This is a genomic window from Pseudomonas sp. FG6 (assembly GCF_057809015.1).
The window spans coordinates 57,011-114,104 of sequence record NZ_JBMDJD010000005.1; the positions used below are offsets into that span (position 1 = coordinate 57,011).

The 57,094-nt window shown below is 60.1% G+C and carries 51 protein-coding genes and 2 pseudogenes (2 of these 53 cut by a window edge); 31 read left to right on the forward strand and 22 right to left on the reverse strand.

What is annotated here, in order from left to right; all coding sequences use genetic code 11:
• The 6 genes in view from arnE to arnB are tightly spaced (each overlapping or abutting the next) and all read right to left on the reverse strand, a layout consistent with a single transcriptional unit that may run on beyond the window.
• Positions 1–7, reverse strand: the beginning of a protein-coding gene (gene arnE, locus ACODSJ_RS04850; protein WP_489100645.1) for a 4-amino-4-deoxy-L-arabinose-phosphoundecaprenol flippase subunit ArnE. It extends 338 nt beyond the left edge of the window; the window shows 7 of its 345 coding nt (coding positions 1–7); it begins with the start codon at positions 5–7; its stop codon lies off the left edge, out of view.
• Positions 4–1,653, reverse strand: coding sequence for a lipid IV(A) 4-amino-4-deoxy-L-arabinosyltransferase (gene arnT, locus ACODSJ_RS04855; RefSeq protein WP_489100646.1), 1,650 nt, complete (start codon positions 1,651–1,653; stop codon positions 4–6). The genes arnE and arnT overlap by 4 nt, the downstream gene beginning before the upstream one ends.
• Complete coding sequence (arnD, locus tag ACODSJ_RS04860) at positions 1,650–2,534, reverse strand: 4-deoxy-4-formamido-L-arabinose-phosphoundecaprenol deformylase (RefSeq protein WP_489100647.1); 885 nt, start codon at positions 2,532–2,534, stop codon at positions 1,650–1,652. The genes arnT and arnD overlap by 4 nt, the downstream gene beginning before the upstream one ends.
• On the reverse strand, positions 2,534–4,540 hold the full coding sequence (arnA, locus tag ACODSJ_RS04865; RefSeq protein WP_489100648.1) for a bifunctional UDP-4-amino-4-deoxy-L-arabinose formyltransferase/UDP-glucuronic acid oxidase ArnA: 2,007 nt from the start codon (positions 4,538–4,540) through the stop codon (positions 2,534–2,536). The genes arnD and arnA overlap by 1 nt, the downstream gene beginning before the upstream one ends.
• On the reverse strand, positions 4,537–5,556 hold the full coding sequence (arnC, locus tag ACODSJ_RS04870) for an undecaprenyl-phosphate 4-deoxy-4-formamido-L-arabinose transferase (RefSeq protein ID WP_489100649.1): 1,020 nt from the start codon (positions 5,554–5,556) through the stop codon (positions 4,537–4,539). Before arnC ends, arnA begins: the two co-directional genes overlap by 4 nt.
• The gene (arnB, locus tag ACODSJ_RS04875) at positions 5,553–6,701 is read right to left on the reverse strand and encodes a UDP-4-amino-4-deoxy-L-arabinose aminotransferase (protein ID WP_489100650.1); all 1,149 of its coding nucleotides are present in this window, start codon (positions 6,699–6,701) and stop codon (positions 5,553–5,555) included. Before arnB ends, arnC begins: the two co-directional genes overlap by 4 nt.
• Before the next feature lie 649 nt (positions 6,702–7,350).
• On the opposite strand from arnB, the gene ACODSJ_RS04880 reads away from it, so the two are divergent.
• The 9 genes from ACODSJ_RS04880 (at position 7,351) to ACODSJ_RS04920 (ending at position 16,740) form a co-directional block, all read left to right on the forward strand.
• Positions 7,351–8,322, forward strand: a complete 972-nt coding sequence (locus ACODSJ_RS04880; RefSeq protein ID WP_489100651.1) for an NAD-dependent epimerase — start codon at positions 7,351–7,353, stop codon at positions 8,320–8,322.
• A 29-nt stretch (positions 8,323–8,351) separates the two neighbouring features.
• Positions 8,352–9,095 carry a glycosyltransferase family 2 protein gene (locus tag ACODSJ_RS04885; RefSeq protein ID WP_489100652.1) on the forward strand — a complete coding sequence of 248 codons (744 nt, stop codon included), beginning with the start codon at positions 8,352–8,354 and terminating at the stop codon, positions 9,093–9,095.
• 1 nt (position 9,096) lies between these two features.
• Positions 9,097–9,390 (forward strand): lipid-A-disaccharide synthase N-terminal domain-containing protein, encoded by a 294-nt coding sequence (locus ACODSJ_RS04890; RefSeq protein WP_260958551.1) that lies wholly within the window; start codon positions 9,097–9,099, stop codon positions 9,388–9,390.
• Positions 9,391–9,457: 67 nt separating this feature from the next.
• Positions 9,458–10,915 (forward strand): ArnT family glycosyltransferase, encoded by a 1,458-nt coding sequence (locus ACODSJ_RS04895; RefSeq protein WP_489100748.1) that lies wholly within the window; start codon positions 9,458–9,460, stop codon positions 10,913–10,915.
• Between the two features lie 255 nt (positions 10,916–11,170).
• Positions 11,171–12,835, forward strand: a complete 1,665-nt coding sequence (locus ACODSJ_RS04900) for an AMP-binding protein (RefSeq protein WP_489100653.1) — start codon at positions 11,171–11,173, stop codon at positions 12,833–12,835.
• A gap of 16 nt (positions 12,836–12,851) precedes the next feature.
• Positions 12,852–13,613: an SDR family NAD(P)-dependent oxidoreductase gene (locus ACODSJ_RS04905; RefSeq protein ID WP_489100654.1), complete on the forward strand. Its 762-nt coding sequence runs from the start codon at positions 12,852–12,854 to the stop codon at positions 13,611–13,613.
• Positions 13,614–13,628: 15 nt separating this feature from the next.
• On the forward strand, positions 13,629–14,816 hold the full coding sequence (locus ACODSJ_RS04910; RefSeq protein ID WP_489100655.1) for an acetyl-CoA C-acyltransferase: 1,188 nt from the start codon (positions 13,629–13,631) through the stop codon (positions 14,814–14,816).
• Positions 14,817–14,825: 9 nt separating this feature from the next.
• A complete protein-coding gene (locus ACODSJ_RS04915) occupies positions 14,826–15,953 on the forward strand; it encodes an acyl-CoA dehydrogenase (RefSeq protein WP_489100656.1) in 1,128 nt (375 codons plus the stop codon).
• 13 nt (positions 15,954–15,966) lie between these two features.
• Positions 15,967–16,740, forward strand: a complete 774-nt coding sequence (locus ACODSJ_RS04920; RefSeq protein ID WP_489100657.1) for an enoyl-CoA hydratase — start codon at positions 15,967–15,969, stop codon at positions 16,738–16,740.
• A gap of 172 nt (positions 16,741–16,912) precedes the next feature.
• Here ACODSJ_RS04920 and ACODSJ_RS04925 read toward each other — a convergent pair whose 3' ends face one another.
• The 7 genes from ACODSJ_RS04925 to ACODSJ_RS04955 all read right to left on the reverse strand — a co-directional run bounded on the left by ACODSJ_RS04925 (position 16,913) and on the right by ACODSJ_RS04955 (position 24,483).
• Positions 16,913–18,064, reverse strand: a complete 1,152-nt coding sequence (locus tag ACODSJ_RS04925) for an acyl-CoA dehydrogenase family protein (protein ID WP_489100658.1) — start codon at positions 18,062–18,064, stop codon at positions 16,913–16,915.
• A gap of 3 nt (positions 18,065–18,067) precedes the next feature.
• On the reverse strand, positions 18,068–19,174 hold the full coding sequence (locus tag ACODSJ_RS04930) for an enoyl-CoA hydratase/isomerase family protein (RefSeq protein ID WP_489100659.1): 1,107 nt from the start codon (positions 19,172–19,174) through the stop codon (positions 18,068–18,070).
• 134 nt (positions 19,175–19,308) lie between these two features.
• Positions 19,309–20,016: an HPP family protein gene (locus ACODSJ_RS04935; protein WP_489100660.1), complete on the reverse strand. Its 708-nt coding sequence runs from the start codon at positions 20,014–20,016 to the stop codon at positions 19,309–19,311.
• Positions 20,017–20,186: 170 nt separating this feature from the next.
• On the reverse strand, positions 20,187–21,566 hold the full coding sequence (locus tag ACODSJ_RS04940) for a UDP-glucose dehydrogenase family protein (protein WP_489100661.1): 1,380 nt from the start codon (positions 21,564–21,566) through the stop codon (positions 20,187–20,189).
• 420 nt (positions 21,567–21,986) lie between these two features.
• Positions 21,987–22,907, reverse strand: coding sequence for a LysR family transcriptional regulator (locus tag ACODSJ_RS04945; protein ID WP_489100662.1), 921 nt, complete (start codon positions 22,905–22,907; stop codon positions 21,987–21,989).
• Positions 22,908–23,079: 172 nt separating this feature from the next.
• The gene (locus ACODSJ_RS04950) at positions 23,080–23,637 is read right to left on the reverse strand and encodes a hypothetical protein (protein WP_489100663.1); all 558 of its coding nucleotides are present in this window, start codon (positions 23,635–23,637) and stop codon (positions 23,080–23,082) included.
• Between the two features lie 42 nt (positions 23,638–23,679).
• The gene (locus ACODSJ_RS04955; protein ID WP_489100664.1) at positions 23,680–24,483 is read right to left on the reverse strand and encodes a putative hydro-lyase; all 804 of its coding nucleotides are present in this window, start codon (positions 24,481–24,483) and stop codon (positions 23,680–23,682) included.
• Positions 24,484–24,746: 263 nt separating this feature from the next.
• Between ACODSJ_RS04955 and ACODSJ_RS04960 the strand changes: the two genes are divergently transcribed.
• Positions 24,747–25,988, forward strand: a complete 1,242-nt coding sequence (locus ACODSJ_RS04960) for an OprD family porin (RefSeq protein ID WP_489100665.1) — start codon at positions 24,747–24,749, stop codon at positions 25,986–25,988.
• 72 nt (positions 25,989–26,060) lie between these two features.
• Here ACODSJ_RS04960 and ACODSJ_RS04965 read toward each other — a convergent pair whose 3' ends face one another.
• Entirely contained in the window at positions 26,061–26,774 is a 714-nt protein-coding gene (locus ACODSJ_RS04965) for an autoinducer binding domain-containing protein (protein ID WP_489100666.1), read from the reverse strand.
• A gap of 375 nt (positions 26,775–27,149) precedes the next feature.
• On the opposite strand from ACODSJ_RS04965, the gene ACODSJ_RS04970 reads away from it, so the two are divergent.
• The 11 genes from ACODSJ_RS04970 to ACODSJ_RS05020 all read left to right on the forward strand — a co-directional run bounded on the left by ACODSJ_RS04970 (position 27,150) and on the right by ACODSJ_RS05020 (position 36,086).
• Positions 27,150–27,734, forward strand: a complete 585-nt coding sequence (locus ACODSJ_RS04970) for an acyl-homoserine-lactone synthase (RefSeq protein WP_489100667.1) — start codon at positions 27,150–27,152, stop codon at positions 27,732–27,734.
• 48 nt (positions 27,735–27,782) lie between these two features.
• Positions 27,783–28,811 (forward strand): GNAT family N-acetyltransferase, encoded by a 1,029-nt coding sequence (locus tag ACODSJ_RS04975; protein WP_489100668.1) that lies wholly within the window; start codon positions 27,783–27,785, stop codon positions 28,809–28,811.
• Between the two features lie 7 nt (positions 28,812–28,818).
• The gene (locus tag ACODSJ_RS04980) at positions 28,819–29,973 is read left to right on the forward strand and encodes an aminotransferase class I/II-fold pyridoxal phosphate-dependent enzyme (RefSeq protein ID WP_489100669.1); all 1,155 of its coding nucleotides are present in this window, start codon (positions 28,819–28,821) and stop codon (positions 29,971–29,973) included.
• A gap of 85 nt (positions 29,974–30,058) precedes the next feature.
• On the forward strand, positions 30,059–30,787 hold the full coding sequence (locus tag ACODSJ_RS04985) for a hypothetical protein (RefSeq protein WP_489100670.1): 729 nt from the start codon (positions 30,059–30,061) through the stop codon (positions 30,785–30,787).
• Positions 30,784–31,365 carry a histidine phosphatase family protein gene (locus ACODSJ_RS04990; RefSeq protein ID WP_489100671.1) on the forward strand — a complete coding sequence of 194 codons (582 nt, stop codon included), beginning with the start codon at positions 30,784–30,786 and terminating at the stop codon, positions 31,363–31,365. Before ACODSJ_RS04985 ends, ACODSJ_RS04990 begins: the two co-directional genes overlap by 4 nt.
• A gap of 8 nt (positions 31,366–31,373) precedes the next feature.
• Positions 31,374–32,279 carry an NAD-dependent epimerase/dehydratase family protein gene (locus ACODSJ_RS04995; RefSeq protein WP_489100672.1) on the forward strand — a complete coding sequence of 302 codons (906 nt, stop codon included), beginning with the start codon at positions 31,374–31,376 and terminating at the stop codon, positions 32,277–32,279.
• Positions 32,260–32,874: a methyltransferase family protein gene (locus ACODSJ_RS05000; protein ID WP_489100673.1), complete on the forward strand. Its 615-nt coding sequence runs from the start codon at positions 32,260–32,262 to the stop codon at positions 32,872–32,874. The genes ACODSJ_RS04995 and ACODSJ_RS05000 overlap by 20 nt, the downstream gene beginning before the upstream one ends.
• A 22-nt stretch (positions 32,875–32,896) precedes the next feature.
• Entirely contained in the window at positions 32,897–33,148 is a 252-nt protein-coding gene (locus ACODSJ_RS05005; RefSeq protein ID WP_489100674.1) for an acyl carrier protein, read from the forward strand.
• Entirely contained in the window at positions 33,145–34,356 is a 1,212-nt protein-coding gene (locus tag ACODSJ_RS05010) for a beta-ketoacyl-[acyl-carrier-protein] synthase family protein (protein ID WP_489100675.1), read from the forward strand. The genes ACODSJ_RS05005 and ACODSJ_RS05010 overlap by 4 nt, the downstream gene beginning before the upstream one ends.
• Positions 34,353–35,384 (forward strand): beta-ketoacyl synthase N-terminal-like domain-containing protein, encoded by a 1,032-nt coding sequence (locus ACODSJ_RS05015; RefSeq protein ID WP_489100676.1) that lies wholly within the window; start codon positions 34,353–34,355, stop codon positions 35,382–35,384. Before ACODSJ_RS05010 ends, ACODSJ_RS05015 begins: the two co-directional genes overlap by 4 nt.
• A gap of 3 nt (positions 35,385–35,387) precedes the next feature.
• On the forward strand, positions 35,388–36,086 hold the full coding sequence (locus tag ACODSJ_RS05020) for a lysophospholipid acyltransferase family protein (RefSeq protein WP_489100677.1): 699 nt from the start codon (positions 35,388–35,390) through the stop codon (positions 36,084–36,086).
• 9 nt (positions 36,087–36,095) lie between these two features.
• Here the strand turns inward: ACODSJ_RS05020 and ACODSJ_RS05025 are convergent, their stop codons facing one another.
• Entirely contained in the window at positions 36,096–36,800 is a 705-nt protein-coding gene (locus ACODSJ_RS05025) for a class I SAM-dependent methyltransferase (protein ID WP_489100678.1), read from the reverse strand.
• A 60-nt stretch (positions 36,801–36,860) separates the two neighbouring features.
• Positions 36,861–37,490 carry a LysE family translocator gene (locus ACODSJ_RS05030; protein ID WP_489100679.1) on the reverse strand — a complete coding sequence of 210 codons (630 nt, stop codon included), beginning with the start codon at positions 37,488–37,490 and terminating at the stop codon, positions 36,861–36,863.
• A gap of 210 nt (positions 37,491–37,700) precedes the next feature.
• Here ACODSJ_RS05030 and ACODSJ_RS05035 point away from each other — a divergent pair, with 210 nt between their 5' ends.
• A complete protein-coding gene (locus ACODSJ_RS05035; protein ID WP_489100680.1) occupies positions 37,701–39,092 on the forward strand; it encodes an XAC2610-related protein in 1,392 nt (463 codons plus the stop codon).
• Between the two features lie 185 nt (positions 39,093–39,277).
• Positions 39,278–41,401 carry a TonB-dependent receptor gene (locus ACODSJ_RS05040; protein WP_489100681.1) on the forward strand — a complete coding sequence of 708 codons (2,124 nt, stop codon included), beginning with the start codon at positions 39,278–39,280 and terminating at the stop codon, positions 41,399–41,401.
• 38 nt (positions 41,402–41,439) lie between these two features.
• Here the strand turns inward: ACODSJ_RS05040 and ACODSJ_RS05045 are convergent.
• Positions 41,440–41,619: pseudogene (locus ACODSJ_RS05045) on the reverse strand (LysR family transcriptional regulator); the annotation flags it as partial.
• A gap of 365 nt (positions 41,620–41,984) precedes the next feature.
• Here ACODSJ_RS05045 and ACODSJ_RS05050 point away from each other — a divergent pair.
• Genes ACODSJ_RS05050 through ACODSJ_RS05060 form a run of 3 tightly spaced genes read left to right on the forward strand, consistent with a single transcriptional unit; the run spans position 41,985 to position 48,556 of the window.
• Complete coding sequence (locus tag ACODSJ_RS05050; protein WP_489100682.1) at positions 41,985–42,887, forward strand: substrate-binding periplasmic protein; 903 nt, start codon at positions 41,985–41,987, stop codon at positions 42,885–42,887.
• Positions 42,888–42,917: 30 nt separating this feature from the next.
• Complete coding sequence (locus ACODSJ_RS05055) at positions 42,918–45,968, forward strand: response regulator (RefSeq protein WP_489100683.1); 3,051 nt, start codon at positions 42,918–42,920, stop codon at positions 45,966–45,968.
• Positions 45,965–48,556 (forward strand): EAL domain-containing protein, encoded by a 2,592-nt coding sequence (locus ACODSJ_RS05060; protein ID WP_489100684.1) that lies wholly within the window; start codon positions 45,965–45,967, stop codon positions 48,554–48,556. Before ACODSJ_RS05055 ends, ACODSJ_RS05060 begins: the two co-directional genes overlap by 4 nt.
• A 61-nt stretch (positions 48,557–48,617) precedes the next feature.
• Here ACODSJ_RS05060 and ACODSJ_RS05065 read toward each other — a convergent pair whose 3' ends face one another.
• From ACODSJ_RS05065 to ACODSJ_RS05075, 3 genes and pseudogenes are all read right to left on the reverse strand, one after another.
• The gene (locus ACODSJ_RS05065; RefSeq protein ID WP_489100685.1) at positions 48,618–50,366 is read right to left on the reverse strand and encodes a caspase family protein; all 1,749 of its coding nucleotides are present in this window, start codon (positions 50,364–50,366) and stop codon (positions 48,618–48,620) included.
• A gap of 336 nt (positions 50,367–50,702) precedes the next feature.
• The gene (locus tag ACODSJ_RS05070) at positions 50,703–51,146 is read right to left on the reverse strand and encodes a hypothetical protein (RefSeq protein WP_489100686.1); all 444 of its coding nucleotides are present in this window, start codon (positions 51,144–51,146) and stop codon (positions 50,703–50,705) included.
• A 107-nt stretch (positions 51,147–51,253) separates the two neighbouring features.
• Positions 51,254–51,463 (reverse strand): annotated as a pseudogene (locus tag ACODSJ_RS05075) (GNAT family N-acetyltransferase); the annotation flags it as partial.
• 279 nt (positions 51,464–51,742) lie between these two features.
• Here ACODSJ_RS05075 and ACODSJ_RS05080 point away from each other — a divergent pair.
• The 3 genes from ACODSJ_RS05080 (at position 51,743) to ACODSJ_RS05090 (ending at position 53,518) form a co-directional block, all read left to right on the forward strand.
• Positions 51,743–52,390 carry a hypothetical protein gene (locus ACODSJ_RS05080; RefSeq protein ID WP_489100687.1) on the forward strand — a complete coding sequence of 216 codons (648 nt, stop codon included), beginning with the start codon at positions 51,743–51,745 and terminating at the stop codon, positions 52,388–52,390.
• Positions 52,387–52,860, forward strand: a complete 474-nt coding sequence (locus ACODSJ_RS05085; protein ID WP_489100688.1) for a surface-adhesin E family protein — start codon at positions 52,387–52,389, stop codon at positions 52,858–52,860. The genes ACODSJ_RS05080 and ACODSJ_RS05085 overlap by 4 nt, the downstream gene beginning before the upstream one ends.
• A gap of 109 nt (positions 52,861–52,969) precedes the next feature.
• A complete protein-coding gene (locus ACODSJ_RS05090; RefSeq protein WP_489100689.1) occupies positions 52,970–53,518 on the forward strand; it encodes a hypothetical protein in 549 nt (182 codons plus the stop codon).
• 152 nt (positions 53,519–53,670) lie between these two features.
• Here ACODSJ_RS05090 and ACODSJ_RS05095 read toward each other — a convergent pair whose 3' ends face one another.
• Positions 53,671–54,444, reverse strand: a complete 774-nt coding sequence (locus ACODSJ_RS05095; protein ID WP_489100690.1) for an AraC family transcriptional regulator — start codon at positions 54,442–54,444, stop codon at positions 53,671–53,673.
• A gap of 151 nt (positions 54,445–54,595) precedes the next feature.
• Here ACODSJ_RS05095 and ACODSJ_RS05100 point away from each other — a divergent pair, with 151 nt between their 5' ends.
• Positions 54,596–55,810 (forward strand): MFS transporter, encoded by a 1,215-nt coding sequence (locus ACODSJ_RS05100; RefSeq protein ID WP_489100691.1) that lies wholly within the window; start codon positions 54,596–54,598, stop codon positions 55,808–55,810.
• Positions 55,811–55,871: 61 nt separating this feature from the next.
• On the opposite strand, the gene ACODSJ_RS05105 is transcribed toward ACODSJ_RS05100, so the two are convergent.
• On the reverse strand, positions 55,872–56,642 hold the full coding sequence (locus ACODSJ_RS05105; protein WP_489100692.1) for a DeoR/GlpR family DNA-binding transcription regulator: 771 nt from the start codon (positions 56,640–56,642) through the stop codon (positions 55,872–55,874).
• Positions 56,643–56,905: 263 nt separating this feature from the next.
• Here ACODSJ_RS05105 and ACODSJ_RS05110 point away from each other — a divergent pair, with 263 nt between their 5' ends.
• Positions 56,906–57,094, forward strand: the beginning of a protein-coding gene (locus ACODSJ_RS05110) for a haloacid dehalogenase-like hydrolase (RefSeq protein WP_489100693.1). Its footprint extends 1,092 nt past the window's final position; the window shows 189 of its 1,281 coding nt (coding positions 1–189); it begins with the start codon at positions 56,906–56,908; the stop codon falls past the right edge of the window.

Consider the following 57,094-nt stretch of genomic DNA (forward strand, 5'->3'; position numbering starts at 1 on the left):
GGCTCATGCCGGCTCCCGGGGGAATATCAGAATGACCAGGTTGCCGCTTTCGTAACGCACACCGTCCTGGGGCAGCCGTTCGATTTCCTGCAGTTCTTCGTCACCTTTGACGCGCATGAGCACGCCGACCGAGCCGTTGCGACGCGCCTCCTGCATCCACGCTTGCACCTGCGGTGTGTCGACCCGCTGCTGGATCCCGTCGGGGTAGGCGAGGCCGTACTTGAGTTCGCCAATGGTGTTGTACAACGCCACTTGGGGACGCTTGAGGCGCCAGGCCAAGGCCGACGCAGCCCCCAGGTCATTGCTCAACAGGCTGTTGACCTGGCCGAGTTCGTCCAGGTGAGCGGCGATGAACTGGTCGGGCATCTTGTTGGCAACCACCGAGCGCGGCAGTCCGGCCGGCAGCAATGCGATCAGCAGCAGGCTGCCGAACGCCGGTGCCGCCCAGCATCGCAATGGGCTGAGGGCCTGCAGCAGGTTCGCCACGACCCAGCCGATCAAGGCCATGAACACCAGGAGCAGCGTGTAGGGCTCATGGACGTACAGCGGTTTTTTCAGTTGCAGATAGGCCAGTGCCAGCAAGGCGACCAGGCCCAGGACCAGGTTCAGCAGTCCGTTGAGTCCCAGGGTTCGCCGCTGGTCGCGCTTGAGCCGTTCCACCAGCGTATGCCCCAGCAGCAAGGACAAGGGCAGCAGGCAAGGCAGGATGTAGCTGGGCAATTTGCCCTTGCTGAGGCTGAAGAACAGCAGAGGCATCAACAGCCACAACGACAGGAACGCGATGTTCGCCTCGCGCCGTGTCTGCCAGGCCTGGCGCAACGCCGCTGGCAACAGCGCCATCCAGGGCAGGCTGAACGCCACCAGCAACGGCAGGTAGTACCACCACGGCGCGTCATGCTGGGCGTCGTCCCCGGCGAAGCGGCGGATGTGTTCGTGCCAGAAGAAGAACCGCCAGTAGTCCGGTTCTTGCGCGTGGATCGCCAGGGCCCAAGGCAGACTGACGGCAATGGCCACGACAATGGCCCATGGACCGTAGGCCAGCAGCTCGCGCCAGCGCTTTTGCCAGACCATCCACGGCAGGGCGATGAGTACCGGCAGCAACCAGGCGAGAAAGCCCTTGGTCAGAAACCCCATGCCACAGGCCAGCCCCAATACCGTCCAGCCGATCAGCCGTTGCGTGCGGGCGACACTGTCCAGTGCGAACCACAGCGCCACCAGGCTCAGGTTGACCCAGAGGGTGAATTGCGGATCGAGGTTGGCGTAGCCTGCCGCACCGGCAATCACCGTGAGACTCATGTACAGCAAGGCGCAGGCAAAGCTCTTGCGCGAGTCGTTCCAGAGCCGGCGGGCGAGCAGGTAGCACAGCAGCACGCTGAGCCCGATGCTAAGGGCCGAGGCGATGCGCACACCAAACAGGTTGTTGCCGAACACGGCCTGGCCGAGGGCGATCATCCAGTAACCGGCTATGGGTTTTTCGAAGTAGCGCAGGCTCATGAAATGCGGCGAGATCCAATTGCCGCTCAGCAGCATGTCCTGGCTGATCTGCGCGTAGCGTGTTTCATCGGGAATCCACAACCCATGGCTGCCCAATGGCAGCAGGTAGGCCAGCAGGAACAGCCCGAGCAGCAGCGGTAAACCCCAGCGTTTGCTCATGCCCCTTGCACTCCCAGCCAGCCTTCACGTCCTTCGAGAGTGCCACGCACCACCTGGCCAGTGGGCAAGGTGGTGGGGGATTCAGGCAGCAGTGCGCCCAGGGGTTCAAACACAATGTCTTGCCGGCGCGCTTCGGCCAGCAGACGACGGAAATCGTTCGCCATCAAAATTCCTTCTACTTCGGCGTGGATCGTGTAGACGTTGAGTTTTTGGGGGGAGAAGCGCTGCAAGATGAAGGCGTTGTAGTCGTTGGCAGCAAGTTCTGGCCCAACCACCTCATCGAACGTCGGCAGGTCCACCGGTATCTGTGGTGCGCCCACGCTGCCCCCGGCCAGTACTGGCTGGAACAGGCTGTGGCCGCGGCAGTCGCTGTTGTAGCGAAAGCCGAACGCTTGCTTGGCCTCGATCACGCGCTCATCCGCCCGCCAACCGGCGGCTGCGGAGCACTCGATTTTTTCCCCGAGGATGTCGCTGAGGCTGTCCACGCCCTGGCGAAGCTGTTCGATCAATTGCCCCTGGCTCCAGCGCCCGGCATTGGCCTGCCAGGCGTGGTGATCCCAGGCGTGCAGGCCCACTTCATGACCGGCGGCCCGGGCCTGGCGCATCAGGTGCCCCAGGTCGCGGCCGATGGGCTTGCCCGGCCAGGCGGTGCCGGCCAGCAGGATGTCCCAGCCGTACAGCCCGGCGGCGTTGGAGCGCAACATCTTCCACAGGAACTGCGGCCGGATCAGGCGCCACAGATGGCGCCCCATGTTGTCCGGCCCGACACTGAAAAAGAACGTGGCCTTGACCTGTGCTTCCTCAAGCATGTCCAGCAACCGTGGTACGCCGTCACGCGTGCCACGGTAGGTGTCGACATCGATTCGAAGGCCTGCCCGCATCAGCAGGCTTCTTCTGCAGCGTGCTCCGCGATTTCGCGCATGGCCTCGCGCAAGAAGAAGTCCAGCGTGTTACCGATGGTTTCCTGCATTTGCACGGTGGGGGTCCAGCCCAACAGGCGGCGGGCATTGTCGATGCTCGGCTTGCGGTGCGACACATCCTGGTAACCGTTGCCATAGAACGCCTTGCTTTCGACCTCGCGAAAGCCCGCGAACGGTGGAAAATTGCGGCGCAGGGGGTGCATTTCGAACTGCCGCAGCAGCTCTTCGCCCAGTTGGCGGATGCTGGCTTCGTTGTCCGGGTTGCCGATGTTGATGATCTGCCCGTTGCAGGCATCGTTCTCGTTGTCGATGATCCGCGCCAGGGCCTCGACGCCGTCGGCGATGTCCGTGAAGCAACGTTTCTGCCCACCACCGTCGAACAGGCGAATCGGCGTGCCTTCCACCAGGTTGAGGATCAACTGGGTGATGGCTCGGGAACTGCCGATCCGCGCCGAGTCCAGGCGGTCCAGGCGCGGGCCCATCCAGTTGAAGGGGCGGAACAGCGTGAAGTTCAGGCCTTTCTGGCCGTAGGCCCAGATCACACGATCGAGCAGCTGCTTGGAAACCGAATAGATCCAGCGCTGCTTGTTGATCGGGCCGACCACCAGGTTGGAGGTGTCTTCGTTGAAGTTGCTGTCCTGGCACATGCCATAGACTTCCGAGGTCGACGGAAAGATCACGCGCTTGTTGTATTTGACGCAGTAGCGAACCAGCTTCAGGTTTTCCTCGAAGTCCAGTTCGAAGACCCGCAACGGGTTGCGGGTGTACTCGATCGGCGTGGCGATGGCCACCAGCGGCAGGATCACGTCGCACTTCTTGATGTGGTACTCGATCCATTCGGAGTGGATGCTGATATCGCCTTCGACGAAGTGAAAACGCGGATGGCTGCGCAGGCGGTCGATGGCGTCGGAGCCGATGTCGAGGCCGTAGACCTCGTACTTGTCATCGCGCAGCAGGCGTTCGGACAGGTGATTGCCAATGAACCCGTTGACGCCCAGGATCAGTACGCGAGTACGCCGCGACGTTCGCCGGGAGTCGGTGCCGTGAAGCAGGGAACCGTCCACCAGGCCCAATTCATCGGCCAATTGCGGGCCGCTGAGGTACAAGCCGTTGTCATTGCGCTGACCGGCCGTGATCACCAGCGAGTCTTCGCCGCAGGCAATGCGCAACGGATCGACGCTGATCACCCGGCCAGGCGCCTGGCCTTCGTTGCCGGGCACGACTTGCGCGCTCCAGACGATCAACTTGTGCTCGCCCACGGCGCAGAAAGCGCCCGGATACGGCTGGGTCACGGCACGCACGAGGTTGAACAACTCCTGTGCCGGGCGCTTCCAGGCCAACTTGCCGTCGGCCGCCGTGCGCCGGCCGAAGACGCTGGCCTGGGACTCATCCTGTTCCCGCTCGCTGACGGTTCCGGCGAGCAACGCCGGCAACGTGTCACGCAGCAGGTCGGTGGCGGCCAGGCGCAGCTTGCCGTGCAGCGTCAACGCGGTGTCGCTCTGTTCGATGGTCACCTTCTGCTGGGCGAGGATCGCGCCGGCATCGGCACGCTTGACCATTCGGTGCAAGGTCACGCCGGTCTCGGTTTCACCGTTGACCAGGACCCAGTTGACCGGGGCCCGTCCGCGATAACGCGGCAACAGCGAGCCATGCAGGTTGAACGCGCCTTTGCGGGCGGTCGCCAGCAGCGGCTCGCTCAGCAGGTGACGGTAATAGAACGAGAACAGGTAGTCGGGGTCGAGCTTGGCGATACGCTCGATCCACAATGGGTGGTTGGCATCTTCGGGGGCGTGGACCGCGATGCCGTTGCGTGCGCAGAGTTGCGCAACGGAGCCGTAAAAGGCGTTCTCTTTCGGATCGTCGGCGTGGGTAAACACGGCGGCGATCTCGAAGCCCGCGCTGAGCAGGGTCTCGATGCCCGCACAGCCAATGTCGTGGTACGCGAAAACTACGGCTTTTGCACTCATGAAAGAACCTGGTCTGTAGAAGTGGAAGTGAGTCCGTCAACGGTGACAGCGGGGGCGGGCGTAGCGGGTTGTCCACGCAGGACTTTCTCGACGAAGAACCGGGGACGGGCGCGAACGTCGCTGTACATCCGCCCCAGGTATTCGCCCAAGAGCCCCATGCCGATGAACTGTCCGCCGGTGAAGACGAACAGCACGGCGAACAGCACGAACGTGCCGCCACCGGCCCATCCAGCGCCGAAGACCAGGCGCAGGATGATCAACGCGATGGCGAACAACACGCCGAGGGCGGCCATGGCGAAGCCGACGATGCTCAGCAGTCGCAACGGCGTGGTGGTCATGCAGGTGATCAGGTCGAACATCAGGTTGACCAGGCGCATGGGGCTGTACTTGGACTCCCCATGTTCGCGCTCGGCATGGTTCACCGGGATTTCGGTGGTGTGCCGGGCGAAGCTGTTGGCCAGGATCGGGATGAACGTGCTGCGTTCGCGGCAGGCGAGCATGGCGTCGACAATGGAGCGCCGATAAGCCCGGAGCATGCATCCGTAGTCGCTCATGGACACCCCGGTGGAACGGCGTACCGCCAGGTTGATCAGTTTCGATGGCCAGCGCCGCAGGGCCGAGTCCTGGCGGTTGCTGCGCACCGTGGCGACCACGTCGTAGCCCAGCTCGGCCTGGGCCACCAGGCGCGGGATTTCTTCAGGCGGGTTCTGCAGGTCGGCGTCCAGGGTAATGATGACGTCGCCCGTGCACTGCTCGAAGCCTGCCATGATTGCCGCGTGCTGGCCGTAGTTCCGGTTGAGAATCACCGCGACGACCGGACTACCCCGCAGCGACGCGGCTTGCTCCAGTATCTGCGCCGAGTCGTCACGGCTGCCGTCGTCGACCAAGACAATTTCGTACTTGTGATGCAGTTGCCGACACGCCGCTTCGGTGCGGCGCAACAGTTCGGGCAAACTGTCCTCTTCGTTGTAGACCGGAATCACGATCGATACACAGTTGATTGGGTAAGGTCTCACAGGCGTGTTTCCAGGACGTTTTCAATGGTGTCGACCACGCGATGTACATCGGCGACGGTCATGTCGGGGAACAGCGGAATGGAGCACAGGCGCGCCGAATTCCATTCGGTGTTGGGCAGGTAGAGGTTGGGAAAACGCTGGCGGTAATAGGTGTGCAGGTGCGTGGCGATGAAATGGATGCCGGTGCCGATGTTTTGCTCTTGCAGGGCCTTCATGAACGCTTCGCGGTCCAGTCCGCAACGCTCGGCGTCGATGCGCAGGACGAAGAGGTGCCAGGCATGTTGTTGCGGATACGTCGGGATCGCCAGCGGTTGCACCGTCGAGCCTTCCAACCGTTGCAGGTAGACCTGGGCCAGTTCGGTACGCTTGGCGTTGATCTCCTCCAGCCGCGCCAGTTGTACCAGGGCGATGGCGGCGTTGATGTCGGCCAGGTTGTATTTGAAACCGGGCTCCACCACTTGGGCCTGGGGCTTGCGACCATGGGTCAGGCGGTCGTAGGCATCGACGCCGAGGCCATGGAACTTGAGCATGCGCACCCGGGTGGCGAGCGCCTCATCGTCGCTGACGAACATCGCGCCTTCTGCGCAGGTCATGTTCTTGATCGCGTGGAACGAGAAGATCGCCGTGCCCTTGGCCCCGACAGGCCGGCCTTTGTAGTAAGTGCCGGCGGCATGGGCGGCGTCTTCGATCACCGGGATGCCATGCCGCTGCGCCAGGGCATAAAGCGGATCGAGGTCGAACGCCGCGCCGGCGTAATGCACCGGAATGATCGCCTTGGTGCGCGGTGTGATGGCCGCTTCAATACTCGCCAGGTCACTCATCAAGGTGTCGCGGTCCACGTCGACGAATACCGGCGTGGCCCCCAGCAGGCAGATCATGTTGGCGGTAGACACCCAGGTCTGTGAGGGGGTGATCACTTCGTCACCGGGGCCGATGCCCAATGCCAACAATGTGATGTGCATACCGCCGGTGGCCGACGAAAGTGCAACCGCATGGCGACAGCCGACAAAGTTGGCGAACTGCTCTTCAAGTTGTTGGTTTTTCGGGCCGGTGGTGATCCAACCGGAGCGCAATACTTGCTCTACGGCGGCAACTTCCTCCTCGCCAATACTGGGCCGGGAGAACGGAAGGAAAGCTTGACTCATGGACACCTCGAAGATGAATAGCCTGCAGCCAAGCTACAAGCATGGATCCAATGGCAGCCTAGACGATAAAAGAAAAGCTGCATCAAAGAGTTAGGGTTGAGGCGAGCGGAACGGTGGATGTCTGACGTCAAGGTCGAGCAGATAAACGTTTACGCAGCGGCAGCGAAACGGCTGTTATCGAGTGAGATTAGGCGCATTTTTTTGAAAGAAATGTGAAAAAGCGCTGGATAAAACATTTTTAATTTTGCAGTAGGCAGACGTTTCTCGCGTGAAGTGCTTACAACCGCAATGGCGAAACGCTTACAGAAACCATTGATTGGATATTACGTTAAGAAAGCGTTTTTTTTTGACTGGCGTTGAAAGCTGGAAGTTCGAAAGCAAGCATTTTCGGATAAAGGCTTTAGTTGCCGGGCGCTGATTCGTTACAGCAGTAGTTGAGAACTTTTCTCTATTTCTCTGCGTCGAGCGCTGCGTCATCGTTCGATCATAAAACCGTCATTTGTATTTGATAAAAGGCCTGCAGGAGCGGGAGAAACCTGGGCCATCGATCAAGGTAATCTATGCAAGTGACGGTTTTTTGTAGCGGCCATGGCGGTTTGCAGGTGATGACCTGTCATGCCGTTGGAAAACGGACCAAGGGCGCCAGTTCATGAGAATCCTGGTCACCGGCGTCGCCGGCTTCATCGGGTTCCATGCGGCCATGCGCCTTTGCCGCGATGGCCATGAGGTTGTCGGTGTCGACAACCTCAACGATTACTACAGCGTCGAACTCAAGCAGGCCCGGCTCGCGCAGCTGGCCGAGTGCGGCAATTTCCGATTCCGCCCGTTGGATGTGGCCGACAAGCCGGCGCTGCTGGGATTGTTTGTCGAGCATGGATTCGAGCAGGTCATCCACCTGGCCGGGCAGGCCGGTGTGCGCTATTCCATCGACAACCCGGACCTCTACGCCCAGAGCAACCTGGTGGGATTCCTCAACCTGCTGGAGGCCTGCCGCACCCAACGACCGGCGCACCTGGTCTACGCGTCGAGCAGTTCGGTGTATGGCTTGAACCAGCGCTTGCCGTACGCCACCACGGACCCTGTCGACCAGCCGGTGTCGTTCTATGCGGCGACCAAGCGCGCCAATGAGCTGATGGCCCACGCGTATTCGCACCTCTACGGCATTCCCACTACCGGCCTGCGCTTCTTTACCGTCTATGGCCCGTGGGGACGGCCCGACATGGCACCGTTCAAGTTCACTGAAGCCATCCTCAAGGGACGCCCCATTGACGTCTACAACGAGGGGGCAATGTCCCGCGACTTCACCTACATCGACGACATCGTCGAAGGGCTGGTGCGGTTGCTGCCGTTGCCGCCCAGCGATGAAGCCGGCGTGCCGTACAAGGTCTACAACATCGGCCGGGGTGCACCGGTCAGGCTGCTGCGGTTCATCGAGCACCTCGAAGAGGCGCTGGGCATGCGCGCGATCAAGAACTTCTTGCCGCTACAGTCGGGCGATGTGGTGGACACCTGGGCCGACACCCATGAGCTGGAGGCTCGCATCGGGTTTCGCCCGCAGGTTTCGATCGCCAGCGGTGTGCAGTCGTTCGTCGACTGGTACCGCCACTATTACCGCGTCTAATCCATTTCTCAGCTGTTCACTGGAGCCTCATGCATAGCCCCCTTTATGTGTCGGTCCTGATTCCGGCAAAAAACGAAGCAGGCAACCTGATCCCGTTGTTGGAAGAAGTGCGTGCAGCACTGGCCAACGAGGCTTTTGAAGTCATTGTGGTCGACGATGGCAGCACCGACGCCACCGCCGCTGAATTACGCGCGCTACAAGGCGCGGGCTACAGCCAACTGCGCGTGCTCAGCCACGCCCGGTCGCTGGGGCAGAGCACCTCGATTCACCATGCCGCCGAAGTGGCGCGTGGGCATTGGTTGGCGACCCTCGATGGCGATGGCCAGAACGATCCGGCCGACCTTCCCAAGATGCTGGACCTGGTGCGCGGCTCCGAAGACACGCCCGGCGGCGTCAAGCTGGTGGCCGGGCACCGGATCAACCGTCGCGACACGGCGAGCAAGCGCTGGGCCTCGCGATTTGCCAACAAGCTGCGCGCCAGCCTGCTCAAGGACCAGACGCCCGATACCGGCTGCGGCATCAAGTTGATCGAGCGCGAGGCGTTCCTGCGCCTGCCGTATTTCGATCACATGCACCGCTTCATCCCCGCGCTGATCCGTCGGCACAACGGTCGGATGCTGGTGCAGCCGGTCAATCATCGTGAGCGCGGGGCCGGTGTTTCCAACTATGGCAACTTCGACCGGGCCCTGGTGGGCATCGTCGATCTGTTCGGGGTGTGGTGGCTGATAAGACGCACGCGCCTGGACGTCACCGCACAAGAAGTCGAGGTCTGACATGGGCAGAGAAACGTTGTGGCTGGCCGTGGGTTTCGGTGGCCAGCTCGCATTCACCGGGCGATTTGCCCTGCAATGGCTGTACAGCGAATACAAGAAACGCAGCATGATCCCCGTGGGTTTCTGGTACTTGAGCATCGTCGGCAGCGCGTTGCTGCTGGCCTACGCCATCTATCGCGAAGACCCGGTGTTCATCGTCGGCCAGTCCTTCGGTTTCATTGTCTACCTGCGCAACTTGCAATTGATCGCCAAGCATCAGGCTCAGGAAAACCGCGAACTGGCGAAGAAGGGCTGAAACGGTGCGGATACGACTGTCTTCCTCGCGGTTGGAACTGTGGGCCCTGGTGGCACTGGCGTTGGTCATGGTGGGCGCCGGCCTGGGCTGGCGCCAACCGCTGAATGTCGATGAAGAGCGCTTCCTTGGCGTCGCCCTGGAAATGCTGCAGAACGGCTCATGGTTCATTCCCCATCGCGCCGGCGAAATCTACGCGGACAAACCGCCGCTGTTCATGTGGACGGTGGCGCTGTTCGTGCAGTTGACCCACCTGCCCAAAGTGGCCCTGTACCTGCCGGCGCTGCTGGCGGGTGCCGTGACCACCGCATGCCTGTATGACCTGGGGCGGCGATTGTGGGGGCGGCGCGTGGGGGTGACTGCCGGGCTTTTGTTTCTGGCGACCTACCAGACCTACAGCATCCTGCGGACCGGACAGATCGACGGTTTCCTCGCCCTTTGGACGGTTCTGGGCCTCTATGGCCTGTGCCGGCACCTGCTGCTCGGTCCGGCTTGGCGCTGGTACTACATTGCTTGTGCGGCGATGGGCTTGGGCATCATCAGCAAGGGCGTGGGGTTTCTGCCGGCCTTGATGCTGATTCCCTACGCCTACGGGGTGCGCAAGGGCTGGAAAGGTGTGGTGCCCATGCCCAATCAGGCTGGGAAGTGGTGGCTGGGCCTGCTGGTGGCGCTGGCCGCCATTGCGCTTTGGCTGGGGCCATTGCTGGTGATCGTGTGGCAGGGCAGCAGCGACAGCCTGGCGTATGCCCAGGAAATCCTGTTCAAGCAAACGGCTGGCCGATATGCCAACGCCTGGGAGCACCGCGAGCCTTTCTGGTACTTCCTGGTCCAGGTGATTCCCAAGTACTGGCTGCCCATGGTGTTCATGCTTCCCTGGTTGGTACCGGCCTGGCGCAAGCAATTGGCCAAGCGCGACGGTCGGGTGCTGGTGCTGCTGGCTTGGGTGGTGTTGGTGCTGGTGTTCTTCAGCCTGAGCAGCGGCAAGCGCAAGCTGTATATCTTCCCGGCCGTGCCGGCAATGGTCCTGGTGGTGGCGCCGCTGGTTCCGTGGCTGTTGCGGCGTTGGTTCAGCCAGCGTCCGCGGGGCAGGGCGGTCTTCACGCTGTTGGCGGTGGTGTGGTTGTGTGCCTGGTTCGTGCGCGGCTTCGTCGAGCCCCACAAAGAAGGCATCAACCCCCATGAAACGCTGATGCGTGATGTGGCGCGGTTGACGGGCAATGCCCAACTGGCCTTGGTGGGGTGGCGTGAGGGGCATTGGCTGTTCGCGCAACAGCCCATCGTGCATTTCGGGTTCTACAGCAAACAGTCCCTGGAGCAATCGGCCAGTTGGCTGCGCAGCCACCGACAGGCCTACGCGCTGGTTCCCGCGCAGGAGTTGGCGCGCTGCTACGACCCACAAAAGGCCCGCCGCGTCGGCGATACCTCAAGGGCCGAATGGTTCCTGGTGGGGGCTGATGCGGACAACCAGCACTGCCAGGCGCCGGCGGCGGAGAAGGTCTATTCATTTGCTTGGAAGCAGGCCTTGTAGCGTCTGGGCCGGCGCTATCGCGAGCAAGCTTTGCTCCCACAAGGGGGTGGTGGGGACATTTCTGTGGATACACCGAGCTGTGGGAGCAAAGCTTGCTCGCGATAGGGCCATTCCTGCCAACGCACCTCTAAACCATGGCCAAACCAGTCAAGCAACTTGATGGCTTTGACCATTGCCGCCACCGCCCTTCGGCGCGAGTATTTCCCTGCTATTTACGGTTCCCCCACCAATAAAAAGTACAGAGGGATTCTGGTCATGCGCGATTACTCGTCCGCCACGTCGCAGTTCGATTACCTGCACACCGTCAACACCGCCTTGCACGGCTCGCTCGAAGCGCTCAATGCCTGCGTCGAATGCTGCGACCGGCACGCGTTGCCGGGGCGTATCGCCTTGTTCTGGGAGGGCCGTGACGGCAGCGATGCCACCTGGACTTACCGTGACCTGCAGGACAACGCCGCGCGTTTCGCCAATTTCCTCCTGGCCCAAGGCGTGGGCAAGGGCGACAAGGTGGCCGGCCTGTTGCCGCGCACCGCTGAACTCCTGATCGTAGTGCTCGCCACCTGGCGCATTGGCGCGGTGTATCAACCGCTGTTCACGGCCTTCGGCCCCAAGGCTATCGAACACCGTCTCGGCAATTCGGGCGCGCGCGTCGTGGTCACCGATGCCGTCAACCGTCCCAAGCTCGATGAAGTGTCCGGTTGCCCGACAGTCGTCACGGTCGGCGGCGAAAAAGGCCGGGGCATCGTCCGGGGCGACTACAGTTTCTGGGCCGAAGTGGCCAACCATTCCAGCCACTGCGAACCGGTAATGCTCACCGGCGAAGACCCGTTCCTGCTGATGTTCACCTCGGGCACCACGGGACCTGCCAAAGCGCTGTCGGTGCCCCTCAAGGCCATCGTCGCGTTCCAGAGCTACACCCGCGACGCCGTCGACCTGCGGCCTGAAGACGCCTTCTGGAACGTCGCCGATCCGGGTTGGGCCTACGGGATCTACTTCGGCGTGACCGGCCCGCTGGCCATGGGACATCCCATCACTTTCTACGATGGTCCCTTTACCCTGGAAAGCACCTGCCGGGTCATCAACAAATACGGCATCACCAACCTGACCGGTTCGCCCACGGCCTATCGCCTGTTGATCGCCGGAGGCGAGCAGTTCGCCCGCTCGATCAAGGGCAAGCTGCGCATCGTCAGCAGCGCCGGCGAGCCGCTGAACCCGGAAGTGATCCGTTGGTTCACCGACAACCTGGGCGTGGTCATCCACGATCATTACGGCCAGACCGAATTGGGCATGGTGCTGTGCAATCACCATGGCCTGGAACATCCGGTGCACCTGGGCGCGGCCGGTTTTGCCTCGCCGGGCCACCGGATCGTGGTGCTGGATGAAAACTATCGCGAGCTGGGCGTGGGCCAGCCGGGCATCCTCGCCGTGGACCGCAGCCAATCGCCCATGTGCTGGTTCGCCGGCTACGAGGGCGGGCTGACCAAGGCTTTCGTCGGCGATTATTATCTGAGCGGCGACACCGTGGAGCTGAACCCGGACGGCAGCATCAGCTTCGTCGGCCGCAGCGACGACGTGATCACCACCTCGGGCTACCGCGTCGGCCCGTTCGACGTGGAAAGCGCGCTGATCGAACACCCAGCCGTGGTGGAAGCGGCGGTGATCGGCAAGCCGGATCCGGAGCGCACCGAGTTGGTGAAAGCCTTCGTGGTGCTCAGCAGCCAGTACCGCGCGGCACCGGAGCTGGCCGAAGAACTGCGCCAGCACGTGCGCAAGCGCCTGGCCGCCCATGCGTATCCCCGTGAAATCGAATTTGTCACCGATTTGCCGAAAACCCCAAGCGGCAAATTGCAGCGCTTTATCTTGCGCAACCAGGAAATCGCCAAAGCTCAAGAGGCCGCGGCGCACAACGTTTCAGCTTGAATCCAAGGAAACCATGATGCAGATCGACAACAAGATTTTCCTCGTCAGCGGCGGCGCTTCCGGCCTCGGCGCGGCCACCGGCGAAATGCTGGTCAAGGCCGGCGCCAAGGTGATGCTGGTGGACCTCAACGCCGAAGCGGTGGCTGCCCAGGCGCAAAAGCTCGGCTGCCAGAGCGTGGTGGCGGACATCAGCAACGAGGCCGCGGCTGAAGCGGCGGTCAAGGCCACGGTCGATGCGTTCGGGGGTCTCAATGGCCTGGTGAATTGCGCCGGTATCGTGCGCGGCGAAAAAATCCTCGGCAAGAACGGCCCCCACGCACTGGCGAGCTTCAGCCAGGTGATCAACGTCAACCTGATCGGCAGCTTCAACCTGCTGCGCCTGGCCGCTGCAGCCATTGCCGAAACCGAGGCGGATGCCGACGGTGAGCGCGGCGTGATCATCAACACCGCGTCGGTGGCGGCTTTTGATGGCCAGATCGGGCAAGCGGCTTATGCGGCCTCCAAAGGCGCCATCGCCAGTCTGACGTTGCCGGCCGCTCGCGAACTGGCGCGCTTCGGCATCCGCGTCATGACCATCGCCCCGGGCATTTTCGAAACCCCGATGATGGCCGGCATGACCCCGGAAGTACGCGATTCCCTCGCCGCCGGCGTACCGTTCCCGCCGCGCCTGGGCAAACCCAGCGAGTACGCGGCGCTGGCCAGGCATATTATTGAGAACAGCATGCTCAACGGCGAGGTGATCCGTCTCGACGGTGCCTTGCGCATGGCAGCCAAATAACCAGGAGGATTCATGATGTCCAACGATCCTATTGTCATCGTCAGCGCCGTCCGCACCCCCATGGGCGGTTTCCAGGGCGAACTGAAAAGCCTCAGCGCGCCGCAGTTGGGTTCCGCCGCCATCAAGGCCGCCGTGGAACGCGCCGGTATCGCACCTGATGCGGTCGAAGAAGTGCTGTTCGGCTGTGTGCTCGCCGCCGGCCTGGGCCAGGCGCCGGCACGTCAGGCCGCGCTGGGGGCCGGGCTCGACAAGTCGACCCGCTGCACCACCCTCAACAAGATGTGCGGTTCGGGCATGGAGGCGGCGATCCTCGCCCATGACATGCTCGTCGCCGGCAGCGCTGAGGTGGTGGTGGCGGGTGGCATGGAAAGCATGTCCAACGCGCCGTACCTGCTCGACCGTGCCCGCAGCGGCTACCGGATGGGCCATGGCCGGGTGCTCGACCACATGTTCCTCGACGGCCTGGAAGACGCCTACGACAAAGGGCGGCTGATGGGCACGTTCGCCGAGGACTGCGCCGAAGCCAACGGTTTCAGCCGCGAGGCCCAGGACGCATTCGCCATTGCCTCCACCACCCGCGCCCAGCAGGCGATCGAGTACGGCAGTTTCGACGCCGAGATCGTGCCGGTGCAGGTCATGGTCGGCAAGGAACAAGTGACCATTCGCCACGACGAGCAGCCGCCCAAGGCACGGATCGACAAGATTGCCTCCCTCAAGCCGGCCTTCTGCGAGGGCGGCACGGTGACGGCGGCCAACTCCAGTTCCATCTCCGATGGCGCCGCCGCGCTGGTGCTGATGCGCCAGAGCCAGGCGACCCAACGTGGCTTGAAGCCCTTGGCGGTGATCCATGGTCATACGGCGTTTGCCGACACGCCGAGCCTGTTTCCGACTGCGCCCATTGGTGCGGTGAAAAAACTCATGAGCAAGACCGGCTGGTCGCTGGATGAGGTCGATCTGTTCGAAGTCAACGAGGCCTTCGCCGTGGTGAGCCTGGTGACCATGGGCAAGCTGGAAATCCCTCACGAAAAGGTCAACGTCCACGGTGGCGCCTGCGCACTGGGCCACCCGATTGGCGCCTCTGGCGCGCGGATCCTCGTGACGTTGCTCTCGGCCCTGCGCCAGAAGGGCCTCAAGCGCGGCGTTGCAGCGATCTGCATCGGCGGCGGCGAAGCCACGGCCATGGCCGTCGAATGCCTGTATTAAGGAATCACCATGCTCCCGACTGAAGAACAGATTCAAATCAGCGACGTCGCCCGCCAGTTCGCCCAGGAACGCCTGAAACCGTTCGCTGCCGAGTGGGACCGTGAGCACCGCTTCCCCAAGGAGGCCATTGCTGAAATGGCCGAACTGGGCTTCTTCGGCATGCTCGTGCCGGAGCAATGGGGCGGTTGTGACACCGGTTACCTGACGTACGCCATGGCCCTGGAGGAAATCGCCGCCGGTGACGGGGCGTGCTCCACCATCATGAGCGTGCACAACTCGGTGGGTTGCGTACCGATCCTCAAGTTCGGCAACGATGAGCAAAAAGCCAAATTCCTCACGCCCCTGGCCAGTGGCGCCATGCTCGGCGCCTTCGCCCTGACCGAACCCCAGGCCGGTTCGGACGCCAGCAGCCTGAAGACCCGGGCACGCCGCGAGGGCGACCATTACGTGCTCAACGGTAGCAAGCAGTTCATCACGTCGGGGCAGAACGCCGGGGTGGTGATCGTGTTTGCGGTGACCGACCCGAGTGCGGGCAAGCGCGGTATCAGTGCCTTCATCGTGCCCACCGATTCTCCGGGCTACAGTGTGGCGCGGGTCGAGGACAAACTCGGCCAGCATGCCTCCGACACGTGCCAGATTCTCTTCGAGGACGTGAAGGTCCCGGTGGGCAATCGCTTGGGCGAAGAGGGTGAAGGCTACAAGATCGCCCTGGCGAACCTGGAAGGTGGCCGGGTCGGCATCGCCGCGCAATCGGTGGGCATGGCCCGCGCCGCGTTCGAAGCGGCGCGCGATTACGCCCGCGAGCGGCAGAGCTTCGGCAAACCAATCATCGAGCACCAGGCCGTGGCGTTCCGCCTGGCAGACATGGCGACCCAGATCGCCGTGGCGCGGCAGATGGTCCATTACGCCGCAGCCTTGCGCGACAACGGCCAGCCGGCGCTGGTGGAAGCGTCCATGGCCAAGCTGTTCGCCTCGGAAATGGCTGAGAAAGTCTGCTCCATGGCGTTGCAAACCCTGGGCGGTTACGGTTACCTCAACGACTTCCCGCTGGAGCGCATTTATCGCGACGTGCGGGTGTGCCAGATCTACGAAGGCACCAGCGACATTCAGCGCATGGTCATTTCGCGCAATCTTTGAACAGGAGTCCTGCATGAGTTACGAAACGATTTTATTGGAGATCAAGGACCGCGTCGGCCTGATCACCCTCAACCGTCCCCAGGCGTTGAACGCCTTGAATGCGCAGATCGTCAGCGAGCTGAACCAGGCGTTGGACAGCCTGGAAGCGGATCCGAAGATCGGCTGCATCGTGTTGACCGGTTCGAAGAAGGCGTTCGCCGCCGGTGCCGATATCAAGGAAATGGCCGAGCTGACCTACCCGCAGATCTACCTCGACGACTTGTTCAGCGACAGTGACCGGGTGGCGAACCGGCGCAAGCCGATCATTGCGGCGGTGAACGGTTTTGCCTTGGGCGGCGGTTGCGAGCTGGCGTTGATGTGCGACTTTATCCTGGCCGGCGACAACGCCAAGTTCGGTCAGCCGGAAATCAACCTCGGCGTGTTGCCGGGCATGGGCGGTACCCAGCGCCTGACTCGGGCAGTGGGCAAGGCCAAGGCCATGGAAATGTGCCTGACCGGGCGCTTCATCGATGCCGTGGAAGCAGAGCGTTGTGGCATCGTCGCGCGAATCGTACCGGCCGATGAACTGTTGGATGACGCGCTGAAAACCGCAGCGCTGATCGCCTCCAAGTCGGTGCCGATCAGCATGATGGTCAAGGAAAGCGTCAACCGCGCCTTTGAAGTCAGCCTGTCCGAAGGCGTGCGCTTTGAGCGCCGGGTATTCCACGCCGCATTCGCGACCCATGACCAGAAGGAAGGCATGGCCGCATTCGTCGCCAAGCGTGCGGCAGAGTTCCAGGACAAATAAAGCGCTGTCCTGACTGACGCCATCGTCGGATCGCCGCCCGGAGCAAGCCCGCTCCCACAGTGGATCTGGGGTGTACGCAACATTTGTGTACGCCGCCGAGCCCTGTGGGAGCTGGGGTGTGCGCAACATTTATGTACGCCTACAGACCCTGCTCGCGATGCTTTTTCGGCCGTTACACCAGGTAGTGCTTGAGCTCCCGGGCGATGACCATGCGTTGTATTTCGCTGGACCCTTCGTAGATCTGGGTGATCCGCGCATCGCGGTAGTAGCGTTCCACCGGGTAATCTTCCAGGTAGCCATAGCCACCGTGAATCTGGATCGCCGAGGAGCAGACCTTCTCGGCCATTTGCGAGGCGAACAGCTTGGCCTGGGAGGCTTCCGACAGGCAGGGCTTGCCGGCGCTGCGCAAGCGGGCGGCGTGGAGGATGAGCAGGCGGGCGGCGTTCAGCTGGGTGTGCATGTCGGCCAGCAGGTTGGCGATGCTCTGGTGTTCGAGGATCGGCTTGTCGAACTGCACCCGATCGCGCGCATAGGCCAGGGCGGCTTCAAACGCCGCACGGGCGATGCCCAGGGCTTGCGCGGCGATGCCGATGCGGCCGCCTTCGAGGTTGGAGAGGGCGATCGCCAGGCCCTTGCCACGCGCACCCAACAGGTTGGCCTCGGGCACGGTGCAGTTGCTCAAGGTGACGGCGCAGGTGTCCGAGGCGCGGATGCCCATCTTGTGTTCGGTGCGATCGACGATGAAACCCGGTGTCTCAGTGGGCACCAGGAACGCTGAAATGCCTTTCTTGCCCAGATCCGGGTCGGTCACGGCAAACACGATCGCCAGTTTCGCCCGCTTGCCGTTGCTGACGAACTGCTTCGCGCCGTTGATCACCCACTGGCCGTCCCGCAGTTCGGCGCGGGTACGCAGGTTATGGGCCTCGGAGCCGGCCTGGGGTTCGGTCAGGCAGAAGCAGCCAATGGCCTGGCCGCTGGCCAGGTCCGCAAGCCACGTCTGTTTTTGTTCATCGGTGCCGAAATTGAGCACCGGCCCGCAGCCTACCGAGTTGTGAATGCTCATCAGCGCCCCGGTGGCACCGTCACCGGCAGAGATCTCTTCCACCGCCAGGGCATAGGCCACGTAGTCGACGTAAGTGCCGCCCCATTCTTCGGGCACCACCATCCCCAACAGCCCCAGCTCACCCATCTTCGCCACCAGACCGTCATCGATCCATCCGGCTTTTTCCCAAGCCTGGGCATGGGGTGCGATTTCACCACGGGCGAAGTCCCGGGCCATGTCGCGGATCATCACTTGTTCTTCGGTCAGTTCGAGGTCTTGCATGGTTCAGTTTCCGTGTTCGTCGAAGCCGTCGAAGAAGCTCGCCACATGGCGGGCGTCCAGCGCTTGCAGGGTGGGTGGGTTCCAACGCGGGGCCTTGTCCTTGTCGATCAGCAAGGCACGTACGCCTTCGATCAGGTCGCCACGCTCGAACCATTGCTGGTCCAGGTGCAGCTCCAGGGCAAAACAGTTTTCCAGGTTCAGATGGCGACCGCGGCGCAGCATTTCCAGGGTCACGGCCATGGCCAGGGGCGAACGGCTGTCCAGCAGGTCGGCGGTGGCGATCGCCCATGCGTGGCTGTTGGCGACAGAGACCTGGCGCAACTGCTCGACGATGCTCGGCACATCGGGCAGGGCAAAGAAATGGTCGATGGCCGGACGCAGGTCGGCCAGGGGCGGCGCCGGGAGTTGCTGCACACCGAGTTTGGCGAGCAGGCTCTGCAGATCCTTGAGCGGCGTGTCGTGCCATTCCAGCCGATCCAGACGCTCATCGAGCTGTGCGAGCTTGCGGCTCTCCAGGTGCCAGTCGGCCAGACCGCAATACAAGGCGTCGGCCGCACGAATCTGCGCGCCGCTCACGCCGAGGTAGATCCCCAGTTCTCCGGGCACTCGGGGCAGGAAATAACTGCCGCCCACGTCCGGGAAATAACCGATGCCCACTTCCGGCATGCCCAAGCGGCTGCGCTCGGTCACCACCCGCAGGTCGGCGCCTTGCACCAAGCCCATGCCGCCGCCCAGGACAAAGCCGTCCATCAGGGCCAGGACCGGTTTGCGGTAATGGTGGATCGTCAGGTCGAGGGCGTATTCCTCGACGAAGAATGTTTCATGCAGGGTGTCGCCCTGTTTATGGCTGTCGTACAGCGAGCGGATGTCACCGCCGGCGCAGAACGCCTTGTCACCGGCACCACGCAGGACGACGGCGCGGATCTGTGGATCGTGGGCCCAGGCATCGAGTTGTTGCTGCAAGCGACGCACCATGCCCAACGTCAGGGCATTGAGGCCGGCGGGGCGATTCAGGGTCAAGTGGCCAACATGATTGCGAACTTCGACCAACACCTCACAGACTACGCTTGCAACGGGGCTTGTGACTTGGGATGAAACCTGAGCAGTCATCGCTAACTCCCTGCTTTTATTGTTCTTTATAAATTTTGTCGCACGTCTCCGCTCAGGATCGTAACAGTGCAAATTTGCATTGCACAACCGGGATACGTGCAGGTCCTGTCTGCATATTTATAGCAGCAACAGGATCAGCCGCGACCCGAAAGCACCTCCGTGATGCTACGGCGCCTGGCATTTCGTTCACTGGCGTGGATCAATTGCTCAAGATCCTCGGGCGTGACGTCGAAGAACGCCTCCATTTCCGCCAAGGCCAGTTTCAGGTCTTCGGCGGTGATGGACTGGCGGTCCACAGGGGGATGATCGGCCGGAATGACAGACACAGGCTCACTGGCGCGCTTGGGGTAACGCACCCGTGTCAGGTTGTTGTAGACCAGCGCAAAGGCGAGCAAACCGGAGCCGGCCAGCATGGCTGCGCTGACGGCTTGCCAGTCCAGGGCCACGATGGACGCGTCCGCCAGCACCAAGGTTGCCGCCACGGCGCCTGCCGGTGGATGCACGCAACGCAGCCAGCACATCAACACCAACGCCATGCCGGCCGCCAGGCAGGCGCTGCCCAGGGTGCGCCCCAGCACGTGGGCCACCAGCAACGCCACGACGGAGGCGCACAGGTAGCCGCCGAAAATCGACCAGGGCTGGGCCAGGGCGCCCGAAGACACGGCGAACAACAGCACGGCGGAAGCGCCCAGCGGGCCGATCAGGTGTTGGGCCACCTCAAGGCCGAAGACCTGGCCACACAGCCAGACACTGAACAGCGTTCCCAAGGCCATGCCGATGGCGGCGCGGGTCCATTCGGTGGGACGGGTGTTGATAGCGGCGGGGATCCAGCGAGAGAACATTAATCGACGATCCAAAAAGCGAACAAAAAAAGGGGCTTACGGGAGAATCCCTGAAAGCCCTTTAAGTGTTCCAACAGTTGGGGGAGGAACGCCGCACAGTGTGCCGCCCGTACCCCTGCCTTACAAATTCATATTAGTGCTGCTTGAGTGCATTAATTTTGAGGTAACACCTACGCGCTCCTGGACGCCGCAAACCAGGTCGGTTCGGCGACGGGCAGCTCGCACGACTGGCCACGGCCCATCGGGAAGTAGGTGAAGCCCTTGTCGGCCATGCGCTGCGGGTCGTACAGGTTGCGCCCGTCAAACACCACCGCAGCCTTCAGGCGTTGCAGGATCAAGTCAAAATCCGGGGCCTTGAACGGCTGCCATTCGGTGCAGATGATCAGCGCGTCAGCCCCCGGCAAGACGGACTCTGGGGTACCCATCAGCATCAGTCTCGCTTCGTTGGGGTACAGCTGCTGGGTCTGTTGCATGGCTTCGGGATCAAAGGCGCGGACGCTGGCCCCGGCGGCCCACAGCGATTCCAGGAGTGTGCGGCTCGGCGCGTCGCGCATGTCATCGGTGTTGGGTTTGAAGGCCAGGCCCCACAAGGCAAAGGTCTTGCCCCGCAGGTCACCGTTGTAGAACGCCTTGATCCGCTCGAACAGCTTGTGTTTCTGCCGCCCGTTGATGGCTTCCACCGCTTGCAGCAGGTCGCTGGAGCAGTGGGCCTGTTCGGCGGTGTGGATCAGCGCACGCATGTCCTTGGGGAAGCACGAACCGCCGTAGCCGCAACCGGGATAGATGAAGTGATAGCCGATGCGCGAGTCGGCACCGATGCCCAGGCGCACGGACTCGATATCGGCGCCCAGGTGTTCGGCCAGCTCGGCGATCTGGTTGATGAAGCTGATCTTGGTCGCGAGCATGCCGTTGGCGGCGTATTTGGTCAGCTCGGCGCTGCGCAGGTCCATGAGCAGGACCCGGTCGTGATTGCGATTGAACGGGGCGTACAGGTCGCGCATGGTTTGCCGCACTTCCTCGCGCTCGCAGCCGATCACGATACGGTCCGGGCGACGGCAATCGGCAACGGCCGAACCTTCCTTGAGAAATTCGGGGTTGGAGACGATATCGAATTGCAACAGTCGACCGGCCTTGAGCAAGCCCTTTTCGATGTGGGCTCGCAACAGGTCGCCAGTGCCCACCGGGACGGTGGATTTTTCCACCACGATGACCGGTTGCTCGCGGTAGCGGGCGACCGCGTCGCCGACCGCCAGGACCTGGCTCAGGTCCGCCGAGCCATCTTGCAGGGAAGGCGTGCCCACGGCAATGAACAACACTTGGCCATGCTGTATGGCCAACTGCTCGTCACTGGTGAACCGCAGGCGGCCGGCTTCCAGCCCTTCGCGTACCAGGGCGGCCAGGCCGGGTTCGAAAATACTCACCTGGCCTTGGCGCAGGTGCTCGACCTTTTGCTCGTCGATGTCCATACACACCACGTCATGACCGACCTCGGCCATCACGGCGGCTTGCACCAAACCGACATACCCACTTCCCAACACACTGATTTTCATGGCGGACTCCCTGGAGCTGCGAACGAGCGGACTTGCACAACCAGCGGTTCACCGCCGTGCGGATCCCAGAATAAGTCGCGGATGTTGCAGTTCACTGACAGTTTGCGGTCCGGGCCTTGTGTCTATCGCCTCGGATGCGGCCGTCGGTTTTCCTGAGAAAGGGCAGGGGCCTGCTTTGCAGGCCAGCGGGAGCAAGCTCCCTCGCCACAGGGGATTGGCGTAGGGCTTGAGTGGTGGGGGGGGTGGGTAAGATTGCTATCGCGAGCAAGCTTTGCTCCCACAGGTTTTTGTTGCTGGCTATGGGATTAGCGTCCACCTCAGACTGCTGTGGGAGCAAAGCTTGCTCGCGATAGCGGTGGGTCAGCTTGCCCCTATGCCGGATGTGCCTCCTTCGCGAGCAAGCCCGCTCTCACAAGAGCCTTAATCCGCATCCAAGCGATAGCTCGACGGCAGTTGCGCCACGAACTCGCCGACCACATCCCGGGTCAGGCTGACGATGTCTTCGACCCGCTCCATTCCCGCGCCGGTTCGCCAGCTGGCGACGATGTCCATGACCGAGGGCAGTGGCACGCCCTCGACCAATGTCAGCGTGCCTTGGGCGAGTTCGCCCTGCACCAGCGCCGCCGGCATGGCGCCGATGCCGAAGCCGTCGCGAACCAGGCGGGTGATGGCCGACGCCGAGTTCACACAGTTGATGCGCGGCGAAACGATGTTGGCCGAATGCAGCAGGTTAAGAATGTCCTGGTGGGGCCTGGAGTTGCGCGAAAACGTCACGATGCGTTCCTGGGACAAATCCTCCAGCGACGCGTAGGGGCGGTCGTAGACCGAACCCCGGCGCACCACCCAGTGCATCGGATAACGGGTCAGCAACGCGTTACGCACACTGTCCAGGCGCAGGATGTCGGTTTGGAAAACGATGTCCTGGTAGCCTTTTTCCAATTGAGAGCACAGGTTGTTCGCGGTGTCGGCCGACAGCTCGATTTCCAGGGCCGGGTAACACTCCATCAGCCGGGTCACCAACGGGCTGAGCCAGGTGTGGATCACCGTGTCCATCGCGCCGATGCGGATCCGCCCGCGCACCTGGCGTGGGTCCTTGATCACCGCCTTCATGCTTTGCACGGTGTCCATGATGCGCTCGGCATATTCCAGCACCCGTTGCCCTTCGGAAGTCAGCGATACCCCCTTGGAGTCACGCACGAACAGGCGCACGCCCATCTCATCTTCCAGGGCCGCGATCCGACTGGAAATGGAGGCCTGGGTGGTGAACAGTTTTTCTGCCGTGAGGCGAAAGCTCTTCAGGCGGGCCACCCAGACGAAGGTTTCGAGAAACTTGATGTTCACTTGGGGCGGTTCCTCGGCAATGTCATGGGCGAAGCTGCTGCAGAGTGGTTATCTCTGCCCGGTGGGAGCAAGGCTTGCCCGCGATGAATTTAACGCGCTCGCCCATGGAAACGAGGTGTCAGCATCGCGAGCAAGCTTTGCTCCCACAGCTAAATCTTCCTCGCCACGAGGTTCAGCGCTTGGCTCTGTCTTCACTGAGCGGCTCAAGCACGAATGTGATCACATCATGAAGCACATCTGAATCCGGCACGTTATCGACCACAGCTTCCGGCCGGCACCACGGATAGTCCAGCTTCGAGGCCCACGCCATGATCCCGGATAGATCGGTGGCCGGCAGGGTCTTCATGTGTTCGATGGTGATGGTCAGTCGCTCGGCCAGCCTTGATTGCGGGTTGAACTGCCAGTCATACAGGCCACAACCGACACGCGCTTCGCCGCTGGTCTTGTCCGACATCGCCACCAGCCATTTGCACTGGAACGCAGTGGCGTCTGCCGCGGGAGGCGTCGCCAGGCAGAACGTGTAGACGTTTTCGAACGTCTGGCCGAAACGACGGACCAGCACGTCGCCAATGGCGGCTCGGCTTTCGACGTGGTCGGGAAACGCGATGGAACCGGTGCGCACCACCATGTCCAGAATGGCAGTCGAGGTAAAAGCCTCGCCCAGCAGGTGAGGGCGGTTGCCGTCCTTGGCATGGATGTACTGTTGAATCGACTGCCGGGCGGTGTTCATCGTGTGTCCTTTCAGGTTGAGAAAACAGCCTTTTTCAGGGCCTTACAGTTCACTGTTCCATAAATCCGTCACCAGCATGCAGCCCGGGGCGTGGGTGATGCAAAGCGGTGGGCGCGAGGCCTGGACCACCGATTGAGGCGTCACGCCGCAGGCCCAGAACACCGGGATCTCATCGGCTTCGACCGGCACGGCATCGCCATAGTCCGGCTTATCCAGGGATTGGATACCGATCAGCGACGGATCACCAATGTGCACCGGGGCGCCGTGGACGTTGGGCATGCGCCCGGTGATCTGGATCGCCTGGATGGCCGCGGCGGCTTTCATCGGCCGCATGGTCACCACCATCTTGCCAGACAATCGGGCGGTGGGGCGGGTGTCGATGTTGGTCTGGAACATCGCGACATTGCGGCCCAAATCAATATGCCGCAAGCGGATGCCAGCCTCCAGCAAGGGTTGTTCGAAAGAGAACGAGCAACCGAGGGCGAACGCCACCAGGTCGTTCTGCCACAGGTGCTCGATGTCCTGCGGCGCTTCACTCAACTCGCCATCGCGATAGACCCGGTATTGAGGCACTTCGTGGCGGATATCGATGGGGGCGCCCAGGTTGCGAAAGAACGGATCCCCCGGCTCGGTCACGTCAAGTACCGGGCAGGCCTGGCGGTTGAGGGTGCAAAAACGCAGGAATTCATTGGCCCAGTCCCCGGGCAGGATCACGATGTTGGCTTGCACCCGACCCTGGCCCAGCCCGCTCGTATGGCCGTGATACTGGCCGGCGGCGATGTGTTGGCGCAAGGTTTGCGGTACGCACTGCTGCAGTTGTTCGAAGGACAGGGTGGACTGATTCATCGAGGGGCCTCCAGGCATTGGTCAGCTACTTTGAGAACAGCAGGGCGATGGCGTCCAACAAGGAATATTGATAACCCGCGACAACTAAAAGTTGTTTCACATTTTCTTATGGCCGATCCGGCTTTTTTCTCGTTTGACGCTCCCAGGCGTGCCACGAAGAATCCGTCCACGCAACGTCTTCCCACAACGTCTTCCCACAACAATAACAGGGCGTGCGCGGCACCGGTTCAAGGTGTGCTCGCGCCCCAGAAAAGGAGCGCGCCATGCAATCTTTCACTACCCCTCGATGGATCTGCACACCTATAGAAACCTTGCTGGGTTTAAGCCTGATCGGCGTACCGGTGGCCCGGGCCGATTTCATCGCCGACAGCAAAGGTAGCCTTGAAGCCCGTAACTTCTATTTCAACCGCGACTTCCGCCAGGACGGCGCGCGGGACAAGGCTGAAGAATGGGCACAAGGTTTCCTGCTGCGGATGGAGTCGGGATACACCGCAGGTACCGTCGGTTTCGGCCTCGATGCCTTGGGCATGGCCGGTTTCAAACTCGACTCCGGCGGCGCAACGGCAGGCACCAACCTGTTGCCCGCGGATTTGTCGGGCGGCTCCCAAGACCGTTATGGCGAACTGGGCCTGACAGCCAAGGTGCGCATATCCAACAGCACCTTGAAGCTGGGTACATTGCAGATCAAGGATCCGGCAGTGAGTTCCAACGACACGCGCCTGTTGCCCGGGACGTTCGAAGGTGGGTTGCTGAGTGTGCAGGAAATCGATCGCTTGAAGCTGACCGCCGGCCAACTCACGCAGATCAACTTTGTCGACTCCACCGATTACCAGGACATGACCGCCAACCGCATTGGTGGCAGCAGCGACAAGTTCCAGTTCGCCGGCGCGGACTATCAGTTCTTGCCCAACCTCACGGCGCAGTACCGGCATAGCCAGTTGGAGAACATCTACCGGCAGAACTATCTCGGGTTCGTCCATACCCTGGACCTGGGCGCGGGCCAGTCGCTCAAGAGCGATGTGCGCTATGCGCGCAGTGCCGAGGACGGCAACTTTCGCAACCTCGACAACCAGGCCTTCGGCGCGATGTTCACCTACAGCCTGGCGGGCCATGCGCTGGGCCTGGGCTATCAACGCATGAGCGGCGACGATCCGTTCCCCTACATCGGCCGCAGCGATCCGTACCTGGTGAACTTCGTGCAGATCGGCGATTTCGCCAACATCGACGAGCGTTCCTGGCAAGCGCGTTATGACTACAACTTCGCCGCTATCGGCGTGCCCGGCTTGACCTTCATGACCCGCTACATCTCGGGCGACAACGTACAGCGCAGCGCCCCTGGCGAAGGTCAGGAATGGGAACGTAACACCGACGTTGCCTACGTGGTGCAAGACGGCACGCTGAAGGGGCTGGGGTTGAAATGGCGCAACGCGACGGTGCGCTCCAATTTCGGCAATGACCTGGACGAAAATCGCTTGATTGTCAGCTACACCATGGCGCTTTGGTAAGCGAGGCCTGCAATGCAGGCGACCACGCTTCTCTTGAGAGGCGTGGTCGTTGTGCTGCCTGACCGTTGAATATCAAAACAACAAGCCTGACAACGATGCCTTCACCGCCGCTTCAGTCTTGTTAGACGCCCGTAGCTTGCGCATGGAGTTCACCAAATGAAACTTTACTGTGCGTATATCGATATTAAGAATAATTCCGATTTCAACATACGTTTTTCCTGAGGCCGTCCAGCGGAGGATTTCTTTCTCGCGGGCGGTCAGTGGCTTGTATGCATCGGTGAGAGTTTTCGCGGAGTAAAAACGCGTCATGGCTTCATGCACCAGATGAGTCAGCCAGATCAGCTTGGTCTCTTTACTTTCCATCTCAAGTACCGAAATGCGTTCGCTTGAACGGGAGACGGAGAGCAGGCCAATCGAGTTGTGCTCACGCCGCGAGGACAGGCACCAGCCATGGTTGAGGTTGTAATGCCGTGCTTCTTCCCAGAACTCGCGTCCCGGACTTTGCTGCTGTGCAGACCAGCGCAATGGAATCGAACGGGTCAGCCCATGTTCAACAGTGGGGTCCTGTGAGAAGTAATTACTCGCGATATACTTCTTTTCCCAAGCGTCCGGATAATTGGAAAGCAAGAAGTACTGCGGCGGTGCCAGTGGCGAATTAAGTCTTAAACCATAAGAGCAAAATTCGAAGCCCAGATTTGTCGTTACTTTAACCAGCTCGTTAAATAACTCGTTCTCGCAAGTGCAACTAGCCACTAATGCTATAAAGTCTTCACGCCAATCAATCACCAATATTACCTTCCGTGGTCGGCGCTCTTTCGTCACAAGAGCGGGGACTCATCATACCGCATCGAAACGCTGCCGTGAGATGTCCGGGTTTATCCAATGGCAATCGCTTGCCAGACAAGGCCTGTGGCCAGGGCCGCCCATGCACGGGCGTGGCCGGACCGGCTGACAGCGCGATTGCACCGATGTTTCCTAGTACGCCAGTGCTAGAAGTGCTGACGATAGGCGGCATTATTCTTTTGTCGTAGATACAACTCGGTACTTTCAGGAAAAACGTTTTGGCGATGCGCTAATTTACCTCACCTGCCCATTCGGGCAGCTACTCACAAAGAGCACGGTTTGTTGTACTGGCGGAATTAATTTCGTCAGGTGGTAGTTATGCTGACTGCGGTAACAGGGACTGTTAGCGATCTTTTGCCTGGAATGGCAACCGCGCTAGCTAAATATAGATATCAGGTATTCGTTAAAGAGTTAGGCTGGCCTCTGCCTTGTGAAAAAGGTATTGAACTAGACGCCTTTGATCGACCTGACACAGTGTATGTCCTGGCCTGTGATGATAATCAGGAGATCTTCGGTTGTGCCCGATTGATTCCCACTCATCGACCTTATCTGCTGGGCGATGTCTTCCCGCATTTGATGGGGGGCAAGCCTCTGCCGTCGTCGCCGCAGATCTGGGAACTGTCCCGGTTCGCCATCAGCAAGCCGAAAGGGCAAGTGCTGACAGCTGAGCAGGCCTGGCGCAATACGGTGAGATTGGTCAAGGAAGTGATCGACGTCGCACGTTCGAAAGGCGCGTTCCGGCTGATTGCCTTTACGGCGGTGGGCAACGAGCGCCTGTTGAAGCGGATGGGCGTCAACACCCAAAGGATTTCGGCGCCGCGGCTTATCGACAATAAAAGTGTCGTGCCTTTCTGGATCGAAATCGACGACGAAACCACCAGCGCCTTGTCTCTGGCCGCCTAGTCATTGCAGCGAATCAGGGTTGGGAAATCGATGAGTAGAGTTTCGGGTTTGGCGGCGTGTGACTGGGATGCCCTGGCGCGCCTGGATGAGCGTATTTCGACCGTGGGACGTTCCCCGCAACAGCTTGAGCAACGGTTCACGGTAGCCTGCACTTACTCGGCGACCGAGCACAATGTACCGGTGGCGTGGAAGGACGAAGAGGGCGAGGTCGTCGCGTTCTGCATCGTGCATTTCGACCGGCACGGTACGATCAATGGTGTGGGTCATGCGTATTTCTCTACGCTGATAGCCCTGCCGGAGGCTGGCGTGCTGAAACAGCTGTTGAGTGGCTGTATCGAGTACATCAACAGCACGGACTTATTGTCTGGGCCGGTGACGGAGCTGGTAGGCCCTATCCACAGTTCGTTCCTGGTCGAGCGCGGCTTGCGCACGTTCGAGTCGGACTTCAACGTGTTTTCGTTGCCCTCCAACAGCCCCGAGCTGACCGATGCCTTGACCGAGGCCGGCTGCGAAAAGGCAAAGGACCTGATTGAAATTGTCTTTCAGCCGCCAGCCGGGGGCTATCAGCAGCACGAGCTGGAAGAAAAACTGACCCGGCGATTGACGGGCATTCAGTTCCATCACTATGGCCAGGACGAGTTGGTCGCCAAGAGCCAGTCGCTGGCCGACTGCTACAACCGTGCCTGGCAACGGAACTGGGGTTTCAGTCCCTCTTCCCGCGAGCAGTTCGAAGTGGCTGCTCGCAACATCAAGGACATATCGGCACTGATTGCCGAGCAAGACGGCGAAATCCTTGGCTTCACCATGTTTGCCCCGGCGATGAACGAGCAGGGGGTGTACGGCCGCGCGTTCTTTACCGGAGTGGTCCCGGAGTATCAGAAAAAAGGCCTGTCGGTTGCGCTGACGTTGAAATTGTCTGCCATCGCCATGCATCAGATTGGCCGCAGCAAAATCAGTTTGTCCTGGATGCTCGAGGATAACGTCATGGTGCTTCGAACGATGCGCCACCTCACCCGCGATGGCATTTGCACCGAAAGGGCCTATCGCATTTTCAGATTCACCGCATCGGTTGAGTGAGAGTTTTATGCGTATTGATGATGTCGCGTTCAAATCGAAAGAGCTGGGTTACTACACGTATTTCCCGCAAGTGCGTTCGGCCTGCGGCCGGGACATGACGTTGCTGGATGGCCGGACGATGCTGAACTTTGCATCGTGCGACTACCTGGGGCTGTCCAACCACCCGCGCATGAAAGAGTCGGCCATTGCCGCCATCCAGAAGTACGGCTCGAACATCGGCGGCCCGATGATTTTCAGTGGCTTCACCGAATTCCACGAGCGCCTTCAGCAGCGCTACAGCGAGCTGTATGCCGGGCGCACCTCGTTGATGTTCACCACGTCCTACCAGGCGAACTTCGGCGTTATTCCGTTGGCGGCTGAACGCGCCGACCTGATTCTGCTGGACAAGCTGTCGCACGTTTCCATCTGGGATGGGGTGAAGTTATCGGGCCGCCCCTTCAGGGCCTACAGTCATGCCAACGTCGAGATGTTGGAACAATTGGTCCTGCTGAACCTGGACAAGAAAATCCTGATCGTGACCGACGGGGTGTTCTCGGCAGACGGCGATGTCGCCGACCTCGAAAAGATCACCCGCTTGAAGCAACTGCACCCGGCGCTGGAAATCTACATCGACGACGCACACGGCGTCGGGATGCTGGGCCACAGCGGCCAAGGCGCCTGCGAAGCGGCCGGGGTGCTCTCGGACATCGACTACATCGTCGGCACCATGAGCAAGGCGTTCGGCTCATCGGGCGGCTTCGTGGTGTTCAAGGACGAGGCGTTCGCGGAAAAAGTCAGGTTCCGATGCCCGACCTACAATGCGTCGCGCTCCGTCTCGCCAGGCGTGGCCTCGGCGTCCTGCACGGCGCTGGAGATCAACGCCGCGGAAGGGGCCGTGCGTCGGGCCGGGCTCGCTGAACTCACTCGCTACACCCATGAGCAAATCGACGCGCTGGGTGTCGACAAGCTCTATTCGAAAACGGCGGTGATCCCGGTGGTGTTCAAGGACCCGATGGAGGCTGCGCGGGTCAATGCCGGGCTGGTCGAGAAAGGGATCATGGGGTCGCTGTTCGTGCCGCCGTTCGTGCCGAACCACCAGTCCAGGATCAGGTTGTGCCTGACTTACAACCACACCAAGAACGACGTGGACTACTGCATCGATGCGCTGCGCCAGATCATTTGAGCGGATCACGTTGAAACGGTCTTGGTAATCGCGTGGTGCAGATCTGCGCATCCTTCTGGTTGGGGCGAAAAGCGAAATGATTCAAGTGGGTTCGGCGCTGTTAAGTATCGTTCTTTTCTACTTCATGCTGTGCAAGGGATTGGGACTGCTGGTCATCAACCGCGGGGTGCGCGTCAACTACACACGCAAGGTCGGGCACTTTGCGATGTTCATGCTGCCCAGCCTGTTTTTTGCGTTGTTCAATATTCAGGACACCCATGAACGGCTGCTGTTGTCGGCGTTGTCCACCGCCATCCTGTTCTTTGCCATGTGTAGCTGGTCCCGGCGTCGGTCGCTGACCGCGCAACACATGTTCGCCAGCATCGACCGGCCCGAAGACGCACCGAACACGCTGTCCTGGCTGGTCAGCCAGACGGTCGCGGGCTTGTTGGTCTTGTGGGTGACGCAATACATCTGGCTGGCCATCGGCATTCCGCTGGAGCTGCTCTACATCACGATCCTGGCCACGACGTTCGGTGACGGCCTGGCAGAGCCTGTCGGTATCCGGTTTGGAAAGCACGAGTACACGACCAAGGGTTTCTTTGTCGACAAGACCTTCAAGAGAACCCTGGAAGGCTCGGCCACCGTGTTCGTGATGTCGATGCTGTTTTGCGTGTTGTTCAAGGATTACTTTGCAGGGCATCAGTTCGTCTTGCTGTGCGCTGTTTTTCCGCTCGCGCTGACCCTGACCGAAGCGAAATCTCCTCATACGTGGGATACACCGTTTCTGTTCATTGTCGGCAATGCCATTGTCACGGGTGTCTATTTACTGTGATTTATTTGATACGCCACGCCACCCCCTTGGTCGACTACGGACGCTGCGGCGCCGTCTCGGCCAAGGCGTTGCTGGATGAGTACAACCAGACTTCGTCCATCGACGACGCTGAAATCGCCGACTTCCTCAGCCGTGTGGAGTTGTCCGAACCGCTGATGAAGCCAGGGGTGCGCATCCTCTCGTCGCCCATCAATCGCGCCTATGCCACGGCCTGCCGGTTGTTCGATGCCGGACGGATCCACCAGGACAGCCGATTGAAGGAGTTCGACCTGCGTCTGGGCTCCGTGCCGGTGCTGAAAATGGGCTTGAGGCAATGGTTCGCCGTGCATCGAGTGCTCTGGCTGATGGGCATTTCACTGGGGGCCGCTTCGCGAAGATCGGAACACCAGCGTGCTGTGGGCGTAGCCAACGAGCTTTACGCCGCGTGCACCACGGCCGGGAAGACCACGGTGGTGGTGTCCCACGGCATGTTCCTGAGAACCGTGCGCAAGACACTGCAAAAACAGGGCATGGCGTTCCGAACGGTGTATCGCTCGGGGTGCTTTACGGTTGAGGCCTTAGCGCCAGGACAAGGATGACGGATCAGGTGAAGAAGGTACTGCTTTTAGGCGCCAGCGGTTTCATAGGCCAGGGTGTCTACGAAATCCTCAGGCAGGAACAAGGCCTGCGGGTTACCCGCCACTCGCGTTCGCCGAAGGCGGGTTTTGAAGTGTGCGAGGTCGGTTCGAAGGCGTTCATCGAGCTGGTCGGCGACAACGATTTCATCGTCAACTGCACGGGCATCGGTCTCAGTCGCCTGGGAACGAGCAGCGCCAATAACGAGACGCTGACCCAACAGATCATGGCGTCTATCCGCGTCGGCGCGCTCGAAAAGAAGAACGTATTTCACTTGAGCAGCGTCAAGGCCCATAACCCCGAGAAAAGACAGGACGCGTACGCGGACGACAAGTGGGCGGCCGAGCAGGTCATTCGTACCAATGATCACAAAGTGCAGGGCGTTATCTTGCGGGTGCCGACGGTACTGGGTCGTCACGACAAAAACCTGCTGCCGATGATTTCGATGTGCAAGTTGAAGCTGTTGCCATTGGTCACCAGCGAATTACCCGCCTTGCACGTCATCGGTGTGGAGAGCATCGCCCAGTCGATCATCCACTGGCTGTCGCATCCGCCTGAACCGACATTGCAAACCTGCTATCTGCTGAGCGACGACACGGTCACCTATAACGATCTGGTTGGCGAGGTGTACCGCAGGCTTCAAGGCGCCGAAGGGCTGGCGGCGTTGCGAACGGTAAAAGTGCGCACGCTGTTCAGGATCTACAAGGTGTTGTCGTTCCTCGACACCTTCAGGCGTCAGCGCAAGTGGTTTCCCTGGGCACGCTTCAATGACTTGTTCGTATACCCCTGGCATGTCGAAAAGAACGTCAGGGTGATCAAGACCCGTTCAACATTATCGGTATTGGTGGGGGCTTATTTTGAAAGCGTTCAGGATTGATGTCGCCGCCAGTTTGCTGGTGCCGGTCGCGTGCGCCTCTTGGGTGCTGTATGTCTGCGCGGGGTTTGCGCTGTTCCAGTCGGTGGTCATGGCGGCCATTCTTCTCGCCGCGGAATTTTATTTCCTGCGCGAAACCGACAGCGGCAGCCAGTTCGACAAAGGCCTGAAAAGTGGCTTCTTGGTGTCGTGCGCCATCTCGATCGTCATGTTGCTCCAGTTGCTGACACGCAGCGATGCCATGGTGCAGTTGGCCGGCTCGCTCCTGCTGCTGTGCGGCATCGGCCTGCGCGCCCATGGAAAGATCGTATTGGGACGGCACTTTTCCCATTCGCTGCGGGTGTTGAATGACCATGAGTTGATCCGTGCAGGGGCCTTTCGCTACATCCGCCACCCGGCCTATCTCGGCACGCTGCTCATTGTCACCGGATTCAGCTTGTACGCCAGCGTATACGCGGCGGCGATCATATTCGCCGTTGCATTGGCGTTGATCCTCAAACGGGTCCACGGCGAAGAAAAGATGTTGGTCGACTATTTTGGCGAATCCTACGTTCGCTATCAGTCCGACAGCTTCAAGGTCATTCCTTTCATCATTTGATTGCGTCATTCCAGGAGGTCTCATGACTCACGTTCACGAAGCAAAAATCAAGGCCATCGTTTCCCAGGTACTGGGCGTCGACGCCGAGGAAATCCAGAACCACAAGGACTTCATCGAAGCCTATGGCGCCGACTCGATGTCGGGGATCGAAATCCTCGCGGGGATCGAAGGCGTGTTCCAGGTGCGTGTCGACGAAGCCTACATTCCCAAGATCACCAGTGTGGATTCGATCCTCTCGTTCATCGACAAGACCCTTGAGGCTGAATGTGCATGAAGAGCTCCGGTAAGGGCACAAGGGTGGTGGTGACGGGCCTGGGTCCGGTCAGCCCGATCGGGGTCGGAAAAGAGGCTTTTTTCGAGGCTTTGAAAGCAGGGGTGAACGGCACCGTGCCGCTGTCGAAAATCGACACGCAGCGCTTCGAAAGAAAGTACGGCTGTGAGGTGAAAGGTCCCGTTGCCGAGTGGGTCGCTGATTTCGATGCGTTCGCCGATTCGGGCACGCCGAGTCATTTTGCCCTGGCCGCCACCGGGCTGGCCCTTGCCGACGCAGGGATCGAGCGGGCCGCGATTGCTGGCAAGCGGGTCAATTGTTACTTCGGCACGACCTACGGTGAATCCAACCTGGTCGACGCCATGGTGACGGCCATGGCCGAGTCCCAGCCAGGCCGGCACGCGGCGGTGGGGCGTACGTTTGCGTCCGAGATCAGCCGCGACGTGGCGCGGTCGATTGGTTCCACCGGCGAGGCCGTGACGATTGGCAATGCCTGCTCGGCCAGTAACGCTGCGTTAATCTTCGGCTACGAGGCCATCCAGGCCGGTGACTGTGAGCTGGCCATCTGCGGGGGGAGCGATGCGGTGTACAAGGCGACCTTCGCGACTTTCCATCGCCTGGGCAGCATGACCGACAAAGACTGCACGCCATTCAACGCCGGGCGCAAAGGTGTGCTGACTTCCGAAGGGGGCAGCGCGCTGGTGCTCGAGAGCTATGAGCGGGCCATTCGCCGTGGCGCGCACATTTACGCCGAAGTGCTGGGCTTTGCGATGAACTGCGACGCGGACCATATGGTGAGGCTCAATCACCACAGCGTTGGCGACTGCATGAAGGCGGCGCTTGGAAACGCGTCCATCCTGCCTGGGACGGTGGGCTACATCTGTGCCCACGGTACCGGTACGGCGGCCAACGACAGCAACGAGTACAAGGCCATCGAGGCAGTTTTTGGCCATTCGCCGCCACCGGTCAGCTCGATCAAGTCCATGATGGGACACAGCATGGGCGCGGCGGCTGGTTTCGGCGCCATCGCCTGCATGCTGGCCCTCAGCGAAGGATTGCCGCCGACGATCAACGTCAGCGAGCAGGACCCAGAGATACCCATCGACGTGGTGTCAGAAGGCTTCAGGGCCGGAAAAGTCGACGTGGTCATCAACAATGCCTTCGCTTTTGGCGGAAATAATTCAATCCTGGTATTCGGTAATCTCAAATGAGCAATGACGCTATCGTTGCACTGGCGGTAAACGATTGGGTCATGTTGCAGATGCCCGGCGCATTCGAGCAAGGTGGCACGGAGTTGCACCATGGCCTGACGCCCCAGTGGAACCTGGCGGCGGGTGAGCTGGTGCCCAGCCGGGAGTTGAAGAACTTCGATCGACAGTCCCTGTTGCTGTTGGCCACGATGTCGCTGCTCGAGGATGCCAACCAGGGAGACGCCCTGGCGCGCGCGGCCGTTATTGGCGCCACGTCCAACGGCTCCATCGACACCGTCATCCAACTGATCAAGGAGTCGAACGAAAGTCGTTTCGGATTCCAGGTCAATCCGGCACAGATCCCCAATACCGTCATAAACTCCTCGGTGGGGCAGTTGGCGATCAAATATGGCATCAAGGGTGCCAACGTTTCGCTCTGCGCCAAGGAGCTGAGCTTCTACAGCGCGATGGTGCAAGGGCTGAGATTCGCCAGGCGCGGGGATTGCGACCGGATCTACGCGACGGCCATGGAAACCTTCAGCGGCGAATTCGGCACTCTCTACGCCGACAGCCTTGAGCTGGACGCGGCCGAGCGAATCGATACCGCGGCGATTTTCAGTTTCCGTACCTGTTCCGACCCGCAAACGCCGGGGCTGGTGGTCAGGTCCTGCATGACCGGGCGCCTGCTGCCCGCGAGTGGCGCCAGCCTGAGCGACCTGATCCTCACGTTTGCCGCCGGTCATGGGGTGCAGCTTGATAAACTCACCCGGGTCAGCGTGTCGGTGGCCGATTCGTGGAAGGCGGCACTGGACGATCTCGGCCAGGCGCTCGGGGAAAAGCTCGATGTTCTGGAGCGCACGAAAGCGTTGAGCCTGTCCCTGGTCGGTGCCTATCAACTCGCCGGCCTGGCGCAGTCCGTCAAGGCCAGCGATTTCGGGGTCATGGCGTGTGTCGATGAAGAAGGCTTCTATGGCATCGCGTTGGTGGGGTGTGGCGAAGCCCACGGTGGTGCATCCAAGGTTTCAAGTGATTCAGGCGAGGTGGTGTAACGTATGATTCTGTTAGTGAGATGGCTGTTGGTCGGGCTGTTTATCGTCCTGAGCTTTCCATTTTTATGTTTGTTCATGTTGATCAATCCGAATAAGAACCGGAACCTGCACGTCGCCTGCCGCGCCTATTCGGTGATCAACAGAATATTTTCGGTGCGGGTGGCTGTCAGGGGCTTCAACACGATTGCCGAGGGCAAGCCGTATATCTATGTGGCCAACCATCAATGCAACTATGACGTGATGATCGTTGCCGAGGCGCTCAAGCCCGGCACGGTCATTGTCGGAAAGGAGTCGCTCAAGTGGTTGCCCCTGGTGGGGCAGCTGTATTGGCTGACCGGCAGCCTGTTCATTGATCGAAGCAATCCGCGGGCGTCTATCCAGAGCATGCGCAAGGTGGCCAAGAACGTCATGGCCAACAACACGTCCCTCTGGATATTTCCTGAAGGCACCCGAAACAATGGCGGGGATATGCTGCCTTTCAAGAGCGGCGCCTTCCGGCTCGCCAAGGACATGGGCGTGGGAATCGTTCCCGTGACGATCTGCTCCGCTGTCAGGGACGTTGCCTACAACTCGTTGCGTGCCACCGACGTCAGCATCGTCGCCCACCCACCCATCGAGGCGGATGTCGTGGCAAGCATGAATAGCAAGGACCTGGCGAGCTACACGCGCGAGATCATCAGCAACATGATCCCGATCGTTTGAACCGCGGGCTCACACTGCATCCTGCCCAGGCCAGGCGTGCGGAGTGCTGCGTCGCTCGGCCACCAGCAGCAATGACTGTGGTGCGGGGCTCTGCGGGTGTTGCGGTTCTTGCAATCCCACCAGTTGAAAACCGCCCATGTCCAGGGCGTTGAGCCAGCTGGACAAGGTACGAAAATACCAGGGCATAGGGCGCCACTGCCCCTGGACCCCGCTGAACGACTCCTCTCGCCACCCATCCTGATAATCACCCGCCGCCGCGCTCCACGGGTGCAGTGTCTGGATCACCAGAGCACCGCCCGGGCAGAGCAGGGCGCCCATGGCGCTGAGTAACGGGATGATGTCCTGGTGCAGCAGGGAGAAATTGGCGCAGACCAGGTCGTAGTCGCGGCCCACGTCGACTTTCGTCTCCACCAGGGCTTCATAGCTCGCCAGGTACACCGGTGAGTCGCCCGCCGCCCGGGCTGCCTCCACCAGCGTCGCTTCGCCATCCACGCCGACCGTCTCGACGCCTCGCTCGGCCAGCGCCCGCATCAGCCAGCCTTCACCGCAGCCTAGATCGAGCACCCGCTCGGGTTGGCGGCTCAGCACCGCCAGCAGGATGGCCTGGTCCGTGACCGTTTGCCGGCTTTCAATGCTGGCGCTGCGCACGGCCTCGATCCAGGAACGGGCGTTGTGCTGCCAGCTTTGCTGGAGAGTGAATTCCGACGCCGACATGTTCGTTGTTCCATCGTGATGGATTGCTTCAAAGCATAGGCCAACACGCCTGTTCGATGATCAGAGCGGACGATCGAGAAACAACAGGCGTGCCGCCAATGCTGTCATGACCCCGGCGAAACCATAGGTTCCCAAACGCCTGGAGAGCGTGCCGCCGATCCGCTTCCTTCTCAGCAGCCCGGCGCAGATACCGAGCAGGGTATGGAAGACCAGCGCGATCAGCGCCAGCAACGCGCCCAGGAACACCAGCTGAAGGCTGACGTTGCCGCGCGATACGCTGACAAATTGCGGCAGAAACACCATGAAGAACAGCAGCGCCTTGGGGTTCAAGAGGCTGTTGAGTGCGCCACGGGCGAAGATCTTCCAGAGCGATGCCAGTGGCGGCTCGTTGCCCTGGGCCACGCTGGGGGTCTTGAGCGCTTGCCAGGCGAGCCACAGCAGATACGCGGCCCCGGCCAGCCGCAATATTTCGAACGCCGGCGCCCAGCTCATGACCAGGGCGCCGATGCCTGCGCTGACCATGAGGGTCATCAGTATGTCTGCCAGCGTAATGCCAAGAGCCGCCGCCAGGCCGGCACGCCAACCGTAGCTCAGTGCATGGCTGGTGACGAACGCCATATTGGGCCCGGGAACGACGAGCAAAAGCAGGGCGGCGATAACGAACAGGTACAGATTGGCTGCATCGGGCATGGCATCACCTCATGGGTCGAGCCAAGACAGTAGGCCAACGGTTGCGCGAGCGGTAGCAACAGTCAGGCTTGATCTGACAGCTACAGTCATGTGGTCTTCATGTTAGTTGGCCACAGCACCGGAATGTTGGCGCCGGTAGTTTGACATCATCGCGATGAGGCACCGTTTATCGTTAAACTGCGGCCTCGAATTACAGCAAGGAAGCGGTCGATGCGTTCGCTGATCAAAAGTGTGTTGCTCTCCACGTGCCTGGCGGCTCCAGCCATGGCCGAACCTTTATCGTTTGCGGTCAATGATCGCAGTGGTCAGTACCTGGTCGAAGTGGTGTTCCCGGACCCGCCGCAAGACCGCAAGCAACTGGCGCAAGCGTTCATGACCGTGCGCGACAACAAGACCCGCGAGGTCCTGCAGCAATTGCAGACACCGGCCGGCAACATGGCGGTGGACCGCAACGGCAAGGCCGATGCCTGGTTGCTTGGGCCCTTCAGCCTGCTGTACTTCGATGACTTCAACTTCGACGGTCGCCTGGACCTGGCGATTCGTAACGGCAGCGATCCCGCGGCCAGCTACAAGCCGAAGTTCGACGTCTATCTCCAAGCACCGGCACCACACAAAGCCCAGTGGATTCTCAACCAGCCCCTGACGAACCTGGCGAAAGAGACCACCAGCGGAATGTTCTCCGTCAGCCCGCTGGACGGCATCCTGCTGTCGCAAACCGACCGTGAGTGTTGCTGGACACGCACTACCCAATGGCAAATGCGCGGCGACGAACTGGTGCGGCTGCATTCGTACACCCAGGAGGACATCCAGCCGACCGAGCCTGGCGAAAACTCCAGCATGCCTCGCGGTTACAGCCTGCGTACCACTGGCGAATGGAAGGACGGGCAATGGCATGAGCAGCCCAGCCTGGAAGGACCGGTCTACGAAGACCCGCAGATGCTCAGCGGGACCCTCAACGCCAAGATCCCGGTGGACGTCTGGTACCAGGAGCAGGGCGCGGTCGTTATCGGAGAAGTGCGCTACACCCGCGGCGGCAATGGCAAGCCGATCAAGCTGGTAGGGGCGCGGGACGACAGTGACGAGACGGCCATTACACTTTACGAATACGCCGACGACGGTCACCAGACGGGCATCTGGCGTATCGCCCGGGAGCCCGTCGAACCCTACGACTACACCGGCACGTGGGTCAGTGGCGCCAAGAGCGACGAAGGCGGATTGGCGGTCCGGTTGCACACTGTCGAACGCGAACCGGATGCCGAAAAGATCGACGGCGTCGCCCGCGACCAGCGCAGCGGCCATTACCAAATGCGCCAGGACGCCCTGGGGCGTGACGGCGACCTGGATTTGAAGATCCTGCCGGAGCGTGACGCCAACGGCAAGGAACTGGCCGAGTTCACCGTGACCCTCAAAGGCATCGTCACCGAGCATCAGGTCGTGCCGATGGAAACCGACAACCTGATCATCGTTCGCGAACCGCAAGCCCCTGAGAAAAACGGCCCGTATCACATTCAGTTGGTGAATAACTTCGCGGTGATCAACTACAACACCGCGCCGGGTGAACGGGACATGTTGACGGGGATGTACGTCAAGCAGCCTGACTAAGGGGCACCAAAACTCGACCTTGAACTCGACGTCGGTTGAGCAGCGAGAATGCCGGCTTAATCGTTTGAGCGAGGAGGGCAGCCGTTTCAAGGTTAAATGTCAATAAATCTAATGCGAATTATTTGTATTTACTTACAAAAGATAATCGTTATCATCCGCGCGATAATTCCATACAAAAGGTGTCCATGGTGGCTCTATCGCGCATTTTCCCAGTCTCTCTATCACTGCTGGGTGTTCTGGTTGTCCCTGATCTACAAGCAGAAACGGAATCTGCTCTAACGCTCCCGGCAACCGTTGTGGACGGTGAGTACAACGAGCAGAGCTATACGACGACCGAGAGCCGGACGGCGTTGAAGATCGATGCGCCGTTGCGGGACATCCCACAGACCGTGAACGTGGTCCCCCAGAGCGTGATCAAGGACCAGGGGGCACAGTCGATGGAGGCCGTGCTCAAGAACGTTCCCGGCGTTGGCCTGTCCAGCGGCGATGGCCAGCGCGACCAGGTCACCATTCGCGGTTTCAGTGCCATCGGCGACATGTACGTCGATGGGGTTCGTGACGATGCGCTGTACTTTCGCGACCTGTCCAACGTCGAACGTGTGGAAGTGATCAAGGGCCCCGCTGCGGTGCTCTATGGCCGTGGTTCTTCGGGCGGCCTGATCAACAGCATCAGCAAGAAGCCCACGTTCGCCCCCGAGCAGGAAGTCGGAGTCAGCTTCGACAGCGAGGGCAAGCGGCGCACCCAGTTCGACGCCGGTTGGGCCGATGAGCAATACAAGGACAAAGCCTTCCGGGTGACCGGTGCCCTGGAGGACAGCGATACGTTCCGCGAGGACGGCTACATCGATCGCAAGGCCATTGCCCCTTCGGCTTACTTCAAGCTCTCCGACGACCTGGAGCTGAACCTCGGCGCAACGTATTTGTATGACAAGCGTCTGATCGACTTCGGCATTCCGGCGCGCGGCGATCGTCCAGTCAACGTCGACCGCGACAAGCGCTTTGGTTCCGCCGATCCGGATGACGATTACACCCGCAGCGAGGTGTTCTCGTTCACGGCCGGTATCGACTACCGGATCAACGACGACTTCAGCCTGAGCAACACCAGCCGCTACTACCACTACGATCTGGACCGCAACAACACCCTGGCCGACTCCAGCCCGACGCGTTTCGTCACCGCGCCAAATGGCGAACTGCTGATCAAGCTCAACCGCGGCAACGTGCAACGCAACGAAGATGGCTGGTTCAACCAGACCGAGTTGAAGCAACAGGCCACGCTGGCCGGAATGAACCACAGCCTGCTTTATGGCGTGGAGCTGGGACGCCAGGTCAAGGACCAGTCGGTGTTCAGCCAGAGCAATGTCGCCCAGGTGCCGGTGTACCGCGATGGCTTGCTCGACGTGCCATTCCAGGCCAACCGACAAACCTCCAAGGGCACCAATACCCAGGACACGGCCGGTTTCTACGTGCAGGACCTTATCGAGCTGGCCCCCAAGTGGAAGGCGCTGGTGGGCGTGCGTTATGACGTGTTCGACCAGGAATATGCCGACGACCTGACCCGCAGCGAACTGTCGCGCACCGACATGACCTGGAGCCCACGAATCGGCCTGGTCTACCAGCCGGACCAGATCCAGTCCTACTACGTGTCGGTGAGCCGTTCCTACCAGCCGTCTGCCGAAATGTTCGCCCTCAGCACGACGAACCAGGACCTGGAACCGGAAGAAACCACCAACTTCGAGATCGGCGGCAAGTGGGACCTGCTGGACAACCGCCTGGCGTTGACGGCGGCGCTGTTTCGCCTGGAACGCAGCAACATGAAGACAACCGACCCGGCCAACCCGTCCCAACTGGTGCTGTCGGGTGAGCAGCGCACCGACGGTCTTGAGTTGACCGCCAGCGGGCAGTTGAGCGACAAGTGGCAAGTCTATGCCGGCTACGCCTACCTGGATGCCGAGATCGTCAAGTCCAACAGCCGGACCAATGGCGTGGCCAACGAAGGCCAGACGCCGACCTTGACCCCGCGCAACAGCGCCAACCTGTGGCTGGTGCGCTCACTGGACAACAACTGGCGCGTGGGCATGGGGGCCAACTACGTCGACGACCGTTACACCGCTCTGGACAACCGTGTGGTGATGCCGGCCTACACCACCGTGGACACGGCCTTGCTCTACAACCAGTCGAAATGGGACATGGCGCTGCGCTTGCGTAACGTCTTCGACAAGGAGTACTACGCCTCGGCCCATGGCTCGGTGGACCTGATCATGCCGGGCGCGCCACGGACGCTGGAGTTGAGCACCAACTATCGGTTCTGAGTGCGTTTCTCCTGTGGGAGCGCAAGCAATAGGCCGGCCTAGGCCATCTGGCTCAGCAATTGACTCAGCGACCAGGCCGGTTCATTCAAGTGCTGTCTGGCCCGGTGCACCAGGCCGATGTCACGATGGAACGTGTGATCCCCCAGATCAATGGCCCTGACGCCGGAGGGCCAGTGGCGATAGCTGGCGGTCTGGGGCACCAGGGCCACGCCCATACCCAGCCACATCGACAATTCCACGTCATCCGCAAAGGGTACGGACAGGTAGCCGCTGCCGGGCGTGCGCGCATGGGCCAGGCAGTCCAGGCTGTAATCGGCGTTGGCCATGGCGCAGATGTTTTGTGCTTACCTCACACAACTTGCGCAACGTTGTGATTGAACGGTAAAGACCTCGTGCGCTGATGCATCGCCTTGAAGTAGCACTTTTGTACCAGAAAGCCCGGAAATATCTGCGCCAGCGCGTACAGGCAATATGCCTTCGAGTTACTATTTTTTTGTGTTACTGAAGGTTAAACTCAAGGCCGGAACCATTCGCAGACGTAGCTGTATCTGCCCAGTTCGCTGCGGAGAAGGAAAACCGGAGTATGCCAATCCCATCGTTTACGCAACGCCCTGCGTCACGTTTTTCATCTCTCCTGAAGTTGGTGGTTGTTGCAGTCATTTCGCTGAACTTGTTTGGTCACACCGTACAAGCCGATGACCGTGAAACAACGCTTCGTTATTTCCCCTCGGGTCCCATCTATGAGTACCGTTGGCAGCTCCTCGAGTTGGCGCTTGCGCATACTCGTGCTACCGATGGCGCTGTCCGTCTTGTGCCCTATACGGAAGATATCAGCCAGAATCGTGGCATGGAGTTGCTGCAGGCAGGGCAGATCAATGTCATCGCCCTGGGAACCAACGCCGAGCGTGAGTCCCATATGTTGCCGATCAAGATCGATATCTTGCGGGGGCTTGTCGGCTTTCGCCTGCTGGTGATTCGCGCTGCCGACCAGGCTCGCATCGCACAGATGGACGAGCAGGCGCTACGCAAGCAGTTGACCTTCGGCCTCAACAGCCAATGGGCCGATGTGCCAATCATGCAGGCCAGCGGGTTTACGGTGGTCACCGCGACCAACTATGAGAATCTTTTTGGCATGCTGGCCGCAGAACGCTTCGATGCCTTCCCGCGCGGACTGAATGAAGCGGCTCGCGAACTTGAAGAGCGCAAGGACAGCTATCCTCAACTGGTCGTTGAGAAAAGCAAGGCACTGTTCTTTCCTTATCCCGTGTACTTCTGGGTCAACAAGAATGACACTGCACTGGCGCAACGCATTGAACGCGGGCTCAATCTTTCCTTGGAGGACGGATCCTTCCGCAAGCTCTTCGAGACCTACCACGCAAACGAGATTGCGGCGCTTGCCAAGGAGCATCGACAGGTCATTCGTCTTTCCAACCCTGTCCTGCCTGAAAAAACGCCGGAGCCGGATACCCACTGGTGGTGGAAATAAGATGCCAATGACTGGGTGGGAGTAACCTGGATGTTTTCCTCTCAGACGCTTTTCAGGCGACTGCTGTACACCATGTTCCCGTGGTATCTGCTGATTGCGGTCAGCATGACGGCGGTGCAATTGAGCATCCAGTACTTCAGTGTCAGCCAGGACATCAGTGATGACCTGGCCTCCCTGAGCAGCACCATCGGCCCCAGCATCACCAACGCCGTGTGGGAGTTGGATAAAACGCAACTCATGAACATCGTCACCGCAGTCCGCCAGAACGCCATTGTCACCGGTGTCCAGGTGGCGTCTGCCGATGGCGATATTCTGGCAGTCTCTGGCAATGTTCCAGGCGCAGTGAAAGAAGGGGAGAGTCTCTTTCCTGCCAGTTTCCGCCAGGCAGAACTACCGCTCACGTCCCCCTCGCAGAAAGGCGAGCATAACGTGATCGGGGTTCTCAAAATGTACTCGGATCGGGGCGTGCTATGGGACCGTACCAAATACGCCAGCCTGTTCATCCTGCTCAATTCGATCGTCATTACTTCTGCACTGTGGCTGATCATCCTCTGGGCCATTCGCTATCGGCTGTCCAACGCCGTTACGCGAGTCTCCCAGGCCGTGGCGAACTGGCGTTTCGGGCCGGACAATGCCCCCGTAGAGAAAGTCGAATACCCCTACAGCGACGAGCTGGGGGAACTGGTCAATGCCTTTAACGAGAGCCGCAGTCGACTTTTCGATTCGTTGCAGGCGCTCAACCAGTTGAATCACAACCTCGAAGACCTTGTTGCCGAGCGGACCGAAGAGTTGGTCCTTGCCAAGGAAGAAGCGGAGCGGCTGACCCAGGTCAAGAGTGATTTCCTGGCGAACATGAGCCACGAGATCCGCACCCCCATGAACGCCATTCTCGGCATGCTCTATCTTGTCTTGAAAAAGGACTTGCCGCCGGCCCTGCGTATCCAACTGGGCAAGGTGCAAACGGCCGCGCACTCACTGCTGGGTGTGATCAACGATATTCTCGATTTTTCCAAAGTAGAGTCGGGCAAGTTGAAGCTCGAACAGATCGAATTCGGGCTCGATTCGGTATTAGAGCAACTGACAGATGCCATTGCGTTCCAGGCCGAAGAAAAAGGTATCGAGTTTCTTATTCGCCATGACCCCACCATTCCTGCGCGGTTGATCGGCGATCCATTGCGGCTGGGGCAGATCCTCCTCAACTTGTGCGGAAACGCCGTAAAGTTCACGGATAAAGGCGAAGTGGAGTTGGCTTTCCGCAGCCTGAGCATGCGTGACGATACGTTGCACATGCAGATCAGCGTGCGCGACACGGGCATTGGCATGAGCCCCGAAACCCAGGCGCATCTCTTCGAAAAGTTTACCCAAGGCGACTCATCGACGACCCGCCGATTCGGGGGAACCGGCCTGGGACTGGCCATCAGCAAGAGCCTGACCGAACTGATGGGAGGGCGCATCTGGATTGAGGACTCGCAACCTGGAAAAGGCAGCACGATCAGTTTCACCGTGCAGTTGCCCATCGCGCGCCAGGCACAGGTCCGCCAACGAGAACTGGTCGACCAGACAGGACCGTTGCTCAAGGGCATCCGCGTCTTGCTCGTGGATGACAATGCCGTGTCTCGCGAAATTCTGGCCGAGATGTTGCGCTTCTTCCAACTGGATGTCGTTACGGTTGCCAGTGGCCCGGCGGCCCTTACCGAGCTGCAAAACGCCACTGCCGAACCCTATGACCTGGTCCTGATGGACTGGCGCATGCCCGGCATGAATGGCGATGAAACCACCCAGCGCATCCGCCGCGATCTGCGCTTACCTCATCCGCCCAAGGTGATCATGATCACCGCCTACGGTCGCGAAGACGTCTTGCGCCTGGCCGAGCAGGCCGGTGTGGAAGGTTTCCTGATCAAACCGGTTTCACCTTCGGTGCTGCTCGACTCCATTCTTTCCGTCCTCGGACGGGGCCGTATTCTCGGCGTGGATGCGCCAAGCAGACCCGCGGTGCTCAATGTTGCGAGCAGCGGGCAATTGGCGGGAGCGCATATCCTGCTGGTCGAAGATAACGACATTAACCGGGAGTTCGCCACCGAGTTGTTGCGCAGCGAAGGCATGGACGTGGAGGAGGCCGTGAATGGGCAGGATGCCCTCGACAAGGTTCAAGGCAATGATTACGACGCGGTCTTGATGGACATCCAGATGCCCGTGATGGACGGGCTGGAGTCCACCCGGCGCATTCGGGCACTGGCTGATGAAGGGGGAGGAGAGCGCTTTGGCGCACTCCCGATCATCGCCATGACCGCGCTGGCAATGACCCAGGATACCCAGGCCAGCCATGACGCGGGAATGAACGACCACATCACCAAGCCGATTGCGCCGGATCGGCTGATGACGGTTCTTTCCAAGTGGATACAGTTACCCCGCCAACGCAGCGCCCAGGCGCCTTCAGAGGCAGATGCCGGAACATCGGCGGCGCGCGTCCTGCCTGCCGACTTGCAGGCGATGACCCACATCAACACGCAGGACGGGCTGCGCCGGATCGGCGGAAAGGCCGATGCCTATCGAAAACAGCTCAGGCGATTCCGTCAGCACTATGCTGATGCTGTGGCAAAGCTGCGGGCTTTTGTGGCCAGCGGCGACCAACACGGCGCGGAGAGTTTCTGCCACTCACTCAAGGGCGTCACTGGCAATATCGGAGCCCAGGGCCTGTATGACATCGTCACCACCATCGACGATCAGCTCAAGCACGACATCACCCCCGATGCTTGCATCCTCGATGAAGCCGAGGGACTCCTGCAGCAGGTACTGCAGGACATTGACGCAATAGCCAAGGATGACCTCCCTCAGTCGAGTGTCGACGAACCTTTTTCACCGCCCTTGCTGCACACGTTACTGAGCCAACTGGCGCAAGCCCTGGAATCGGATCTTGGTGCGGCCGAACCGATACTCGCACGACTGCTCATGGGAACTCGCGGGACCCGGATCGAGCAGGAAGTATCCGCGATTGCCGCCTTGATCGATGATTTTGAAATTGACGCAGCACATTCCCGATTACAGCACCTGAATATGATCGATCCGGATACGTCACCATGACCGAACTTGCTCCCAACAACAAACGTGCGCGCATTCTGATCGTCGATGATGTCCACGAAAACCTGCATGCTCTGATGGGAATGTTGCGCGACGATTTTTCCCTGTGCGCCGCAACCAGCGGTGAAAAAGCGCTTGAACTGGCCAACCGTCAGCCACAGCCAGACCTGATCCTGCTGGACATCAAGATGCCCGGCATGGATGGCTACTCCGTTCTTTCAGCGTTGAAGCTTGACCCATGCACCACGAGTATTCCGGTGATCTTTGTCACCGCCCTGGCGGATGCCATGGATGAGGCGCGCGGCCTGGCGATGGGCGTCGCCGACTACATCACCAAGCCGTTCAGCCCGGACTTGCTCAAGGCCCGTATCCACAATCAGCTTGAACTCCGGCGCCTGCGCCAGAACCCGATCCGTTTCGATATTGCCGCGAACGTCGACCCGGCCAATCGCCCGACGCTCCTGGTCGTCGATGACATTCCGGAAAACATCCACGAGCTGCTCGAAGCGCTCAAGGATGACTACCGCATTATGGTTGCGCGCACCGGCGCGCAAGCACTGGACGCCGTTCAGGGCAGCACGCCGCCAGACCTCGTCTTGCTGGATATCGTGATGCCGCGCATGGACGGCTACGAAGTCTGCAAGCGCATCAAGGCCACTCCAGCCGGCAGTCGCATACCGATCATTTTTGTCACCGTCATCAATGCTACGGCGGAGAAAGTCAAAGGCTTTGAGATCGGCGCCGCCGACTACATCACCAAACCCTTCGATATCGACGAGGTAAAGGCGCGCATTCGCACCCACCTGGAACTGGCCAGGCTGCATCGTTTCCTGGAGGATCTGGTGGCACAACGCAGCGCGTTGCTGCAACTGACGGAAGACAAATATCGCATTCTTGCGCACCGTGACCCGCTGACCGGCTTGCCTAACCGGGTACTTTTCGCCGAATTGCTGGATCACGCGATCCTGCTTGCCGAACGCGATCAGTCACAGTTTTCCCTGCTCAACATCGACCTCGATAACTTCGCGACGATCAATGAAAGCCTGGGCCACAAGCTCGGTGACCAGTTGCTGACCCAAGTTGCGCAGCGAATGCAAAGCCTGTTGCCCGAAAGCGATAGCATTGCGCGCATTGGTGGGGACGAATTCAACATTATTCTGGAGCACGTCGACGTTCCGGTGGACCTGATGTCCCAACGCATCATCAATGCGTTGGCAGAACCCTTCATTCTCGGCAAGCAGAACGTCTACATCGGCGCCAGCATCGGCATTACGCTCTATCCCGACGATGGAACAGACTCCGAGACCCTGCTCAGCAACGTTGACGCAGCGCTTCATCGAGCCAAGGAGCAGGGCAGAGGTGTCTTGTGCTTTTTCTCGCCAGAGATGACCGCCCACGCCAAGCGGCGCCTGAAACTTGAAGCCGAGCTGCGCAATGCCCTTGAACACCGGGAACTGCGGGTTTACTACCAGCCTCAGATTGACCTGGACACAGGTAAAGTAGGGGGGCTTGAAGCACTGGTCCGCTGGCAACACCCCGAGCGAGGGATGATCTCACCGGGTGAATTCATTCCCCTTGCCGAGGAAAGTGGCCTGGTCATTCAACTCGGTGACTGGGTGCTGCGTGAGGTCTGCCAGCAAATCAAAAGGTGGTCGGAAGCCGGTCTGGCACCGCGCCAGACAGCGGTGAACATCTCTGCTGTGCAGTTAAGCGCGGGGAGCCTGGTTGAATCCGTAAAATGCGCCCTGGCGGAAACCGGCATCAACCCTAACCAGCTTGAACTGGAAATCACTGAAAGCTATGTAATGGTCGATCGCGATCAGTCATTCAAGTCCCTGACCGAGCTCAAGGCCCTGGGTGTCCGACTGTCCATCGATGACTTCGGCACAGGTTACTCGTCGCTGGGCTATCTACAGCAGCTGGAAGTGCACCGGCTCAAGATCGACCTCTCGTTTGTCCGCGATATGACCACCAACGCGGGCAATGCCTCCATCGTCAAGGCGATCATCGCACTGGGGCACAGCCTCGGGCTCGAAGTCGTCGCCGAAGGCGTCGAACATCCGGGGCAGGCGCGCTATCTGCGATCCATGCATTGTGATCTGATCCAAGGCTACCTGATCAGCCATCCCATGCCTGTCGAAGACACTGAACGTTTTCTCGCTTCCTACCAATCAGTTCACGTTGTAGCCGAGGATGAAACCTCATCCACCTTGTTGCTGCTGGACGACGACCCGGGCATTTTGTCCTCACTCAAACGCCTGCTGCGCCACGAGAACTACAACATCCTCACAGCGACCACCACGCCGGAAGCGCTCACGCTTCTGGCTGAGCATCAGGTCGGCGTCATCATTGTCGACCAACGCATGCCAGGCATGAGCGGTACCGAGCTGCTGGCCTGTATTCGAACCATGCATCCCAATACGGTTCGGATGGTCCTTTCGGGTTCTACCGAAGTCGACACCGTGACCGAGGCGATCAACCGCGGCGAGATCTATCGTTTCCTGACCAAACCGTGGCAGGAAACAGAATTGATCGAGACGGTGCGTGAGTCTTTTCGGCATTACCGGACGTTGACTGGGGTTAAGCCGTAGGCGTTGGGGAGGGTTGAAGCGTTAGCTTCTCTAGGGGCGGTGAGGAGCTGAAATTGCCCGATCATTGGACATGCGTATCGATATGCGTAAGCGATGCCGAGTAACTTTCATTGATCGGCGCATAAAACAGTACATGGTGGTCCTTCGTGGCGGCCACCAGCGTATTGTCGGCCGTGAACGCCAGGCCGGTCAGTTCTGTTTCCCTGCCACCGCTTGCATCGAGTTGCTGGTAGTTGTCCCAGTTGCGCGTGTCGATAATCGTGACGAGCCCTTCGGAACTGCCAATCGCTATCAAGGGAAGGCTGGTCGAGCGCACGGCATAGAGCAGATTGTTGGAGCGCAGCTGTTGGCCTAAGATTTTTAGTGTGATGTGGTCCATCTCCTTCGGGGCAAAAAGGAACGTGTTGATGAGCTGGTCTTCCTCCGTCACATGAAGTAGCGAACTGCGGCGTGAGGAGGGCAGACGGACGCTTTCTCCAAGGTTCATTACCAAGCCCGCCACCCTCGACGCCCTGTTGATCATGTACACGCCCCCGGATGACGTTGCCAGGAGAACACGCGCATCAGTGACAGGCGTCATGGCGTACACATAGTCCGTGAAGGGCAGCTCGATGATCTGGCACACCGCAGTGGCGCCATCGAGTTGTATGGCGTGAATGGCCTGACGGTCACCGCCGATCCAGACCTGCGAGTCATCGACGAACTCGGCGCAGTAGAAATACCGATCACTGCAGTGCTGGTAATGGATGCGATCACATGTGGCAGGCCCTATCTGAAAAATCACGAACGCTTGATCGCCATAGACGAGAACGAATCGCCCGTCATTGCTGGAGGTAATGCCGATGGGCTCGATGTGGCTGAGATCGACGGAGTGGCTCAGTTGTGGAATGACAAGGCAGTCCTTGCCATTGAGCAGGAAAAACGCGCCTGAATTGCTAACAGACGCCGCTTTCACACCGTCTTTGCAGCGTATGCTTCCTTTGGGGCCATGACTGCCCAGATGGTAAAGATACGGGGCACTGCCCACCAGGAACAAGGCACTGTGGTCTCGTGAGCTGGCCAGGGCGTAAAGGCTGCCCTTGGTCGGCGCGTAGTAGCTTTGACGTTGCTGGTACGTGGGCAGGTCCGACATTTTCACATCGGATTCCAGGCTGGAGTAGAACCAGGGGCGCTGTTGGTTGTTCGTGTTGCGGATCACCGAGCAGCCGACCTCCTTGAACATCTCCTCGATGCTCAGGCGATGGTTTGGCAAAAGCGTCGTGAGTACTTTGGTGAAGGGGCTGTTGGTTTCGCTGCCGTCCGACGCCGACGTGCCATAGCTGGTTGAGTAGGACAGCAACAGGTTGCGCTGATGCTTTTCGCTATCCGCGCGCTGCTGATGGATCGACTCGATGAGCGAGCGAAAACTCAGGTTTGCCTCGTCGAATGCATCCCGACAGGCATCAAGCACGACCACCCGACAGGTATCCAGCCCCTGGGTTTCGCGGAGAAATTCATCCACGGGATAGGCGTAGTGTCGTATGGCACCTGCAGTGAACTCGGGGATGTCGACCGGCATCAGGTAGCCGTAGCCGAGATGCTCGAAGGCATGACCGGCAAAGAAGAAAAACAGCAGGTCACCAGGTTGGAGCCGGGCCTTGAGTGCGGCCACCGCGTCGGCCATCTGTGCCGCGGAGGCGTCGCAGATCAACGAGACATCAAAGCCACGGGCTTGGAGTGCCTGGCATACGGTTCTGGCGTCGTTCAGGGTGTTGTCCAACGGTTTCAAGGCATAGGCCGCGTTACCGATCACCAGTCCATAGCGCTTCATTGCAGATCTCCAAGTCCAGTGCTGTGGAGTTTCTGCGAGCGCGAAGCCAGGGGCAAGTATGACTTGGACGCGCACCGACAAAGAACGGTCGACTCAGACATTGAAATCCGCGTACCAACACCATGCCGAAAGGCACACATTTCACATAGCGTCGTGATCTTGAGGCGCGAGCCCGTCGTTCAGCGGGAACCAGATAGCGGGACAACATTTACCATCGTGGCCGACAGTGGCAGCGCAGTACAAAAGCCTGCGCAGAGCCTCGAATGAACAGCTCTTTAGGTTCGCATAATGTATATTATGTTAAACAAGGTGTTTATCACGTTTATGAACGATTGCCTAATCTGCATCCACTTCGGCCGCAGCCTCCCTTGCCTTCGGCCGCTGAGGCCAAGCGTCCACCGCTATCGCGTCCTCAGCATCTCCAGTTTTATGTCCGATCAAAGCTAACGTGTGGGCATTGGTACCGACCCACGCTGAATAATAATCAGGCGACAGATAATCCCTGCAGATTGCGTAAGCCATTGCCCCCAGCTGATCGCAATTGCCCGCACCTGTTCTTTTGGCGATTTCCAATATACGCCGAGGTCTTAGCATGGCGCTGTTGACTGGGTTCTCCATGAAGTTGTAGGTGGCCGCAGTACGAATGTGAGAGGCAGTGTGCTCCTCATCCAACTGATTACCACTACCGTAGGGAGTTAACCCCTTGATAATGTTGATCACTGCATTGCCAAGCCTGAGCAATTTGGCCTGCCTCTTTGTCACTTCATAGTCTGTAGGCATGTTTTTCTCACAGGATATTGCTCAAGACGATGTAGCCACCTCGTCAGGTTAGGTCAGGCTTGGCGTTTCGCAAGCGATCGTGGAAACCACTGTGTCGGCGAATACAATATCAGCCCTGCCAAGCCTCCCTCTGCGACACAAACCAGCATCAGGTTGTCACCCACCATGCGTTCGGCAAACGCCTGCTGTGCCGCCACCTTGACGAAGGTTTCCACGCCCTGCGCCGACAGCGAGGGCGCCACCGCCAGCATGAACGCCTCCAGGCACAGGGCACTGGCGCTGGGTAAGTCGTCTTGCGTCATCTCGCGTATCTGCATGGTCATCGTCCGTGATTTGAGTAGGGTTCTTCCATAACAGAATATCCGGACTTGTGGTGCCCAGTAGACTATTAGTGATGGAAGCTTCGCCGTTCTAAGCGAGCGATTGGCGCATTGCTGGGCTTCCACTGTGCCTTGGGAAGAAGGCTGTCTCCCCTTCTCTGCATTGATTGGCGAACTCCCTTTACCGCCAACCTCCTTTTCCGGTCCTTTCAATTTGTAACAACGTCCTGACGTTATTATGATCGCGTCTTTTCACCCACCAGGAATCTCCGAGCAATGGACATGCGTCGCCTTCTATCTTTCTCCTGCGGCAAAGCAGTACTACCCCTTCTCCTCGGCCTATGCTCCGGCAATGCACTGGCTAGCGGCCTCAGCGAAAGCCTGGTCTCGTGTGAGCCGTCGTTCTTCAAGCACCTGTATTCCCAGCGCGCCGATCTGGGGAAGACCGTCAAGCTGGCCCGCAACGATCAGCGCGGCCTGGCCTGGCTGCCGGTGCCGGACCGCCGCAACTTCGACAGCGCTTTCCAGCACTTCACCCCCAGTGTCGACGATCAAGGCCTGCGCCTGACCAGCTACTACGACCGGGTCATGGACCTGGGTGAGCAAGGCATTTACTACTTCTGGGGTTTCGAAATCGATGCCAGCCGCGAGGAAGTCATGGCCAAGTTGCCTCATGCACAATGGCAGGAGGCCGGCGAGTACTTCATTTCCAGACCACAGATCAAGGCGGACGCCAATTCCGCCTGGCAGGACAACCCTGCAGCGGCCTCGGGTATCGCCCCGGCGGCGGGTTCCGCGGAAAAGCTCCTGATGCTCAGCGTCGAGGACGGAAAGACCCGCCTGCTCTGTTCGTTGCAGGGCAGCATCGATGAGCGTCTGTTGCAACAGGAACGCCCGGACGTGGCGCAAGGAACCCCTCGATGAAGCGCCTACCATGCCTGGCCGCGGTGTTGCTGCTGGGCGGCTGCGCCCACGGCACTGCGCCGCAGAAAGCCGTGGCCGAAGCTCCGACCACACCACCCGCTGGCATGTTCAAACTGCTGGAGGACGCCGAACTGGCAACCTACTTCGACGCCCGTTCCGTCGCCCTGTACCAGGGCAATCCACATTTGCGCCAGTTCTACCTAATCAACAATTACCTCGGACCCGCCACCCCCAGCGGTACGGGGATCCGCAGTTCGCGGGCGATCCGGGTGATCAACTGCGAGCGGGACGAAATGGCGCAGTTCGGCCGGGTATATTTCTCCGAGCCCTTTGCCCTGGGGAATGAAGTGACACGCAAGAGCGATACTCCGCAATGGGGACCGTTGGAGCGGCAGTCGTTGATCGGGACGTTGCGTGATTCGGTGTGCAAGATCGATGCGGCGCGTCTTCGGGCGGGTAATCCGGGGTAGCTGGATCTGTACATAAGCAGGCGGCTATCACGGCGCGCCTGCTTTCAGGAGATACCGGTAGGCGCAACTGAATGCAGGTAATCAAACCTTATCGGGAAAGTGGTCAACCATGAAAACAACACGAGCGGCAATTCTTCTGGTACTGACCGCGGCCGCATGCCTGAGCGGTTGCTATGACTACCGCAGTGGCAAACACTGGAACGTCACTGACGACAGCGGTTGGAAGCTGGTATCCCCCGGGAAGTGGGTCAATCAGTCCTGTCATTCACCCATCACGATCTCTACGGTACAGGCCGGCGAAAGCTACGCTCATTCGCTGTTCCTTATTCCGCTAGGGCTTGGAGGGGGTACTGGTAACCCACCGACCACCTCTTTTTTTGTTACTGGAGAAGGTTTGACCGGCCACTGTGACAACGCTGCGTTGGTCGTATCAGTGAATGGACGCACGCGAAATGACACGACAGTCTCAGACTGTTCAAAAACCCAAGGCTGCTGCGAAATATCCGTCCCTGTCAGCCGCGATGTCATGGATTCGTTGCAAGTCGCGATCAATAACACCGAAGCGTCTTGCAGCTATGCCCCCCTGCTGCTCAATAGCCGGCGGCACGTTTGCCTGCGTGAAACCCGATTCGGTGGATCGAACGGATGTGACTACTGAACAGTCAGGGGCCAGATTTGTTTTTCTCACTCGATATGTCCGCTTTTGGGCCGGTTTCTGCCCCTCGTGACAGGCAGAAACCGGCCAGAAGCAGACGTTCGTAGCAGGTTCGCCTTGCTTCGAGCTGCAACTCAACGCAAAGAGGCTGGCGGTCAGCGAAAAAATTCGCTCGGGGTTTTGCCAAACTGTTTCTTGAACATTGACGTGAACGCACTGGGGCTGTCGTACCCCAGCTCCAACGCGATATCGATGATCTTTTGCCCCACCGCGATTCGCTCCAGGGCAAGCAGTAGCCTTGCCTGCTGACGCCATTGTCCGAACGTCATACCCGTTTCTCGGCGAAAAATACGCTGGATGGTCTTCTCATCAAGCTGGAGTCGGTCGCTCCAATCCCCCAGCGTGGAACAATCGCCAGGCTCGCGCTGAAGCGCGGCGCATAAGGAGCTGACGCGGACATCCGATGGCTGCGGCAGGTGCAGAGGCAGGGTCGGCAGAATGCAGATCTCGTCCAGGATCAGCCCAAGGATCCGCGCCTCACGTTGAGTAAGTGATGCCTCGGGACTGATGTCGATAGATACCTTGATCAACTCACTCAGCAGCTGGGAGATGCTCACGGCTTTGGTATCGGCGGGCAGCAAGTCATGCTCGTCAGGTTGGATGAACACGCTGCGCATCTTCACCTCGCCCACGCATCGAATGGCGTGAACTTCGCCAGCGGGCATCCAGATGCCGCGATTGGAGGGCACCGTCCATTGGCCAAGGCCGGAGGACACCACCATGACTCCCTCGATTGCGTAGATCAACTGATGCTTGGCGTGGCTGTGGGGCGCGATGATCCACCCTTCCGGATAGTCAGTTGCACTACTGATGACGGACCCGGTGCCGCTGTCTATCTCTCGCAAACATTCGTTGAGTGGCCTGACCATGGTGCCCTTTTTGCGATAGTTGCTTACCGAATCTCGCGAGAAGCTCGTGTATGGATGAATTTAGGATAGCGCTGAAGCGAAGGCTTCTGCTACGCGCCCCTATGGATCATCTGTTCGAGCGCGCCTTCTTTTATTCCCCCGGAAGACTCCCATGGCCTCTCCCACACCCACTGCAGCGACCTCCGCGTCAGTCGCAAGCCAAGCCAGCCCCCTGGTGATGCGCGTCATCGGAGCCTGCGCACTGGCTCATTTGATCAATGACCTGATTCAAGCGGTGCTGCCGTCGATCTACCCGTTGCTGAAGGCTAACTACGGCCTTAGCTTCACCCAGGTTGGACTGATAACCCTGACCTTTCAGCTCACCGCGTCACTTCTTCAGCCGTGGATCGGTTATCACACCGACCGCCATCCCAAGCCATGGCTGCTGCCCGCTGGCATGGTTTGTACGTTGATTGGCATTGTCCTGCTGGCCTTCGTCGGTAGCTTCCCTGCCATTCTGGTTGCCTCCGCGTTGGTAGGTGTTGGCTCTTCTACCTTCCATCCTGAAACGTCACGGGTTGCACGCCTGGCCTCCGGCGGCCGCTATGGCCTGGCGCAATCAACCTTTCAGGTGGGCGGCAACGCGGGTAGCGCGTTTGGGCCGCTGCTGGCTGCGGCGATCATCATCCCTTACGGTCAAGGTAACGTCGCCTGGTTCGGCCTGTTCGCAGCCTTCGCCATTGCCGTGCTGTTTGGTTTGAGCCGTTGGTATCGCAATCACCTGAGCCTGTTCAAGCTCAAGCAAGGTGGCCAGGCCACCCACGGCCTGTCCAAACGCCGAGTTACGTTCGCCTTGGGGGTGCTGGCATTGCTGGTGTTTTCCAAGTATTTCTACATGGCCAGTTTCACCAGCTACTTCACCTTCTACTTGATCCAGAAATTCCAGCTGTCGGTGGCCACCTCCCAGCTCTACCTGTTCCTGTTTCTCGGTTCGGTGGCGGCAGGTACATTCTTCGGCGGCCCGATTGGCGACAAGATCGGCCGCAGGAAAGTCATCTGGTTCTCCATCCTGGGAGTGGCGCCCTTCACCCTGGCCCTGCCCTACGTCGACCTATTCTGGACGGGTGTGCTGAGCATGATGATCGGTTTCGTGCTGGCCTCGGCGTTCTCTGCCATCGTGGTGTTTGCCCAGGAGTTGGTACCGGGTAACGTCGGCATGATCGCCGGGGTGTTCTTCGGTCTGATGTTTGGCTTCGGCGGCATTGGCGCCGCGCTGTTGGGGCATCTCGCCGATGTGCACGGCATTGAATATGTCTACACCCTGTGTTCCTACCTGCCGCTGTTCGGGGTGCTGACGGTCCTGTTGCCCTCCACCAAAAACGTTTAAGGCAAAACGGGTCTTGAAGTGCTCAAGGCCCACTGGCGTCGCCCCAACCGCCGAGCCACTGCTACGCCAGGACAATACGTTTGAGCTTGGCGTCCAGTGCAGCGAACGTCGCCTCGGTACTGGCCTTGTGGTTGGTGATGAGCACGTCGATGCGTTCTGGCGGGCAGAAGGCGACGCGGCTCTCTACGCCGATCTTGCTGTAGTCGGCGAGGATGACCACGCCTTCGGCATTGTCGGCCATGGCGCGCGCCACTTCGGCTTCGCGGTGGTCGTAGTTGCTGGCACCGCGCTGGGCATCGATGCCGACGGGCGATAACAGCGCAAGGTCGGCCCGATAGCGGCCAATTTCCGCCACCGTGGTGCCGCCCACCGTAGCGGGAGCACGGTCGGCGAGCGAACCGCCCAGTACGATCACCTCGTTGCGCTGGCCGCCTGGCACAACGGGGTTACGCAATTGCAACGCCACGTTGAACGAGTTGGTGATCACGGTCAGCCCTCCCAGCTTGGCCAGCTCTTCGGCGAGGATGACGGTGGTGGTGCCCGCGTCGATAAACACAGTCTGTCCGTGCGACAGCAGACTGACCGCTGCACGCGCGAGGTCACGCTTGAATTTGACGTTGATGTTCGCCCGCTCGGCGATGGGCGCTTCATCTTCAACGCGGATGGCGCCGCCGTGTATCCGCTTCAACTCCCCCTGTTCTTCCAGAGCCACCAGGTCGCGTCGCACCGTCTCACGTGAAACGTTTAGCTCCGTGACGATGCGGTCGGTGGTGACGCGCTGCAAAGTCGACAGCAATGCGCGGATTCGCTGGTAACGCTCTTCTTGCCACATACCGGGTGTCCCTGCTGTTCGAGTCGCCATCCGAGCACGCATTGTGGAGGGGTGTCGGTCGCTGTCAAGTTTGGCACGGCCTCAGACCATTGGGCTGGCGCAGCCTGCGCGTCATATTTGTGCGATGTTGAGGCATTGTTGTTTTTTTGTGTATTTGGAGCTAGCCTCGCGGCTGGACAGTTTCTTCCCCTCGTCCGCATTTCGAAACACGCTTTCGCCATCGCCTCGGTTGTAACCTCTCATCTAGAAGTAGGAGCAATGCCATGCAGCGTCGCCAGTTTCTGAACACCCTTGCCACCGTTTCCGTTGTCAGTCCGCTGTTGTTGTCATCCCACCTGGCGCAAGCCGCCACGCCCCCTGCCACACCCAGTGCGCTGGACCCGGCGCGCTGGTCGCCGCTCAACCAGAAGCGTCTGCAGGCGGTGATCGATGAACACGGCGTCAAGAGCGCG

What these genes read in the sequence shown, in the direction of transcription:
- ACODSJ_RS05005 (WP_489100674.1), top strand. Translation starts at nt 32,897, where the DNA reads ATGACTCACGTTCACGAAGCAAAAATCAAGGCCATCGTTTCCCAGGTA.
- ACODSJ_RS04930 (WP_489100659.1), bottom strand. Translation starts at nt 19,174, where the DNA reads ATGACTGCTCAGGTTTCATCCCAAGTCACAAGCCCCGTTGCAAGCGTA.
- ACODSJ_RS05065 (WP_489100685.1), bottom strand. Translation starts at nt 50,366, where the DNA reads ATGAAGCGCTATGGACTGGTGATCGGTAACGCGGCCTATGCCTTGAAA.
- ACODSJ_RS05085 (WP_489100688.1), top strand. Translation starts at nt 52,387, where the DNA reads ATGAAGCGCCTACCATGCCTGGCCGCGGTGTTGCTGCTGGGCGGCTGC.
- ACODSJ_RS04935 (WP_489100660.1), bottom strand. Translation starts at nt 20,016, where the DNA reads ATGTTCTCTCGCTGGATCCCCGCCGCTATCAACACCCGTCCCACCGAA.
- ACODSJ_RS04955 (WP_489100664.1), bottom strand. Translation starts at nt 24,483, where the DNA reads ATGAATCAGTCCACCCTGTCCTTCGAACAACTGCAGCAGTGCGTACCG.
- arnA (WP_489100648.1), bottom strand. Translation starts at nt 4,540, where the DNA reads ATGAGTGCAAAAGCCGTAGTTTTCGCGTACCACGACATTGGCTGTGCG.
- ACODSJ_RS05055 (WP_489100683.1), top strand. Translation starts at nt 42,918, where the DNA reads ATGTTTTCCTCTCAGACGCTTTTCAGGCGACTGCTGTACACCATGTTC.
- ACODSJ_RS05040 (WP_489100681.1), top strand. Translation starts at nt 39,278, where the DNA reads ATGGTGGCTCTATCGCGCATTTTCCCAGTCTCTCTATCACTGCTGGGT.
- ACODSJ_RS04940 (WP_489100661.1), bottom strand. Translation starts at nt 21,566, where the DNA reads ATGAAAATCAGTGTGTTGGGAAGTGGGTATGTCGGTTTGGTGCAAGCC.
- ACODSJ_RS05015 (WP_489100676.1), top strand. Translation starts at nt 34,353, where the DNA reads ATGAGCAATGACGCTATCGTTGCACTGGCGGTAAACGATTGGGTCATG.
- ACODSJ_RS05090 (WP_489100689.1), top strand. Translation starts at nt 52,970, where the DNA reads ATGAAAACAACACGAGCGGCAATTCTTCTGGTACTGACCGCGGCCGCA.
- ACODSJ_RS04980 (WP_489100669.1), top strand. Translation starts at nt 28,819, where the DNA reads ATGCGTATTGATGATGTCGCGTTCAAATCGAAAGAGCTGGGTTACTAC.
- ACODSJ_RS04920 (WP_489100657.1), top strand. Translation starts at nt 15,967, where the DNA reads ATGAGTTACGAAACGATTTTATTGGAGATCAAGGACCGCGTCGGCCTG.
- ACODSJ_RS04970 (WP_489100667.1), top strand. Translation starts at nt 27,150, where the DNA reads ATGCTGACTGCGGTAACAGGGACTGTTAGCGATCTTTTGCCTGGAATG.
- ACODSJ_RS04910 (WP_489100655.1), top strand. Translation starts at nt 13,629, where the DNA reads ATGTCCAACGATCCTATTGTCATCGTCAGCGCCGTCCGCACCCCCATG.
- ACODSJ_RS04890 (WP_260958551.1), top strand. Translation starts at nt 9,097, where the DNA reads ATGGGCAGAGAAACGTTGTGGCTGGCCGTGGGTTTCGGTGGCCAGCTC.
- ACODSJ_RS04960 (WP_489100665.1), top strand. Translation starts at nt 24,747, where the DNA reads ATGCAATCTTTCACTACCCCTCGATGGATCTGCACACCTATAGAAACC.
- ACODSJ_RS05070 (WP_489100686.1), bottom strand. Translation starts at nt 51,146, where the DNA reads ATGCCTACAGACTATGAAGTGACAAAGAGGCAGGCCAAATTGCTCAGG.
- ACODSJ_RS04895 (WP_489100748.1), top strand. Translation starts at nt 9,458, where the DNA reads ATGGTGGGCGCCGGCCTGGGCTGGCGCCAACCGCTGAATGTCGATGAA.
- ACODSJ_RS04915 (WP_489100656.1), top strand. Translation starts at nt 14,826, where the DNA reads ATGCTCCCGACTGAAGAACAGATTCAAATCAGCGACGTCGCCCGCCAG.
- arnT (WP_489100646.1), bottom strand. Translation starts at nt 1,653, where the DNA reads ATGAGCAAACGCTGGGGTTTACCGCTGCTGCTCGGGCTGTTCCTGCTG.
- ACODSJ_RS05080 (WP_489100687.1), top strand. Translation starts at nt 51,743, where the DNA reads ATGGACATGCGTCGCCTTCTATCTTTCTCCTGCGGCAAAGCAGTACTA.
- ACODSJ_RS05060 (WP_489100684.1), top strand. Translation starts at nt 45,965, where the DNA reads ATGACCGAACTTGCTCCCAACAACAAACGTGCGCGCATTCTGATCGTC.
- ACODSJ_RS04880 (WP_489100651.1), top strand. Translation starts at nt 7,351, where the DNA reads ATGAGAATCCTGGTCACCGGCGTCGCCGGCTTCATCGGGTTCCATGCG.
- ACODSJ_RS04950 (WP_489100663.1), bottom strand. Translation starts at nt 23,637, where the DNA reads ATGAACACCGCCCGGCAGTCGATTCAACAGTACATCCATGCCAAGGAC.
- ACODSJ_RS05100 (WP_489100691.1), top strand. Translation starts at nt 54,596, where the DNA reads ATGGCCTCTCCCACACCCACTGCAGCGACCTCCGCGTCAGTCGCAAGC.
- ACODSJ_RS04905 (WP_489100654.1), top strand. Translation starts at nt 12,852, where the DNA reads ATGCAGATCGACAACAAGATTTTCCTCGTCAGCGGCGGCGCTTCCGGC.
- ACODSJ_RS05095 (WP_489100690.1), bottom strand. Translation starts at nt 54,444, where the DNA reads ATGGTCAGGCCACTCAACGAATGTTTGCGAGAGATAGACAGCGGCACC.
- ACODSJ_RS05035 (WP_489100680.1), top strand. Translation starts at nt 37,701, where the DNA reads ATGCGTTCGCTGATCAAAAGTGTGTTGCTCTCCACGTGCCTGGCGGCT.
- ACODSJ_RS04900 (WP_489100653.1), top strand. Translation starts at nt 11,171, where the DNA reads ATGCGCGATTACTCGTCCGCCACGTCGCAGTTCGATTACCTGCACACC.
- ACODSJ_RS05025 (WP_489100678.1), bottom strand. Translation starts at nt 36,800, where the DNA reads ATGTCGGCGTCGGAATTCACTCTCCAGCAAAGCTGGCAGCACAACGCC.
- ACODSJ_RS05030 (WP_489100679.1), bottom strand. Translation starts at nt 37,490, where the DNA reads ATGCCCGATGCAGCCAATCTGTACCTGTTCGTTATCGCCGCCCTGCTT.
- ACODSJ_RS05010 (WP_489100675.1), top strand. Translation starts at nt 33,145, where the DNA reads ATGAAGAGCTCCGGTAAGGGCACAAGGGTGGTGGTGACGGGCCTGGGT.
- ACODSJ_RS04885 (WP_489100652.1), top strand. Translation starts at nt 8,352, where the DNA reads ATGCATAGCCCCCTTTATGTGTCGGTCCTGATTCCGGCAAAAAACGAA.
- arnB (WP_489100650.1), bottom strand. Translation starts at nt 6,701, where the DNA reads ATGAGTCAAGCTTTCCTTCCGTTCTCCCGGCCCAGTATTGGCGAGGAG.
- ACODSJ_RS04925 (WP_489100658.1), bottom strand. Translation starts at nt 18,064, where the DNA reads ATGCAAGACCTCGAACTGACCGAAGAACAAGTGATGATCCGCGACATG.
- ACODSJ_RS05020 (WP_489100677.1), top strand. Translation starts at nt 35,388, where the DNA reads ATGATTCTGTTAGTGAGATGGCTGTTGGTCGGGCTGTTTATCGTCCTG.
- arnD (WP_489100647.1), bottom strand. Translation starts at nt 2,534, where the DNA reads ATGCGGGCAGGCCTTCGAATCGATGTCGACACCTACCGTGGCACGCGT.
- ACODSJ_RS05105 (WP_489100692.1), bottom strand. Translation starts at nt 56,642, where the DNA reads ATGTGGCAAGAAGAGCGTTACCAGCGAATCCGCGCATTGCTGTCGACT.
- ACODSJ_RS05050 (WP_489100682.1), top strand. Translation starts at nt 41,985, where the DNA reads ATGCCAATCCCATCGTTTACGCAACGCCCTGCGTCACGTTTTTCATCT.